31 protein-coding genes, 1 other RNA gene and 2 pseudogenes are annotated in these 45102 nt (G+C 55.3%); 10 read left to right on the forward strand and 24 right to left on the reverse strand.

Features of this window, described 5'->3' with window-relative positions:
- Nucleotides 1-1230, reverse strand: a 1230-nt coding sequence (locus tag VGM55_RS23795; protein ID WP_331636939.1) for an IS256 family transposase, incomplete at its 3' end; no start/stop codon positions are given.
- Here VGM55_RS23795 and VGM55_RS23800 point away from each other — a divergent pair.
- Complete coding sequence (locus VGM55_RS23800) at nucleotides 1229-1558, forward strand: hypothetical protein (protein WP_331636940.1); 330 nt, start codon at nucleotides 1229-1231, stop codon at nucleotides 1556-1558. The two genes, VGM55_RS23795 and VGM55_RS23800, sit on opposite strands and share 2 nt — an antisense overlap.
- 11 nt (nucleotides 1559-1569) lie before the next feature.
- Nucleotides 1570-3225 (forward strand): ATP-dependent nuclease, encoded by a 1656-nt coding sequence (locus VGM55_RS23805; protein WP_331636941.1) that lies wholly within the window; start codon nucleotides 1570-1572, stop codon nucleotides 3223-3225.
- Nucleotides 3226-3282: 57 nt separating this feature from the next.
- On the opposite strand, the pseudogene VGM55_RS23810 reads toward VGM55_RS23805, so the two are convergent.
- From VGM55_RS23810 to smpB, 7 genes and pseudogenes are all read right to left on the reverse strand, one after another.
- Nucleotides 3283-4448: pseudogene (locus tag VGM55_RS23810) on the reverse strand (integrase domain-containing protein).
- A gap of 193 nt (nucleotides 4449-4641) precedes the next feature.
- Nucleotides 4642-5005: a transfer-messenger RNA gene (gene ssrA, locus VGM55_RS23815) on the reverse strand.
- Between the two features lie 117 nt (nucleotides 5006-5122).
- The gene (locus VGM55_RS23820; protein WP_331636963.1) at nucleotides 5123-6286 is read right to left on the reverse strand and encodes an HlyD family type I secretion periplasmic adaptor subunit; all 1164 of its coding nucleotides are present in this window, start codon (nucleotides 6284-6286) and stop codon (nucleotides 5123-5125) included.
- 7 nt (nucleotides 6287-6293) lie between these two features.
- A complete protein-coding gene (locus VGM55_RS23825; protein ID WP_331636942.1) occupies nucleotides 6294-8501 on the reverse strand; it encodes a type I secretion system permease/ATPase in 2208 nt (735 codons plus the stop codon).
- Nucleotides 8498-9904, reverse strand: coding sequence for a TolC family outer membrane protein (locus VGM55_RS23830; protein ID WP_331636944.1), 1407 nt, complete (start codon nucleotides 9902-9904; stop codon nucleotides 8498-8500). Before VGM55_RS23830 ends, VGM55_RS23825 begins: the two co-directional genes overlap by 4 nt.
- An 81-nt stretch (nucleotides 9905-9985) precedes the next feature.
- Nucleotides 9986-23125 carry a BapA/Bap/LapF family large adhesin gene (locus VGM55_RS23835; protein ID WP_331636945.1) on the reverse strand — a complete coding sequence of 4380 codons (13140 nt, stop codon included), beginning with the start codon at nucleotides 23123-23125 and terminating at the stop codon, nucleotides 9986-9988.
- A 787-nt stretch (nucleotides 23126-23912) separates the two neighbouring features.
- Nucleotides 23913-24395 (reverse strand): SsrA-binding protein SmpB, encoded by a 483-nt coding sequence (gene smpB, locus VGM55_RS23840; RefSeq protein ID WP_154189421.1) that lies wholly within the window; start codon nucleotides 24393-24395, stop codon nucleotides 23913-23915.
- A 153-nt stretch (nucleotides 24396-24548) separates the two neighbouring features.
- Between smpB and VGM55_RS23845 the strand changes: the two genes are divergently transcribed.
- The gene (locus VGM55_RS23845; protein ID WP_154189422.1) at nucleotides 24549-24986 is read left to right on the forward strand and encodes a type II toxin-antitoxin system RatA family toxin; all 438 of its coding nucleotides are present in this window, start codon (nucleotides 24549-24551) and stop codon (nucleotides 24984-24986) included.
- On the forward strand, nucleotides 24976-25266 hold the full coding sequence (locus VGM55_RS23850) for an RnfH family protein (protein ID WP_331636946.1): 291 nt from the start codon (nucleotides 24976-24978) through the stop codon (nucleotides 25264-25266). Before VGM55_RS23845 ends, VGM55_RS23850 begins: the two co-directional genes overlap by 11 nt.
- 59 nt (nucleotides 25267-25325) lie before the next feature.
- Here the strand turns inward: VGM55_RS23850 and bamE are convergent, their stop codons facing one another.
- From bamE to nadK, 3 genes are all read right to left on the reverse strand, one after another.
- Nucleotides 25326-25670: an outer membrane protein assembly factor BamE gene (bamE, locus tag VGM55_RS23855; protein ID WP_008458182.1), complete on the reverse strand. Its 345-nt coding sequence runs from the start codon at nucleotides 25668-25670 to the stop codon at nucleotides 25326-25328.
- Between the two features lie 218 nt (nucleotides 25671-25888).
- On the reverse strand, nucleotides 25889-27550 hold the full coding sequence (gene recN, locus VGM55_RS23860; protein WP_331636947.1) for a DNA repair protein RecN: 1662 nt from the start codon (nucleotides 27548-27550) through the stop codon (nucleotides 25889-25891).
- Nucleotides 27551-27728: 178 nt separating this feature from the next.
- The gene (gene nadK, locus VGM55_RS23865) at nucleotides 27729-28607 is read right to left on the reverse strand and encodes an NAD(+) kinase (protein WP_008458177.1); all 879 of its coding nucleotides are present in this window, start codon (nucleotides 28605-28607) and stop codon (nucleotides 27729-27731) included.
- A gap of 123 nt (nucleotides 28608-28730) precedes the next feature.
- Here nadK and grpE point away from each other — a divergent pair, with 123 nt between their 5' ends.
- Nucleotides 28731-29309, forward strand: a complete 579-nt coding sequence (gene grpE / locus VGM55_RS23870; protein WP_331636948.1) for a nucleotide exchange factor GrpE — start codon at nucleotides 28731-28733, stop codon at nucleotides 29307-29309.
- A 51-nt stretch (nucleotides 29310-29360) separates the two neighbouring features.
- Here grpE and ushA read toward each other — a convergent pair whose 3' ends face one another.
- The 3 genes from ushA to VGM55_RS23885 all read right to left on the reverse strand — a co-directional run bounded on the left by ushA (nucleotide 29361) and on the right by VGM55_RS23885 (nucleotide 33292).
- Nucleotides 29361-30998: a bifunctional UDP-sugar hydrolase/5'-nucleotidase UshA gene (gene ushA / locus VGM55_RS23875; RefSeq protein ID WP_331636949.1), complete on the reverse strand. Its 1638-nt coding sequence runs from the start codon at nucleotides 30996-30998 to the stop codon at nucleotides 29361-29363.
- Nucleotides 30999-31190: 192 nt separating this feature from the next.
- A complete protein-coding gene (locus tag VGM55_RS23880) occupies nucleotides 31191-32477 on the reverse strand; it encodes an HlyC/CorC family transporter (protein ID WP_154189425.1) in 1287 nt (428 codons plus the stop codon).
- 26 nt (nucleotides 32478-32503) lie between these two features.
- Nucleotides 32504-33292 (reverse strand): cytochrome C assembly family protein, encoded by a 789-nt coding sequence (locus VGM55_RS23885; RefSeq protein ID WP_154189426.1) that lies wholly within the window; start codon nucleotides 33290-33292, stop codon nucleotides 32504-32506.
- Nucleotides 33293-33459: 167 nt separating this feature from the next.
- On the opposite strand from VGM55_RS23885, the gene ffh reads away from it, so the two are divergent.
- The 5 genes from ffh (at nucleotide 33460) to rplS (ending at nucleotide 37219) form a co-directional block, all read left to right on the forward strand.
- Nucleotides 33460-34821, forward strand: a complete 1362-nt coding sequence (ffh, locus tag VGM55_RS23890) for a signal recognition particle protein (protein ID WP_126355067.1) — start codon at nucleotides 33460-33462, stop codon at nucleotides 34819-34821.
- Nucleotides 34822-35074: 253 nt separating this feature from the next.
- On the forward strand, nucleotides 35075-35323 hold the full coding sequence (gene rpsP, locus VGM55_RS23895) for a 30S ribosomal protein S16 (RefSeq protein ID WP_008458171.1): 249 nt from the start codon (nucleotides 35075-35077) through the stop codon (nucleotides 35321-35323).
- Between the two features lie 18 nt (nucleotides 35324-35341).
- On the forward strand, nucleotides 35342-35890 hold the full coding sequence (rimM, locus tag VGM55_RS23900) for a ribosome maturation factor RimM (protein ID WP_038479707.1): 549 nt from the start codon (nucleotides 35342-35344) through the stop codon (nucleotides 35888-35890).
- A gap of 46 nt (nucleotides 35891-35936) precedes the next feature.
- Complete coding sequence (gene trmD / locus VGM55_RS23905) at nucleotides 35937-36704, forward strand: tRNA (guanosine(37)-N1)-methyltransferase TrmD (RefSeq protein WP_038479710.1); 768 nt, start codon at nucleotides 35937-35939, stop codon at nucleotides 36702-36704.
- Between the two features lie 167 nt (nucleotides 36705-36871).
- Nucleotides 36872-37219: a 50S ribosomal protein L19 gene (gene rplS / locus VGM55_RS23910; RefSeq protein ID WP_331636951.1), complete on the forward strand. Its 348-nt coding sequence runs from the start codon at nucleotides 36872-36874 to the stop codon at nucleotides 37217-37219.
- A 165-nt stretch (nucleotides 37220-37384) separates the two neighbouring features.
- Here the strand turns inward: rplS and VGM55_RS23915 are convergent, their stop codons facing one another.
- The 10 genes and pseudogenes from VGM55_RS23915 to VGM55_RS23960 form a co-directional block, all read right to left on the reverse strand.
- Nucleotides 37385-37603, reverse strand: coding sequence for a DNA-binding transcriptional regulator (locus VGM55_RS23915; protein ID WP_331636952.1), 219 nt, complete (start codon nucleotides 37601-37603; stop codon nucleotides 37385-37387).
- 63 nt (nucleotides 37604-37666) lie between these two features.
- A complete protein-coding gene (locus VGM55_RS23920; protein ID WP_331636953.1) occupies nucleotides 37667-38851 on the reverse strand; it encodes a phage late control D family protein in 1185 nt (394 codons plus the stop codon).
- Nucleotides 38851-39345, reverse strand: coding sequence for a phage tail protein (locus tag VGM55_RS23925; RefSeq protein WP_331636954.1), 495 nt, complete (start codon nucleotides 39343-39345; stop codon nucleotides 38851-38853). The genes VGM55_RS23920 and VGM55_RS23925 overlap by 1 nt, the downstream gene beginning before the upstream one ends.
- A gap of 15 nt (nucleotides 39346-39360) precedes the next feature.
- Nucleotides 39361-41835 carry a phage tail tape measure protein gene (locus tag VGM55_RS23930; RefSeq protein ID WP_331636955.1) on the reverse strand — a complete coding sequence of 825 codons (2475 nt, stop codon included), beginning with the start codon at nucleotides 41833-41835 and terminating at the stop codon, nucleotides 39361-39363.
- Nucleotides 41828-41947 (reverse strand): GpE family phage tail protein, encoded by a 120-nt coding sequence (locus VGM55_RS23935; RefSeq protein WP_331636964.1) that lies wholly within the window; start codon nucleotides 41945-41947, stop codon nucleotides 41828-41830. The genes VGM55_RS23930 and VGM55_RS23935 overlap by 8 nt, the downstream gene beginning before the upstream one ends.
- Nucleotides 41948-41979: 32 nt before the next feature.
- A complete protein-coding gene (locus VGM55_RS23940) occupies nucleotides 41980-42285 on the reverse strand; it encodes a phage tail assembly protein (RefSeq protein WP_331636956.1) in 306 nt (101 codons plus the stop codon).
- A 65-nt stretch (nucleotides 42286-42350) separates the two neighbouring features.
- Nucleotides 42351-42869 (reverse strand): phage major tail tube protein, encoded by a 519-nt coding sequence (locus VGM55_RS23945; protein WP_331636958.1) that lies wholly within the window; start codon nucleotides 42867-42869, stop codon nucleotides 42351-42353.
- Nucleotides 42870-42882: 13 nt separating this feature from the next.
- Nucleotides 42883-44070 carry a phage tail sheath protein gene (locus VGM55_RS23950; RefSeq protein WP_331636959.1) on the reverse strand — a complete coding sequence of 396 codons (1188 nt, stop codon included), beginning with the start codon at nucleotides 44068-44070 and terminating at the stop codon, nucleotides 42883-42885.
- Between the two features lie 130 nt (nucleotides 44071-44200).
- Complete coding sequence (locus VGM55_RS23955) at nucleotides 44201-44770, reverse strand: tail fiber assembly protein (RefSeq protein WP_331636961.1); 570 nt, start codon at nucleotides 44768-44770, stop codon at nucleotides 44201-44203.
- 2 nt (nucleotides 44771-44772) lie between these two features.
- A pseudogene (locus tag VGM55_RS23960) lies at nucleotides 44773-45102 on the reverse strand (hypothetical protein); the annotation flags it as partial.

Here is a 45102-nt window from a genome sequence, read left to right on the forward strand (position 1 = left end):
TGTTTCGTGGACCTGTACCCCGTCCTTAAACGGGACGTTATTCACTACCAGCGTTAGCAGATTAAATCCCGGAAGCCGGTTCCAGTTTTTTTGTGCTGACTGCAGCAGTTTGAATACCATCGTAAGCGTGGTTTCTCTCGACCCGCAATTTTTTGCCCGTCTACTACGTAACCGCACTGTCGCAAACGCCGATTCTATCGGGTTAGTCGTCCTGATGGACACCCAGTGCTCCGCCGGAAAATCGTAAAACGCCAGCAATTCTTCACGATCCTTCTCCAGTTTGTTCATTGCCGCCGGATATTTAGGGGAATACTTTGCCAGCAGTACATCGAGGGCTTTGTTCGCCATCTGACGACTTTCCGCCTGCCAGACCTCCCGTAGTTCGCTTTTCACTTTTGGCTGCACGGATTTTGGCAGAGAGGACAGCACATTCGCGGTTTTATGCACCCAGCATCGCTGATGTACGGTATCCGGGTATATTTTGGCCAGCGCCTTCCAGAATCCCAGTGCACCATCACCGGTTGCCAGCTTTGGTGATACCGTCAGCCCACGGGCCCGAAGACCATTAAGCACTTCTGACCAGCTGGCTTCAGACTCCCGGTAACCATCCTCCACCGCAAGCAGCTCTTTACGTCCGTGTTCAGTCACGCCAATAATAACCAGCAGGCAGAGCCTGTCATCCTGCCGGACGTTGCTGTAGATGCCATCGGCCCAGAAGTACACGTACCGGGCGTCATGGAGGTCCCTCTGACACCACTGGCGGTGCTCATCCTGCCATTGCTGTTTGAGCCTGCTGATGGTACTGGCGGAAAGGCCGGAAGCATGCTCGCCGAGCAGAGAGCCCAGCGCTTCATGAAAATCGCCGGTAGATATACCGCGCAGGTACAACCACGGCAGAAGCTCTTCGACATTTTTTGCCCGCTTCAGGTAGGGTGGTAACAACGAACTGTTGAAACATATTCCACTTCCGCTGCGATCCCTGACCTTTGGAACTTTAATTTCAACATCACCAATGCCGGTCTGGATGGTGCGCGAGGGTAAATATCCGTTACGGACGACAGCCAGTCGGCCATCATCAAGTCTGTATTCGGCGTACTGCGAAAGCATAACGTTCAGTTCGGCATCCACAGCACTGGCGATCAGTTGTCGGGCCCCATTGCGAATGAGCTCATGAAGCGGATCAATAGCAGTATCTGGCTCAGGCAGAGCCTTCAGGATAGACTTACTCATGGCGTATCACCTCTCTGTTGTTGAAATCTGTCACGAAATCAATCAGCAGGATACGCCACCCTCTTCAAATCCCCGTACACCAGAAATGAGCATAACTCGTAGCATTCAGGAGTGTTTAACCTTAGGGCCAAAAGGTGGTGTATTACTCGAATATGATTCTTTTAAAGATATTTCGTTGTCGAGTGAAATGTTTGAGGTTCTTTTTAATAGAGGAAAGATAGGATCAAGAACATTTAGCTATGATGAGATTGAATTAATGTATGAGCAGGTGAAAGTTACCGACTATGGAGATCGTGTAATAATTTACGCGCAAGAAATAAATAATTGAAAGGAGTGATAATGAAACTTAATGCTCTAATTATTAAAAACTTTAAAGGTATATCCTCAGAGACAAAAGTACTAATTGATAATGTTGTAATTTTAATAGGTAGAAATAATTGCTGTAAGTCTACTGTTTTAGATGCTTATGAAGCTTATCATTCAATCGGATCGGCAAGAAGTATTGATGATTTTCATAATCGTGATGAGAGTGCTCCTATCGAAATCACAGGTGTTTTTGTTGATATTACTCAGGATGATATAGATACGATTGGTAGAGAATGGCATATTACAGATGATCCTGATTTTGGAGAATGCGCAAAATTCAAAGTTGTATGGAGTAAAGCTGATGAATCAGGAAAGAAGTATAGTTTTAGTAATAAAGTTAATGATTGGAAGGAAGGCGGAGCCGGTGGGTGGAATACAATGCTGGCGAGTAGACTACCAACTCCAATCAGAATAAATCCAAATGACTCACCTTCAGCACTTGAACAGATTGTTAAAGACTTAATAGCATCAAATGCTTTAAAAAAAATTAAAGCCGATAAGTCTAAAGTCTCAAAGATATTAGGTGAAATACAGGTTTTAGCGAAAGAAATTGAAGTTGAACTCGACGATAGTATTAAAGAAATAAGCCAAGGGATTGAAGATAATGTTGAGTCAATGTTTAATGGTTTGAAAGTTAGGTTTGAAACTGGGGTGGGTAAATTCGAACCTGAAAAAGCTATAAAAGAAGGCAGCCGATTTTATTTCGAGACTAACGGAAATGGGTCACCTTTAACACATCAAGGCTCAGGCGTTCAGCGAGCGTTTTTATGGGCATCCATTAAAACGTTAAGCTCTCGTGGTATGCTAAAAAAAGGTAAGACGGCGATTTCATCTGAAAAACCTAAAATACTTTTAATTGATGAGCCTGAGATGAATATGCATCCATCTGTAATAAGGTCGGTTAGTGAAGCTATTTATTCACTGTCAGAAATGTCAGAGTGGCAAATTTTATGTACTACACACTCTCCTATTTTTATTGACCTCACAAATCCGCACACTACCCTTATTCGTGTCAGTAATGAAAATAATAAAATTGGATACTTTCAAACTGATAAGATTAGCTTTAGTGACATTGAAAAGGATAATATAAAAACCTTGGTGAAATGTTGCCCTACCGTTAATGAATTCTTCTTTTACGAGAATGCGTTTCTTGTTGAAGGGGATACGGAATTTTTAGCTTATCAGCATTTGATTTCAGCTGAAAAGTTGAATCACAAATATTGTGTTATTAATTGTAGAGGCAAGGCAAATATACCAACCTTTATTAAAATATTCAATCAATTTGAAAGTCGAGCAATAGCAGTGCATGATTTAGACGAAAAATTTAATGACGATGGTAAAAAGAATGCAATGTGGTCAATAAATTATAGTATACGTAAGGCTGCAGATGATACAGGCGAGAGGGTTAAAACATTAGTTCATTACCCTGACTTTGAAGGTTTTTATTTTGGCGAAAAACCAACAAAGGATAAGCCATATAACCTTTTCAAACACATTACTAATAAGGACTATGATGTTGATGAAAAGTATGATTTATTCAGAAGTTCATTAAAAAGAATTGAAGATGGAACCCATTCTGGGCTTTATGATTCCGAAATGGACTTTAAAAAAAGATGGGATGACATTTAATCTTCCACCACATAAATATCAGGGGGCTTAAGGTTTTCTGTATACTTTATCCCCCCATCATTCCATAAGTTCTTTTCTATGATTCAAATATGTTGAGCGGTTATAAGCTCTGCGAACTTCGTTTTTATCGCTATGTGCAAGAGCTGACTCGATAACATCAGGATTAAAACTGGCTTTGTTGAGTGCTGTGCTCGCTATGGAACAAAGACCATGAGCAACCAACTTACCGCCATAACCTATTCGCTTTAATGCGGCATTTGCAGTCTGGCTATTCATTGGCTCTTTCGGAGCGTTTCGGCTTGGGAAAACATATTGTCGGTTGGCGCTCAGAGGCCACATAACCTCAAGAATATCGAGAGCTTGTTTCGATAAAGGAACGACATGTTCGCGCTTAGCCTTCATGCGCTCATCTGGAATAACCCAAAGGTTTAAATCGAAGTCGATCTCTGCCCACTGTGTTCCAGAGGCTTCTGACGGCCGTACAAGAGTCAGGAGTTGCCATTCGATTAGACAACGAGTTGGCACAGAGAGATTTGACATAATCAAAGACCGCATGAGCTTCGGTAATTCTTCTGGCCGCAGCGTCGGCATATTTTGTTTTTTGGGCTTCTCAAAAGCCATACCAATACCTGATGCAGGATTGGCATCAATCAGACCGGTATTAACCGCGTAAATCATTATCTCGTTAATACGCTGTACTAAGCGCCTAACTGTCTCCAGAGCTCCGCGCGCTTTAATTGGCTCTAATGCTTCAACAATCGTTCTGGCCTTTATCTCCTGTACGGGTATCGTGCCGATTGCCGGGAACACGTCTTTATCCAAAGAACGCCAGATGTCTTTTGTATAATCTTCTGTGACGCTTTTGCTTTTCATCTGGAACCAGTTAGCAGCCACAGTTGAGAAAATGCTGTCTAATTCAATCTGGCGTTGTTCTGACGCTTGTTCTTGCTGCTGTTGTGGATCCTTCCCCTGCGAGAGCGTAGATAAATGTTGGTCGCGAATTTGGCGAGCTGCTGTGAGAGTAAGGGCAGGGTATGAACCGAGACTTAAATTGGTTCGGCTAACATTTACTGGACGTTGGTAGCGAAAACGCCACAGCTTCTTACCGGAGGCTTTGACGAGCAAGAATAGGCCGTCACCATCATGAAGGGTGAAGTCTTTTTCCCCGAGGCTTGGCTTTTAAGGATTTCGTTGTTAGTGAGGGGGCGTGTGATGCTCGCCAGGTCTGAATCCCTTCCATAATTGGTACACGATTAATGGACCACGGTATAGCGTGTACCTATATGTGTACCAATTTTACTGGATTCAGGCGGATCGTCTCGGAAGGTTACAGACACAAAAAAGCCCGCAGGGCTTGCGCCATGCGGGCTCTTAGGACTTCATCGGATGACTCTGGTAATCACCGATGGAGAATTTTGGTGGAGCTGGCGGGAGTTGAACCCGCGTCCGAAATTTCTACGTCCTCGGTACTACATGCTTAGTCAGTCTTTACATTCGCCGGGCAACTGCGGACAGACACGCCATTACCAAACTATCCTGATTAGTTTTAATGCTTCAACCCCAGGCAAGGCATCCACACGATCTCTTTTGGGTTTGACCTCTCTTTGATCCCCGTCTTAAGAGCGGAAGCTAGGGAGAGAGGGCTCAGAGCAGGTTATTAAGCTGCTAAAGCGTAGTTTTCGTCGTTTGCGACTATTTTTTTGCGGCTTTTTACGAGGCCAACCGCCCCTCGGCATGCACCTTGGGTTTCGCAAATCCCGTCGAATCCAGAATCAGCCCCAATGTGTACCGGCGAGTATAACAGATTTATTACGCGCGTGACCAGCCGTCTAAAGAGAAATCCCGCCGAGTGCTGTTCGTACAAAATTCCTTCAGCACCAGCGGGATAGATGGTCAATTAACGTTCGCGCAGCGCCTCGCGGGCGCGGTTGAACGGCTTAATCAGGTACTCAACGATGGTTTTCTGCCCGGTTTTAATGTCCACGGTCGCCACCATCCCCGGTGAGATGGAGAAGTGGTGGCCGACTTTGTTCACCAGGTAGTCCTGGTTGGTGCGGATAAACACCCGGTAGTAGACGATTTCCGGCTTCACCTTGTCCTGAATGGTGTCCGGGGAGATGGTTTCCACGGTGCCTTCCAGCCCGCCGTAAATGGCGTAATCGTAGGCGGTGATTTTAACCAGCGCGCGCTGGCCGGGGTGAATAAAGGCGATGTCGCGCGGGGAGAGCCGGGCCTCAATCAGCAGGTGATCGTCCACCGGCACAATCTCCATCATCTCGCCGTTCGGCGGAATAACGCCGCCGATGGTGGTCACCTGAATGTTCTTCACGATGCCGCGCACCGGCGAGCGCACGGTCATGCGGGTGACCGAATCCTCACGCCCTTTGATGATGGCTTCCAGCATATCCACTTCGGCATTGGCCTTCGACAGCGCCTCGCGCGCCTGCACGTAATACTGCGAACGCAGATCGGTTATTCTCAGGCCCAGGTCGCTTTTTTGCCGCTGCAGGCGCAGCACTTCCACGTGGCTCGCCGCGCCGCTTTTCACCAGCCGCTGGGTGATATCCAGCTCTTTATTGACCGACGTCAGCGCGTCCCGCAGCTCGGATTCGGAGTCGTTCAGCTGCGCCCGGCGGGTTTTATACAGCCGGGTTTCAGAGGCGATAAGGTCCGGGAATGCTTTGAGCGAGTCCGGGAACTTGAGCGGCTGGTCGTTCACTTCCGCGTAAAGCCGCGCGCTGGACGCCAGAGACGCGCGGTAGCGAGCCGTGCTTTCCCCCACGTTGGACTCGGAGCGGGTTGGGTCGAGGCGGGCGACAATTTGCCCGGCCTGGACTTTGTCGCCCTCGTGCACCAGCAGCTCGGTGACTATCCCGCCGTCCAGCGACTGCAAAATCTGCTCGCGGGAGCTGGGCACCACTTTCCCGGTGCCGGTGGAGACCTCGTCCAGCGTGCCGAACCACGCCCAGACGCCGAACAGAATAAACAGCAGCGTGATGAGCAGAATAATGCGGCTCGCCCCGGAGAATTCGCTTTCGCGCTGGATGTCCGGGTCATCCATGGTGACGTCATGCTGACTGGTTTTCATTGTTCCACTCCCGCGGTGGTGTCTGGGCGGCGGCCGGGGCCTGAGCCTGAGCCGGCCTTGCGGCGCCGAGCGCCTGGGCCTTCGGTGCATCCATTACCAACTGGCCGTCTTTCAGCACCAGCACGCGTTCGACCAGTTCGAGCACCGGCACGCGGTGGGTGGCGACCACCAGCGTGCGATGGCCGAGCCACTGGTTAAGCCGCTGAATAAATTCGCGTTCGGTGTGGTCGTCCAGCGAGGCGGTGGGCTCATCGAGCAATACGATGTTGGGCGATCGCAGCAGCATTCGCGCCAGCAGGATCGACTGCCGCTGCCCGCCGGAAAGCCCGCTGCCGCCTTCCATGATTGGATGATCCAGGCCTTTGGGCAGGTGCTTCACAAAGTTGCTCGCGCCGCTCACGTCAAGCGCCTCGAAGATCGCTTCATCGCTGGCGTGCGGGGCACCGAGGGTGAGATTTTCCCGCAGCGTGCCGTAGAACAGCCGGGCGTTCTGGCTCAGGAAGCCGATGTTGCGGCGCAGATCCGCCATGTCGATTTGGGTCATCGCCAGATCGTCGAGCCGGGCTTCGCCGCTGGCCAGATCGACCCCGCCGGCAAGCGCCTGCAGCAGCGTGGATTTGCCCGCGCCGTTACGCCCGAGCACGGCAATGCGCTCGCCACGCTGGATCTCAAGGCGGGCAATACGCAGCGGAATGCGCGGATCTTCGCTGTGGTATTTGAACTGCGCGCTTTCAAACAGGTAGTGGCCGTGGAGGATGTCCTTGTGGATCAGGTTTTCATCGCGCTGGGTTTCCACCGGCAGCTGCATGATGCTGTCCAGACCCTGCTTGGCGGCTTTGACCTGCTGCCAGCGCGCAAGCACGCCGCACAGGTTGGCCATCGGGGCAATCATCCTTGAGGCCAGCATCGAGGCGGCGACCATTGCCCCGGTGGTCATTTCTCCTTCAATCACCAGCGGGGCGCCGAACAGCACCACCACCACAAAAACCAGGCTCTGAATGGTGATCCCCCAGCTGATTAAGCCCTGGGTCAGTTCACGGGTTTTCAGGCCGGATTCGGCGGTAATGCGGATGTAGCTGTTCCATTGCTGGAGGAAGCGGTTTTCCGCCTGCATCAGCTTGATGTCCTCCAGCCCCTGCACGCTTTCTACCAGCACGGCGTTGCGCAGGGTTGATTCGTGGGCGGCCTGGTTGGCCAGCGTGGCGAGCTTTTTCTGCAGCAGCAGGCCGGGCAGCACCATCACAATGGCGGCAACCGGGGCGATCCATGCCAGCTGCGGGGCGATGATCGCCAGTACGCCAACAAACAGCAGGAAGAACGGCAGATCGACGATCGTGGAGATGGTCGAGGAGGTGATCATCTCGCGGATCTGCTCCAGCTCGCGCAGCTGAGAAATAAAGCTGCCGGTGGAGCGGGGCACGGCGCTGTTGCGCAGCCGCAGGGCGTGGCTGAAGACGCGATCGGAAATGCGCATGTCGGCCCGCTTGCCCAGCACGTCCATAATATTGCTGCGCGTGACTTTCAGAATGAAGCCGAACACCACGGCGATCAGCACGCCGGTCGCCAGCACGTACAGCGTCGGGTACGACTGGGCGGGGATCACCCGGTCGTAGACCTGCATCGAGAACAGGATCCCGGCCAGCGACAGTACGTTCACCCAAAAAGCCGCCAGCATCACCGGGCCGTAAGGACGAATATCCAGCATGATCAGCTCTTTCATCCAGTCCGGGCTAAAACGCGAGATATAGGCGTCGACGCGGCTGTCTTTCAGCGCCGAGAGCGGGCGCAGGGCGGCCACAAAGCGGATCTCCGGCAGCAGCTTGCTGAGTGACTGGCGGTTGGTGTGGCGTTCGTCGTCGAAGTAGCAGATATCCACGGTGTCTTCGCCGTCAAACTGCTCGATAACCGCGATCTGGCCGTTGGCTAAGTCCACCACCACCGGCAGCCGCCACTGGGATATCGTTTTTTCTGTGTTGCCGAGCAGGTGGAAGGAAAGCCCGGCCTGGCGTGAAAGTTGGGTCAGCGCGGCGACTTTGGTTTTGTCCTTGAACCACGGGGCGTTGGCCTGAATGGTGCCGGGCGAGCAAACCACGCGGTAGTGCCCGGCGACGTGACTGATGGCGTGGGCCCATTGGGTCAGGGCCTGTTCGCTTAAAAACTCCCCGGCGGGAGAGGCTGTCTGGCTCATGGCTGGATCTCCAGTGACTGGATGTTGCGGTGTTCCAGACCAAATGCGTTGCGCATTCTGCCTGTGTTGTACAGGCAGTTAAGCTGCAGTTGATGGAGCTGGCTCAGCGTTTGTTGTTGGGCGAATCTCGCCTGGAAAACTTCCTGCTCGGCGTTGAGCACGTCCAGCAGCGGGCGGGAACCCAGGTCGAGATATTGCTGTTGATAAAGTTCACGGGTGCGGGCGCTCAGCTGTTCCTGGCGCTGAAGCACCTGCAGCGCGGTGGCAAGGCTCAGCGCCTGGCTGCGGGATTCCAGTAGCTTCTGGCGAACGTCGAGGCGAACCCGGTCAATGCCGGACTGCGCGGCTTCCACCGCATGGCTGGCGGCGTTGCGGCGTGCGGTCAGGCCACCGCCCTGATAAATCGGCATTTCGACGCGGATATACGCCGAGTATTGCGTCCGGTTAAGCACTTCGCTGCCGGAGTAGTTGTTGTTCAGGTAATGCTGGACGGACGGCTCCAGCGAGATGGTCGGCGTCATCTGGGCATTGGCGTAATCCAGGTTGGCCTGGGCAACGTTGGCCTGCGACCAGGCCGCGAGGACGGCAGGCACCAGGCGATCGTCCGGTTTCGCCACGTCGCAGCTGTTGTTCAGCTTTTTCGGAAAATCAGGGCTGACTTTGTTGAGGCTGGTCCAGCCGAGCTGGCTCATCAGCGTCGCCTGGGTGCTGTCGAGATTCGACTCGTACTGAATGAGCTGCGAGCGGGCGGATTCGATACGCGCATCGGTTTGCACCACGTCGGACATCGAGGTTGCGCCCTGGTCGTTACGCTCCTGGGTCAGGCGGCCAATGGCGGTCAGCGCGTCCAGCTGCTCTTTGGCGATGTCGACCATTTGCTGCCAGAGCTGCACCTGCACCATCGCCGAGGCGGTGTCGTGCCCGACGGTATCAATGCTCACCAGCACGTTGGCCTGCGCCTGAGCTTCCCCGGCGGTTTCGGCGCGTACCTGGCTTGCCACTTTGCCGAAGTCATACAGCATCTGGGACAGAGAAAGTACCAGCGACGGGCTGTAGCCGCTGTTGCTGTAGGTGTTGGTGTAGCCGTTGTTCATCCCGGCGCTGATTTGCGGGTAGTACTTAGATTTAGCGACGTTGATCTGTTCGGACTGGCTGGACAGTTTGCCGATAGCTTCACGAATGCTGGGGTGCCAGGTGACAGAGCGGTTGACCGCGTCGTTAAGCGTTAAGATTCCGGGCGCAGGGGCATTGAGCGGGAGGGCGGTGGAGCCATCGAGTGAGGGCAGCTCTTGTTGTTGAGCCAGACCCTGAGTCGTAATAGAAACGGGCGTGTCGTCGGCCGAGGCCTGGAGTGAAAACAGACCGCAAGCCAGCCATAACGCAACAGGCTGTAATTTTCCCATATTTTTTCCCTAATAAATGGCACTGCGTTTTTGTCTTATTCCCCGGGCGTCTGCGCGCCCGGGGATTTTTCGCTACAACTATCAGGCAACAATGTGGTTGTTCTGGATCAGCTCATCGAGTGTGGTGTGTACGTTCTCCAAAGTGACAAGAGTGGTTGAGTGGAACGTGCCGGCGCTGCCGTCACGGTCGATAGAGATGACCGTGTTGTTGCCAACGGAGGCCACGCTCAGGTAGTTACCCAGCGTTGAGGTCTGCCCGTTCCAGCCGACCAGCAGGTCGTGGACATTGATCTGGTCGCCCTGAGTGAGCGAGAAGTTCTTCCAGACGTCCGACCCGTTGCCGCCCGTGCCGTCGTTCGTCCCGCCGGCAAGGACGTGGTACACCAGCGTATCGGCGTAGGCCGAAGAACCGTTGATGATGTCCCCATAGGCGGTACTGACGATCTGCGGGTTCATGTTGATGGTCAGTGTGGCGGTATCCGAATGCCCGTTCTGATCGTTCAGGGTGTAGGTAAAGACCTCTTTGTTGGTGATTGACCCCGGCGCCACCCCGGCGTTCAGGGTGTAGGTATAGTTCCCCCCGATGCCGATGGTCAGGGTGCCGTACTGGCCCTGAATCGTGGCCACCGCGTCGCTGTTGGTCAGCGGGTTAAGGGTCGCCGTACTGCCGTTGGCGCCGTTGATCGTCAACAGGGTATGAACGCTGCCAAGCTGGTCAGCCGCGCCTGCGGAGTCGGTACCGTCGTACAGGTTGCCGTGGACAATGGTGCTTTGAGCCGTGAAGCTATCCAGCAGGTTCGAGGTCCCGGTGATGTTCGGCGTGATGGTGATGGTACCCAGCCCCAGCGGCCCCATGTTCCCGACGTAGCTCAGCGTCCAGGTGCCTGAATGCAGATCCGTGACTGGAACAGTGGCCGTGCCGCCCAGCAGGGCGCTGCCGCTAAAAGTACCGGTGTAGGTATGGCCCAGCCCGTCGCTCAGCGTCCAGCTTACTGACAGCCCACCCAGCACCAACCCGGAAGCCACTTTGAACACGATGGCAGCCCCGCTCAGCACGGTGTTATCCGCAATGGTAAAGGTGCCGCTGCCGTTGCCATGAGTAGAGGCCAGCAGCGCCGTGTTCCAGGAAGCCGAACCGACGTTGGCGCTCGCGTAAGCCGCGGTGTTCTGCGTCGACGTGATAGCCATAATCGAGCTGATGTCGTTCACCGCATCCACGGTGTGCGGCGTGGCGGTGATGTTCAGCGACGCGGTACCGGTATCGCCGTTTGGTGCGGTGACGGTGTAAACGAAGCTGTCTGGCGTATTAATACCGTCGGCACCCTGGCCTGCTTTCAGCGTATAGGTGTAGTTGCCGTGGGCATCAATGGTCAGCGTCCCGAACTTGCCGACGATGGTGGTGCCGGTTGCCGAGACAGAAACGCCGTTCACCGCCGTCAGCAGACTGCCTGCCGGAGCGATATCATCCTGCATCACGTTCCCGGTGGTTGTGGCCGCAAGGCTGTCGACCGCGTAGGTGTGATCCTGGAGGATATTCAGCGTGTAGCTGGTCAGCAGCGAGACGCCGCTGGCGTTCATCAGAAGGAACAGGTAGTCCCCGCCGCCGAGGGTGACGGTCAACTGGCCAGACGAACCGCCCAGCAGCGGCGCCGTCAGCCAGGTTTTCTGCACCTGGAACTGCTCGTACTGCTGAGTGGCCGCGTTGAACTTGTAAATGTACAGGTCAAAGGTAGAGAGCAGGGCTACGCCGCCAACGCTCGCCTGCAGCGTCATGGTGCGAGTCGACCCGTCCGCGACATCAAACAGGATCGGGTTGCTCATGTTAGCCAGCAGGTTGAGGTTGACCACGTTACCCAGGCCCACGCTCAGCACCGACAGCCCCGTTTGCTGTGAAGCCCCGTGGTCAACGGCGGCAACATCGGTGCCGAAGGTCAGCGAACCGGTGTTATCCGTGGCGGTGACCGTGCTGGCCGGTGCGCCGTTGCCGAGGGAGACAATCAGCTGCGCGGAGTCGCTGACGCCCAGATGCGTGATGGTGTAGGTGAAGTTCTCGGTGCGGCCCAGTACCGCTGCCGAGGTGTTGGTTAATGTATAGGTGTAGCTGCCGTCCTGGTTGATATGCAGGGTGCCGTATTTGCCCTGAATATCCAGCCCGCCAGCGCCCACGGCATGACTGACGCCGTTGGCATCGGTGACCGCCGTTACCACGGTGCCGGTAGGGGCGTTATCTACCGCGCCGCCAGGGCCTGGATCGGTAATCACGTTCCCGGTCGAGCTGGTGGTGCCGCTCACGACGCCTGGGCCGGTTTCCTCAACGGTTACCGCAAGGTTCGTTGTCGCCCCGACGGCCAGCAGGCTGGTGTTGTAGCCGAGCACGCGGTATTGCCCTTCGCCCAGTCCGTCAAGGTTCAGGGTGACGCCGGTCGCGCCCAGGGTCAGCAGGTTCAGGAACTGCGGCAGGGAAGAATCGACAACCGTGGTCCACGAGTTGGTGGCCGAGTCATATTTCTGAATGGCGATTTCCAGCGTATTCAGCAATGACAGCACCACCCCGGTGGCGGCGGCGTTAATCGTGATGTGCCCGGTTGCCCCGCTGCCGATGGTGAAGCCAACCTGGGCGGTATTGCTGCCCAGTACCGAACCCACACTCCCCAGCGCGCCAACCAGCAGCGTGCCATAGCCGCTGTAGTGCTCGGTGGTGATTTCCGCATTGCTGGTCAGCGCCAGATCGACCACGTTGCTGCTGGCGGCCAGCGGCAGGACTGGCGCGGTAATCGCCAGCGACGGCGAAACGTTCCCGGCCGCGTCTGCGGCAGATATCGACAGCGACTGCCCTTCAATCTGGCGAGTTGGCAGCGTGATGCTGAACGCGCCGGAAGCATTTGCGGTGCCGGTGACGGTGATCCCGCCTGGCAACGTAATGGTCACGGTGCTGTTCGCTTCCGCTACGCCAGTGATCGTTGACCCGTCGGCGCTGATAACCCCGGTCGGGATCAGCGGTGGAACGGTATCGACAATCACCGAGGTTGCCAGAGACGCCGCGCCCGTACCGTTGGCATTGGTTGCCGTGGCGGTAAAGGCGTGTACGCCATCACCCAGCGCGCCGGTCGGGGTAAACGTCCAGACGCCGCTCGCATTGGCGGTTACCGTACCCAGCAACGCACCGTTGTCGTAAATCTTCACGGTGGCGTTGGCTTCGGCGGTACCGTTAATTGTCGGCCGGGTATCGTTGGTGCTCTGGCCGTTGCCCACCACGCCGGTTTTCGGCAGGACATCGTCAACGATGCTGGTGATCACCGGCAGCCCAGGCACGCCGGTGAACGGCGCGGTGAAGCTGGCGGAGACGCCAGTGTTCCCGGCGGCATCCTGCGCGAAAGCAAGCAGCGGCTGGCCGCTGGTTTGCGCAGGGGAGAGCGTAATGCTGAAGTTCCCGCTACCGTCTGCTTTCGCCGTCCCCAGAACCGTACCTGTTGCGGAGGTAATGGTGACGGTGCTGTTGGCTTCGGCAAGGCCGGTCACCACGGTGCCGGTGGCGTTGACCGTCAGGCCTGTTGGCGCCAGCGGCGGCACGGTATCAACGACGATACCGGCAGGCACGGAGGTGACGCTGACGTTACCCGCCGCATCCGTTGCGGTGACGGTAAACGAATGGTTGCCCTGGAGAAGCGGCAACGTCGGCGTAAACGTCCAGACGCCGCTGCCGTTGGCCGTCGTGGTGCCCAGCAGGACGCCGTTATCAAAGATATTGATAGTGGCGTTGGCTTCGGCCGTCCCGTTCAGGGTTGGGCGAGTGTCGTCCGTCGGCTGGTTGTTGCCTACCGGGCCGGTGATCGGGCCGACATCATCTACCACAGAGGTAATCGCAGGCTGGCCAGGCGCCACGGTATCCACTACGACGGTGAAGCCTGCCGTTGGGCTACTGACTACGCCCGCACCGTTGGTTGCGGTGATGGTAAAGGTATGCGAGCCGTTTGCCAGTACGGTCGGCGGGGTAAAGACCCAAATGCCGAGTGCGTTCGCCGTCACGGTGCCAATCAGGTTGCCGCCATCGTAAATCTTGATGGTGCTGTTGGCATCTGCCGTCCCGTTGAGGGTTGGACGCGCATCGTTCGTGGCCTGGCCGTTAGTCAACGGGCCGACCGTACCGCCGACGACATCATCCACCACAGAAGTCAGCACCGGCGTATTCGACACGCCGCTGGCGACGGTCAGGGTAAAGCCTGCCGATGGCACGCTGGTATTCCCGGCCGCATCGGTCGCGGTGACGGTGAATACGTGCTGGCCGAGAGTCAGCGCCGTGCCCGGCGTGAAGCTCCAGGCACCCAGCGCGTTAGTGGTCGCGGTGCCAATCAGGATGCCATTATCATAAATGCTGATGGTGGAGTTAGCTTCCGCCGTCCCGCTGAGCGCCGGCTGAGTGTCGTCCGTCGTCTGGCCGCTGACCAGCGGACCCTGAACCGGGCCAACGTCATCGAAGGCCTGAACCACAATCGGCTGAGTCGGCGCAATGGTATCGACCACCACGTTAAACGGTGTTGACGGCAGGCTGACGTTGCCCGCGGCGTCCGTCGCGGTCACGGTCAGCGCATGGCCGCCGTTAATCAGCGGCGTACCTGGCCTGAAGCTCCATGCTCCGCCCGCATCGGCCTGAACGGTGCCGAGCAGAACGCCGTTGTCGTAGACGCTGACGGTGGCGTTGCCCTCGGCGGTACCGGTCAGCACCGGACGGGTATCGTCGGTGACCTGGCCGTTCGACAGGTTGCCGGTGATTGGGCCGACGGCATCCGCCACGTTACTGATGGCCGGGGCGTTCGGCGCGATAGTGTCGACGGTCAACGCGAAGCCGTTCGACGGATTACTGACGTTGCCGGCTGCATCAGTCGCGGTCACGGTTAACGTATGCGAACCGTTGCCGAGCGCCGCTACCGGCGTCAGGCTCCATGCGCCAGACCCGTTGGCAATGGTGGTGCCGATCAGGTTGCCGTCGCTGTATACCTTGATGATGGCGTTAGCTTCCGCTGTCCCGCTAAGGGAAGGGCGAGTTTCGTTGGTGGCCTGGCCGTTGGTGATTGGCCCCAGCACCGGCGCGGTGTTGTCCAGCACGGTAACGATCGCCGGCGGGTTCGGCGCAACGGAGTCAATATTCACGCCAAACGAGGCCGTGTTACTGACGTTGCCTGCCGCATCGGTCGCCGTGACGTTCAGGGTATGCGTCCCCTGGCCAAGAGGCGTTGTCGGGGTGAAGGTCCAGATGCCCAGCCCGTCCGCCTGGGTCGTACCCAGCACGTTATTACCGTCTTTCACCGTGATGATGGCATTGGCTTCCGCCGTCCCGCTCAGCGTTGGCTGCGTATCCTTCGTTAGCTGGCCGTTGATCAGCGGCAAGTTAGTGCCAGGCTGTGTCTGGTCGTCTATTACCGAGAGGATAATCGGCACAATCGGCGGCACGGTATCCACCACCACGTTGAAGCCAGCGCTTGGACCACTGGCGTTACCAGCGGCATCCGTCGCGGTGACGGTGATGTTATGGCTGCCGTCCAGCAGCGGAGCCGTTGGGGTGAATGTCCAGTTGCCGCCCACCGGTACTATGACAGTCCCGATAACGACGTTCCCGTCCTTGAAGGTCAGCGTAGTCCCCGCCTCGGCGGTGCCGCTGAAGGTCGGCGTATTGTCGTTAGTCGGCTGGCCGGCAGTGACTGGCTGCGAGGTAACGTCGTTGGTGACGGCGGATATCACCGGTGCGGATGGGGCAATAGTATCCACGTTGACCACAAAACCGTTGGACGGCGGGCTGACGTTACCTGCGGCGTCGGTTGCGGTCACGGTCAGGTTGTGTGCCCCCTCACCAAGGTTAGTTCCCGGCGTGAAGGTCCAGATGCCGAGGGCGTTGGCGGTGGCGCTGCCGATAATGACACCGTTATCAAGGATGCTCACCGTCGAGCCGGCTTCTGCGGTGCCGCTCAGGGTTGGTTTCGCGTCGTTAGTGGCCTGGCCGCTGGTCAACGGCCCGACAGCGCCACCCGGCACATCATCAACGACGGAGACGATGATCGGCTGTAGCGGTGGCGTGGTGTCGACAATGATGTTGTAGACAGGTGACAGACCGCTTTCGATGCCGGACACATTCTGGCTGACCGCAAAGGTATGCGGGCCCTGAAGCAGTGGATCGGTAACGGTCCAGGTCCATTTTCCATCAACATCGGCCGATACTGTGGTAATCAGCACTCCGTCGACATAAATGTGAACTGCAGCTCCGGCAGTCGCACCTGAGCCGTTCAACGTCGGCAGCGTATCGTTAGTTGAGCCGCCTTTGCCGACATTTCCGGTAACCGGATTGACGTCATCTATCACGGTATCGATGGTCGGCGGGTGAGGGATAATCGAGGTCGTTGCGTTAAAGTTCACGCCACCACTTTGGTTACCCGCTGGATCCTGTGCAACGGCAGTAAGCTGTGCGCCAGTCGTCTGGGCTGGTGAAAGCGTTACGACCCAGGCACCGGTTAATGGCGCCGCGACTCCCGTACCCAGGACGTTGCCGCCGGAATCTTTGATAATCACCGTCGCCCCGGCTTCAGCGGTACCGGAGACCAGGGTCCCGGTCGGGTCAATGACCAGAACCGTAGGATTTCCTGGCGCAGTGATATCGACGTCAATCACAATTGGCGCAGAAGGCCCAACGCTATGGCCGACATCATCGGTCGCTTTGATGGTAATGCTGTGCGGGCCTTCCGACAGCGCGGAAGTGGTTATGCTCCATTTGCCGTCCTGGCCTACGGTACCGGTACCCAGAATGGTTGTGCCATTAGTGTCGTACAGCGTAACTGTGCTGCCGATTTTTCCGGTGCCGGTAAAGGTTGGCGTTGTGTCATCGGTGACGCTGCCGTTGACCAGCGGCGTCTGAATTGGACCGACGTTATCCTGAATTTCAACGACAACCGGCGCGGTAAGCGGCACGGTATCGACGGTCAGTATATAATCGGTTGACGGCCCGCTGACGTTACCTGCCTTGTCGGTTTGAACGGCGGTGAGGGTATTTTCGCCATTGGCCAGGGCGGTATCTGGCGTGATGGTCCAGTTACCCGTGCCGTCCACGACCGCAGAGCCTATCGCCGTGGTGCCGTTGTACAGCGTGACGGTTGCGCCGATTTCCCCCGTACCGTGGAACACTGGTTTCGGGTCGTCGGTGATCCCGTTGGTGATAGCGCCGGTGACCGGGCCAACGTTGTCATCCACAGTGCCAATAGTCGGTGCCCCAGGCGCTGTAGTATCTACGGTAATGGCAATCGGTGCTGACGGCAGGCTGGTGTTGCCCGCCGGATCGGTCACCTGAACGGTAATGTTATAGGTCGTTTCGCCAAACGGCGTGGTAGGCGTCACGCTCCAGGTGCCGTCAGAACGCACGGTTGTGCTGCCGACCAGTTCATTCCCGTTGTTGTAGACGTTAATGGTCGAACCCGCAACACCGGTGCCGCTGAAGGTTGGTGTCGTGTCGTTGGTGCTGCCGCCCGGGGAGACGTTACCCACAATTGGAGGCACATCATCGGTCACAATTGGGGCGACAGGCTGAGCCGGAGGCGTCGCGTAAACGGACAGCGTGAAGTCAGCTGAAGGAGCTCCGACGTTGCCCGCCGCGTCCGTGGCCGTGGTCGTAAATGTGTGCGTCCCGCTCAACAGCGGAGCGTCCGGGGTGATGCTCCAGTTGCCGTTCGAATCGACAGTGGTGGTGCCAATCGGCGATGTCCCGCCATCGACATAAAGTTTGATCGTGGCACCCGCTTCGCCCTTACCAGAGAACACCGGTTCGGTACTTTGGGTGCTGCCGCCGTTTATCAGCGTGACTGACGAACCGGAGACGTTACCCAGCGCGCTGTCGATGGAAGGTGCCCCCGGAGGCGCGGTGTCGATAACCACAATCTGCGTGGTGGCAGAGCTGGTGTTTCCGGCCGCATCCGTTACGTAAACATTCAGGGTATGCGAGCCTTCGCTCAGCGGCTGGGTTGGCTTAAATGTCCACGCGCCGCTGCCGTCTGCCGTGACGGTGCCGATAAGCGTTGTGCCATCGTATATCTGGACGACCGCATTAGCACCTGCTGTCCCGTTGATCACCGGCTGAGGATCGTTGGTTGAGCCACCCGGCAGCACCGGGCCAAGATCCGGAGAAACATTATCTATTATCTCGCCGATCGTCGGTGCGTTTGGCAGGACAGTGAGCAGCTCAACGTTCCACGGCGCGGAAGGTGCGGTGACGTTTCCGGCGGCATCAGACGCCGTGACCGTAAAGGAATGCGGCCCGTCCAGCAGTGGAGTGGTTGGCGTAAATGTCCAGGTCCCGTTGCCGTTCACGGTGGTGGTCCCCAGAACGTTCAGGCCGTCGTAAACCGTGATGGTGGACCCCGGTTCCCCGCTGCCGCTTAGGGTTGGCGTTGGGTCGTTGGTCGCGCCGTTATTGCTTACCGGGCCCGTTATTGTGCCCACATCGTCATAGACCTGGGTGATCGTCGGGGCAGTCGGGGCGATGGAGTCAACATTGATGTTAAAGGCGGCGCTTGGCTGGCTGACGTTAGCTGCGGCATCGGTGGCGGTGACCGTCAGGCTATGCAAGCCCTGGCCGATAGAGGTGGTCGGCGTAAAGGTCCATGCGCCGGTTCCGTCTGCACTGACTGTGCCAATCAGCGTGCCGTTGTCGTAGATCTTCACGGTTGAGTTAGCCTCAGCCGTGCCGGAGATCGTCGGTTTGTCGTCGTTAGTCAGGTCACCGTTGTTCAGGTTGCCGGTATGGTCTGGCACGTTATCGACTACTGAACCGATGACCGGAATGTTTGGCGGAGTGATATCCGGCGCGGTAACCGGGGCGTCAGGGCCGATATTCCCTGCTTTATCCGTGGCGTTTACTTCCAGATGCTGGCCGTTAGCCTGCGGCGTAGTCAGGGTGATAGTAAAGCTGCCGTCCGGCCCGGCAATGGCCTGGCCCAGCGGATGACCCTGATCGTCCGTTACTTTTACCGTGCTGCCCGCTTCTGCTTTACCGGTCAGGACTGTGCCATCTTCATTGACCAGCAGGTTGGTTGGTGCCAGTGGAGGAGTGTGATCCTGGGCAATAACGGCCGCTGGCGAGCTGGTGTTGTTCGCGGCATCCCTGGCGGTGACCATCAGCGTCTCGCCGTTAAGCTGCGGTGGCGCGAGCGGGAAAATATCAAATGTGCCGGTGCCGCTGGCGACACCGGTGCCAATCGCGTTGCCGTTACCATCCCAAATGGTGATGGTACTGTTTGGCTCTGCGGTGCCGGTCACGTGCAGGCCATCCGCGCTGACGGCAAGCCCTGTCGGTGCATTCGGTGCAGTATGGTCCGGTGCGGGAACGTTCGCCCCCAGCCCGGTGTTGCCCGCAACGTCAGTGGCTTTAGCCGTTAAGATCTCGCCGTTAAGCTGCGGCGGGTTAAGCGTGACGGTGAAGTGGCCCGTCCCATCCGCCGTGGCGCTACCCAGCGTGTTGCCGTTAGCATCGGTAATGGTCACTTTGCTGTTGGCTTCGGCTGTCCCGCTGAGCGTTGTCCCGTCGTCGGAGACCGTCAGCGCGGTTGGCAGACCCGGAGGAACAGTATCAACCACAACGCTAAACGGAGCGGATGCGCCGCCGGTACCGTTGTCATTCGTTGCGGTGACGGTGAAGGAATGTGAGCCTTCTGTCAGAGGCAGCAATGGCGTAAATGTCCAGCTGCCGTCAGGGTTGACAGGGGCAGCACCAATCAGCACGCCATTATCATAGATAGTGACGTTCAGCGCCCCAATTTCGGCGGTGCCGCTCAACGTTGGGCGGTTATCATCCGTGGCCTGGCCATTTGTCAGCGGGCCCTGGAGGGTGCCGACATCATCAATGACGGAAACCAGAACCGGAACGGGCGGGAAGCCTGAGTCCGAAGCATCGAACGTTGTATCCGGCCCGACGTTCCCCGCGGCATCCTGCACCTGAGCGGTTAATGTTCCGCCGTGGGTCTGAGCCGGAGAAAGGGTCAGCGTGAAGTGCCCGGTTTGGTCAATTTGCGCCGTGCCGAGCACCACGCCATTCGGACCGACCACTTTCACGGTATCGCCAGCTTCACCGGTCCCGGTCACGGTCGTTCCGTCCTGGCTCACGAGGTCAATGGTGACGGGACCCGGCGGGATGGTATCGACGGTGAAGGTTGGGCCAACGGTAATGGTACTGACGTTGCCTGCAGGATCGGTCTGCTGCAGGGTGATCGTATGTGGACCATCAAGCAGAGAGTCTGGCGGGGTAAAGGTCCAGTTCCCGTCATTGCCGACGGTGACCTGACCAATTGGAAGGCCATTATCAAAGATGGTTAATGTACTGCCCGCTTCACCGGTACCGCTGAAAATCGGTTTGCTGTCATCGGTGATGCCGTTGTTGCCGACAGGCCCGGTGATGGATCCCGCTGAATCGAGGATCTGATCGAGCACAGGTGGATTCACAACGGTATCCACGACCACGGTATAGGATGCGGAATTACCGCTGTCGCCGCGAATGTTAGAGGCGGTGGCGGTAAAGCTGTGCGGGCCGTCAGGCAAGATGGAACCCGGCGTGAAGCTCCAGTTGCCGTTCGGAAGGACAAGAGCGGTGCCAATCTCAATCCCATTATCAAAGATATGAATGGTCTCGCCGGCCGCGCCCGTACCCTGCAGCGTCGGCGTTTGGTCATTGGTTGGCTGATTGTTTGGTACTGTGCCAACGATTGGCGGTGCGTTATCAATGATGGCGGCGATCGTCGGCACCGTCGGTAGCGGGAAGAATGGCGCAGTTGCTTCGCCAGGCAGGCTGACGTTGCCTGCCGCATCGGTCGCCGTGACCTTGAGCTGGCTGCCGTCAAGCTGCGGTGTGGTCAGAGTGATATTGAATACACCGGTCACAGGCGCGGCGGTGCCGGTGCCAATCACGTTGCCGTTCGCATCTTTGATGGTGACGGTGCTGCCAGGTTCGGCAAGCCCCGTTACTGTATCGCCATTAGCGCTGACTATCAGGCCGGTGGGTTCGTCAGGGGCGGTGGTGTCCACGACAACGGTGTAGCTGGCCGAGGTTCCGCTGTCGCCTCTGACGTTAGAGGCCATTGCGGTGAAGGTGTAGGAGTTATCAGCCAGAGGTGTTTGCGGCGTAAAGCTCCAGGTACCGTTGACGTCAACCTTGGCGGTGCCGATTTCAACTCCGCTTTCGTAGATATGAATAGTGTCCCCGGCTTGCCCGGTACCCTGCAGGGTTGGGGTTTTGTCGTTAGTCGACTGGCCGTTCCCCACGTTACCGGTGTTGGGGGCCACATCGTCAAGAACGCCGGTAATCACCGGTAATACCGGCGGCTGCACGTCTGGCGCGGCAACGTTGGCAGGTGGGCTGCTGTTGCCCGCCGGGTCGGTGACGACCACGGTCAGCGTTTCACCGTCTACCTGCGGCGTTGTCAGGGTGATATTAATATTGCCGTTGTTATCGGCTGTGCCAGCCCCGATGACTACGCCGTTCGGATCTTTAATGGTTATTGTGCTACCTGCTTCTGCATGGCCAGTCACGACTTCCCCATCCGGGCTAACGACAAGACCGGTAGCTTCTGATGGTGATTGGGTGTCAATGGTCACGGTCCAGGATTGGGAAGGTGCCCCTTCGCCCCTTTCGTTACTCGCCGTGGCAGTGAAAACATGGGCGCCGTCAGCCAGCGCGCTGCCCGGCGTAAAACTCCATGTGCCGCCAGCGCCCACCACGACGGTACCAATTTGCACGCCGTTATCGTAGATGTGGATGGTCGTTCCGGCCTGGCCGGTACCGTTCAGCGTTGGGGTATTGTCGTTGGTCGGTGAGTTATTGTTTATGTTACCGCCGTTAGGCGCATTTGGATGATCGTTAGTCACCCCGGTGATGCTTGGTTCGTCCGGCAGTGGAATATTGGGGGCAGTGACGGTGGCACCAGGCCCGGTGTTGCCTGAAGGATCGGTCGCCGTGGCAGTGAGCGTTTCCCCGTCCAATTTCGGAGAGGTTAATGTGATGGTAAAGCTGCCGTCGCTGCCCGCGGTGCCGGTACCGATGACATTTCCGTTGGCGTCTTTGATGGTGACCGTGCTGCCCGCTTCGGCGTGACCCGTCAGCGTTTCGCCATCCGGGCTTATAGCCAGGTCAGTAGCTGCTGCTGGTGGCTGGGTGTCAATGGTGACGGTGTACGCCGGAGAAGGGGGGCTTTCCCCCCTGTCGTTTGTGGCTACAACGGTAAAAGCATGGGAGCCATCAGTCAAAGCGGTACCAGGCGTAAAGCTCCAGGTGCCGCCCGCGCCCACAACCACGGTACCGATTTGTATGCCGTTATCATAGATGTGAACGGTTGTCCCCGCCTGAGCAGTACCCTGAAGGGTCGGGGTGTTGTCATTGGTGGCCTGATTATTGCCTATGCTGCCGCCGTTAGGCGCATTCGGGTGATCGTTAGTGATGCCGGTAATGCTTGGCTCGGCGGGCAGTGGGATACTGGGGGCGGTAATGGTGGTGCCAGGGCCGGTGTTGCCCGACGGGTCGGTCGCCGTGGCGGTCAATGTTTCTCCACCCACCTGCGGTGTGGTTAATGTAACGGTAAAGCTGCCGTCAGTGCCGGCGGTGCCGGTGCCGATGACATTGCCGTTGGCGTCCTTGATGGTGACCGTGCTGCCCGCTTCGGCGTTGCCCGTAATCGTTTTACCATCTGCGGATACAGCAAGGCCGGTAGGTGCCGCTGGAGGCGTGGTGTCTGGCCTGCCCGGGTTACCCGGGGTGCTGCCGCTGTCAGAATGGCCACCGCCCCCGCTGGATGCGGCGGCAATCGCGCCACCAGCGGCTACAGCCAGCCCGCCTAATACCCACGGCCACGCGGCTCCGCCCTCGGAATGTGCGCCGGTAGCGGCCATGACTTCATCAATGTTGGCAATTTGCTCGAAGTGGAAACCAGTGCCTGTCTCTTGCACCCACCAAAGCACGCCATCGTGGCCTTCCAGCACCAGTTGGCTACCGCCCTGGTCGGCAAAGGCGTAGTAATTTTTGATGGTAATGGTTTCGCCGGAATGGAGTTTAATCACCATGTCCTGGCCTGAACGAGTGATGCTGGCGACCTCTTCGCGTTCAACTTTTAGCTCAACAATTGAGGGGCCTTTCAGAGTAATTTCAGAGGCTTCGACGTTATTTTTTACGCCGGTTAATTTAGAGATAATTGAAATTGAACGCATTGTTATCACTCCATTCGCGATGAACGTGGTGGTAGTCAGATGCCCGGCATAAGTGTTAATTACCGAAAGCAAAATGTTTAAGTGAGCGGGCTCCTTCGCGGCAAATAAGCGAAAAGAACCTGGCATCAAAAAAATGATGATAGTGATTATTAATAAATAGAGCGTTTCCGTTGCGGAATCGAAATTAGTTAATTCTCAGGGCCATAAGCTCGTCATTTATTGATAAGGGACTATTGATGATATAGACAGGAAAAAATGAAAGCGCAACTTAAGCCATATTTAACAGTATGTAAGTAACCCTAAAGTACCAGAGGTTGTCGATGGTTCATGCAAAAAGGCGAGGTCAACCGTTCGGCTTATTATGCGTTGACTATGAATTTATCGCATTGAAAAGTTTAAGGTAAGTTAAGTTTCTTGATGATGTATTATGTTATTTATGTCGTGGCTACCGGAGGTGAAAGCACTGTAAAGTGTAGGGGTTTCCGCTCTTTTTTTGGCTGGCGGTTTCTGATACAAGGCAGAAATTAATAGGGGGGATTGTTTTTTTTGTGAGGGGCATTGGGTAAAGCACGCCAGGGAAATAAAATATTATATATTTTGTATTCGATAGTTTAACGAAGACGCTGTTATGAAAAGCGTTAGCATATATTCTTTAGTACGACTTAAATAACGATAGTATGCCTTTCGTTGTTTGCGCAATAATAGCTGATAATTAAGAATGCGTGGTTTTTTTTATAATGGCTCTTCTGGAGAAGAGCCATGGGAGAGGGGAATAGCGAAAAGCGTCTTAACGACCCGCGTTTTTCATGATTCGGGCTTTATCTACCGCCCATTCGCGATCCTTCGCATCGGTACGCTTATCGTGCTGCTTCTTACCTTTCGCCACGCCAATTTTCACCTTGCACCAGGCGTTCTTCCAGTACAGGGACAGGGCGATGACGGTGTAGCCGTCACGGCTGACGCTGCCGAACAGATTATCCAGCTCGCGCTTGTTCAGCAGCAGTTTACGGGTACGCGTTGGGTCGCAGACTACGTGGCTAGAGGCCACGTTCAGCGGGGTGAAGTTGGCGCCAAACAAATACGCCTCGCCATCTTTAAAGATAACGTAGCTGTCGCCGATGTTCGCCTTCCCGGCGCGCAGTGATTTTACTTCCCAGCCCTGCAGCGCAAGACCCGCTTCAATCTCATCTTCGATAAAGTATTCATGGCGGGCACGCTTGTTTAGCGCAATAGTGGCTGAGCCTGGTTTGTGTGCTTTTTTCTTAGTCATAGTGCTGCTCAGTATACGTAATCCAGGAGTTCAAAGACACCCCGCAGCCTGTGCGAGGAGGAAGCGCTTATCTTAGCATGAGCGGCAGAGAGTTTTTGTTTGCGCGGTGATAAATGTTATTATTTGTCCGATTTATGACTCCCAGGAATTGTTATGCCGCAGATTAGCCGTACTGCTTTGGTGCCCTACAGCGCCGAGCAGATGTACCAGTTAGTAAACGACGTGAATTCGTACCCGGAATTTTTACCTGGCTGCACCGGTAGCCGGGTGATTGACGCATCGGCTAATCAGATGACGGCGGCGGTCGACGTTTCAAAAGCTGGGATCAGCAAAACTTTTACTACCCGCAATACCCTGACCGACAATCAGAGCATCCTGATGCATCTGGTGGATGGCCCCTTCAAAAAGCTGATGGGCGGCTGGAAGTTCACGCCGCTCAGTGAAGACGCCTGCCGCATTGAGTTTCAGCTCGATTTTGAGTTTACCAATAAACTGATCGAACTGGCTTTTGGCCGTATCTTTAAGGAGCTGGCAGGGAGCATGGTTCAGGCGTTCACTGTCCGGGCCAAAGAGGTTTATCGTGTCGCGTGAGATTCAGGTTGAGGTGGTTTACGCGCTACCGCAAAAACAGTACCTGCGGCAGGTGAAGCTTGAAGAAGGTAGCACCGTCGAGCAGGCGATTTTCGCCTCCGGTTTGCTTGAGCTGCGTGACGATATCGATTTGAAGCAGAACAAAGTGGGTATTTACAGCCGCCCGGTGAAGCTGGGCGATAAGGTGAATGACGGCGATCGGGTTGAGATTTACCGCCCGCTGATTGCCGATCCTAAAGAGCTACGCCGCCAGCGTGCGGAGCGTTCTGCCCAGAAATAATCCTGCTTTTAAGCATAAAAAAGCCGCTTTCGCGGCTTTTTTTGTCCATTGAGTAAACCTTACTCCCCTTTGGTCAGGGCCGGTTTGTTGTCGATGTTGGTCAGCACGCCGCTGCTGTTGAAGGTCAGGGTCAGCGTTTGCTGAGTCACGTTCTCATGGCCTGGCTGCTGGCGGAAGACATAGAACCAGGTATTGGTGCCAAATGGATCGGACATCATTGGCGTTCCCAGCGTGTAGGCAACCTGCTGTTGCGTCATCCCGACGCGAAGTTTAGACACGTCATTCGGCGCCAGATAGTTACCCTGGTTGATGTCAGGGCGGTAAACCACTCGCTCCAGAGTGGAACAGCCTGCGGTCAACATCAGAAGAACCGCTGCGGCAGCAGTCAGCATTTTACAACGCATAGTGATTTGATTCCTTTTCGGGCCCGAGTAGTACGTGGCTCATTCGTATTATGCCGATGATAATAGACCTTTAAGCAGTTTAAAACCTTAAGGCGCTCAACTCTGACAGTGGGAGCATAAAAAAGTTGGTTGAAAAGGTGGCAGAAGGGCAGATTACTGAGTGGGTGGTTGTTTTTTGCACGATGCGCGGCGTGGTATGCACCGCGCATCGGGAAACATCAGGCTGCCAGCAGCTCTTTCGCGTTAGCCAACGTATTACGAGTGACCTCGCTGCCGCCCAACAGACGCGCTAACTCCTGCAGACGAGAGCGCTTGTCCAGAGGCTGCATATGGGTTTCTGTCATTTCACCGTCGGTTTCTTTGCTGACGAAGAAATGATGATGGCCGCAGCCGGCAACCTGAGGCAGGTGGGTAACGCACATCACCTGAGTGGACTCCCCCAGCTGGCGCAGTAGCTTACCGACTACCGCTGCGGTAGGGCCACTGATCCCAACGTCCACTTCATCAAAGATCAACGCTGGCGTTTCCATTTTACGGGCGGTAATGACCTGAATGGCCAGCGCAATGCGGGACAGTTCACCGCCCGACGCCACTTTCGCCAGCGGCTGCAGCGGCTGGCCGGGGTTTGTGCTGACGCGAAAATCAATGCGGTCAGCGCCTTCGGCGGTCAGGTGATTTTCATTAAATTCGACGTCAATGGCCAGCTTGCCGTGCGGCATCGACAGCGAATGCATGCTTTCGGTAATCAGCTGGCAGAGCTCTGCCGCATGTTTTACACGGCTTTGGTGCAGAGTCTGAGCAACGGAAAGCGCCTGTTGATGGTGCAGTGCAACGGCCTGCAGCAGTTCTTCCAGCGAGCCAGCCTGGTCGTCCAGCTGTTGCTGTTCGTCCAGCAGTTTCTGATGGAAGGCCGGTAGCTCTTCCGGCGTGATGTGATGCTTACGCGCCAGTGAGATCTGGCGAGAAATACGTTGTTCCAGCTCGTACAGGCGGTTGGGGTCCAGATCCAGGCGATCGCAGTAATGACGAAGCTCGTCGCTGGCTTCGGAGATCTGAATCGCCGCTTCTTCCAGCATATCCAGCACGCCGGAAAGCTTGTTGTCCAGACCTACCAGCTCACCCATTAAATGACGCACGGTGTGTAGCTGGCTTTGCAGGTTACTTTCTTCGCCGTCTGCCAGGGCATCCAGCGCCTGCTGGCTGGTGGAGAGCAACTGGCCGCTGTTGGAGAGGCGTTTGTACTCTTCGTCGATCAGCTCGAATTCGCCAGCAACAGGGGAAAATTCATTCAGCTCTTTCAGCTGATAGTGGAGCAGTTCCGCTTTGGCCGAACGCTCCTGCGCCAGCTGCTGGTGCTGGGCCAGCGTGCGGCAGCTTTGATGCCATTCACGATAGCGTTCTGCCATTTGCTGAGTCAGGGAATATGCGCCAGCATAACCGTCCAGCAATGTTTTTTGATGCTCAGGCTTGAGTAACAGCTGGTGCGCGTGTTGGCCATGGATCTGGATAAGCAACTGCCCGAGATCGCGGAGTTGGGAAAGCGGAACCGCGGTACCGTTGATAAAGCCACGGGACCGGCCGTCGCTGCTGATAACGCGGCGCAGCAGGCATTCGCAGCCGTCCTCCAGCTGGTTTTCTTCCAGCCAGCGCAACGCAGCAGGGGTGTCTTTCAGAGAGAAGCGGGCGCAGAGATCTGCGCGGTTTGCCCCGGAACGCACCATATCCGCTTCCGCGCGACCGCCCAGGCACAGGCCCAGCGCATCTATAGCAATAGATTTACCGGCACCGGTTTCCCCGGTGATGGCCGTCATACCGTGATGAAAATCGATTTCAAGTTCACGAACGATAGCGAAGTTACTGATGGTGAGTTGGGCAAGCATAGCCACCTTCCTGTATGTACTCGTCATACTTCAAGCTGCAGGGCGTGTTGGCTGCTCTCACTTACCCCGGTCTCTTACCGTCGACCTGCCACGTGAAATATTTAGAGTACGATTTGGTTACTGTGTTTTCATACAGTATAACCTGGTTTTATATACAGTAAAGTGGCCTGGTGATTTTTTAGAATAATTTTTTTGACCAGCCGAGTTTCGAGCTTAATGTATTGAAATAACTGTAGTCTTTTGGGTGAATCAGGTTGAGGTGGTAGTCACAGCGGCGGATCAGTACGTCTTCGCCTTCCTGAATGGGCAGCGCAATCTGGCTGTCACAGCTGATTTCAAGGTCGCTGCGCATGTGGGAAAAACGCAGACGAATGGTGCTGCTGCTGTTAATCACCAGCGGCCGTGCCGAAAGCGTATGCGGGAACATCGGCACGAGCGTTATTGCATCCAAAGACGGCGTCAGGATTGGGCCACCGGCTGAAAGCGAGTAGGCGGTTGAGCCGGTCGGCGTGGAGATAATCAGCCCGTCAGAGCGCTGTGAAAATGCGAAGATTTCGTCGATATAAACTTCGAACTCAATCATATGCGCGACTTTACCGGGGTGCAGCACCACTTCGTTTATCGCCGTACTGAGGCGCGTGGGCGTATCGTGCTGGCAGACCTGAGCCTCCAGCAAAAAGCGGCGTTCGGTAATGTAGTGCCCCTCGAGCACGTCCGCCAGCTGCTGCTGGGCGTTGTCCGGGTCGAGGTCGGTCAGGAAGCCTAAATTGCCGCGGTTGATGCCGATAACCTTGATGTCATAGCGAGCCAGTACTCGCGCCGCGCCCAGCATGTTGCCATCCCCGCCAACCACCACGGCCAAATCAGCCTGCTGGCCAATCTCCGCCAGGGTGCCGGTTTTTACCTGTTTGAGGTTAAGCTCCTGGGCGATTTGCTGTTCCACCATCACTTCATAACCTTTGGCGCACAGCCAGCGATAGAGCATTTCATGCGTGGTCAGGGCGGTGGGGTGACGCGGGTGCCCGACGATACCGATGCAGTTGAAATGTTTGTTCATTATCCTGGTGGTCCTTATTCGCAGACGTTCCTGCGACAATATGACAGGTTCCCTTGAAACCCTGAAACTGATCCCCATAATAAGCGAAGCAGCGAGATGAATGCTAAAAACGCGGAGAATTTCATGAGTAGTAAAGAACAGAAAACACCTAACGAGCAAGCCCCGGAAGATATCGCAATGGACCAGCACGAAGAAGTCGAGGCCGTAGAAGGTGCCGATGTGGTGGATCCGCGCGACGAACAGATTGCTAATTTGCAGGCTCAGCTGGCTGAACTCAAGCAGCGTGAGCGTGAAATCGAGCCTCGCCATCAGGCTGACTTAGCTAACCTGCGTCGCCGTACCGAACAGGATATCGAGAAAGCGCACAAGTTCGCACTGGAGAAGTTCGTGAACGAACTGCTGCCGGTTATCGACAGCCTGGATCGTGCTCTGGAAGTGGCCGACAAGTCCAACCCGGATTTAGCCCCAATGATCGAAGGCATTGAGCTGACCCAGAAGTCGATGCTGGATGTGGTTCGCAAGTTCGGCGTGGAAGTGGTGGGCGAGACTAACGTGCCGTTTAACCCGGACGTGCATCAGGCGATTGCGATGGTTGAATCTGCCGACGTTGCACCAAATAACGTGCTGATGGTGATGCAGAAAGGCTATACCCTGAATGGCCGTACCATTCGTGCCGCGATGGTTTCCGTAGCGAAAGCGTAACCATTGCAGAGACTGACCGCCCCGGCGCTATCGGGGCGGTCAGGTGCTCGACTAAAGAATGCGGCCGGGTTGCCACTGTTCGCTGTTGACTGGCGAATGCGTTTGGATGAAGTCCGCCAGCGTATCGGCATCTCCCTTTCCTGTATTGACATACCCTGGTTTGTCATCAAGCCTTGGGTAGCCAATACCCCCGCTTGCAATCGCATCAAGCGTGGCGAGACGATAGACCTTGTCATACTGTATCGCCTTGCCTTTAATGGCGATGTCACTTGCCTTATTCCCTTTAAGCGTGAAAGTTACGTTGGCAAACTGGGCGTAATAACCTGTTCCTGAAGGCTTAATCGCCACGGCGGAGATATAGTCGGCCGCTTCTTTGCCCGTGAGATCGATATAAGCAACCTGGTTTCGGAACGGTAAAACCAACAGCGTATCTCTTCGCGTGATATCTCCTTCATGTAGCGTGGTACGCACGCCTCCACCGTTTATCACCGCAAAGTCAGCGCCTGTTAGCGCCATCTGTGAGGTCAGTACAAGCCGAGAAAGGTTGGTTTGTTCGCTTCTCACGCGCTGACGGTCACCGACTAACTCGCCCTTTAATTCACCTATTTTCTGCATTAGTATCCGCTCACTTTTTTCCTGCCACGGCCCTAATAGCTTTATCATTCCGGGATCTTGTCGAATCTCTGAGGTAAAGAACGCATACCGGGCTTCGCCATTCTGTGGTCTGACCGCTTTTTTGAGATTCACCGGGATGAGTTGATAATTCACCAGCTTCAGTTCACCGTTGCGGAAGGTAAAATCTGCCCGACCGACATATCTTCCCCATTCATTTGCCTGAACAATCCAGGTACCGTTTTGGCGATCGGGTTTGCAGGGCATTCCTGGCACGTAGTCGGTAATTTCTTTGCCGTAGTCGTTCATACACAGTGCTTGCTGGGTATGGCCGCCAACAATGATATCGAGAGTGCCGGGCGGCAGCGCTTTAGCCAGGTCCACATCGTCTTCTGCGTGTTCACCGCTGCTGGGGGCATAATGTCCCATATGCGTGGCGGCGATGATAATGTCTGGTTTTTGGTTTTTCTTAAGGTGTTCAACCAGGTGCCGTACTTCATCTGTGGGCGAAGTGAAGGTGATATTGTCGAAATGACGCGGGCGGCCAGATTTCACCGTGTCCTGCGTGGTGAGTCCAATAACGGCAATCTTGATCTTCTGACGCGTAAATAAGGCGTAAGGTTTGAACAAGCGTTTACCGCTTTTCTTGTTATAAATGTTGGCGGAGATAAAAGGGAAGGAGGCCCATTTTTGCTGTTTTCGCAGTGTCTTTAGTGAATGGTCAAATTCATGGTTACCTATTGCCATTGCGTCGTAGCCAATCTTACTCATCCCTTTGAAGTCCGGCTCTGCAAACATCAGATCTGACTCCGGCACGCCTGTGTTGACATCCCCTCCTGAAAGCAGGAGCAAGACTCCACCTTGATTTTTAACCTGTTTCCTGATTTCGTCGACCAGGGTTTTCTGTGCAGCCAACCCATATTCCCCCAGCTCGTTTTGCCAGAAGTGGCCATGATGATCGTTGGTGTGAAGAAGCGTGATAGGGTAGGTGCGATCTTTTTCCCATGCCAAGAGTGGCGAGCTGAATAACGCTGAGCTGAGCAAAGTCGCCAGCAGAAGCGGGGGGGTTCTGTCCATAGCTTTTCCTTGTTGATAGTGTCCCACTCAGGCAATAAAAAAGCCCAAATTCCGGTGAGCCGCATCAAATGCTGAGGCACTGAAATTCAGGCTTGCCTGCGCAGCAGTCATCATCCTTTACGCAGAGAAGTGTATGTGTTTTTAACCGTTTAAAAAATAGTCGACAATCAGTTTCAGAGTTTACCCCGAGAATTATTGTTCCACACTCTGGCGCAGGGGTTTCACGGGCGTGACGCGAACTTGCTTAATCATATTGCCCTGCACGTCGATAATATCGATATCGTACTGATCGATGCGCAGACGAGTGCCCGGAGCAGGGATCTCCTGAATCTCTTCCAGAATCATTCCGTTTATGGTTCGCGCATCGTCCTCTGGCAGCGTCCAGTTAAAGGCTTTGTTAAGTTCACGTACGTTAGCACTGCCTTCGATAATGACTGAACCGTCGTTTTGCGGCGTGACTTCTTCAGCCAGCGTCGGGGACATCGACGTGGTAAAGTCGCCAACGATTTCCTCCAGAATATCCTCTACCGTGACCAGCCCCTGAATATCTCCGTATTCATCCACCACCAGGCCGACTTTCTTTTTGTTTCGCTGAAACTTCACCAACTGCACGCTGAGCGGCGTGCCTTCTGGCACGAAGTAAATCTCGTCGGCGGAGCGCAACATCACCTCTTTGGTGAACTCTTTCTTCTCGGTCATAAGGCGGTAGGCTTCACGTACGCGCAGCATGCCGATGGCGTCATCCAGGCTATCGCGATAAAGCACAATGCGCCCGTGCGGAGAATGGGTGAGCTGGCGGACAATAGATTTCCAGTCGTCATTAATATTGATGCCGACGATTTCGTTACGCGGCACCATAATGTCGTCGACGTTGACCTTTTCCAGATCCAGCACCGAGAGCAGCATATCCTGATTGCGCCGCGACATTTGCGAGCGAGATTCATGCACGATGGTGCGTAGTTCATCTTTGCTTAGCGCTGTACTGATGATGTTATCGACCTTAATGCCGACCATGCGCATCAGCAGGCGGGTAATGGTATTCAGTAGCCAGACTAACGGCATCATCAGGAACTGCAGCGGGCCAAGCAGCAGGCTGCTCGGATACGCTACTTTTTCCGGATAGAGCGCTGCGATGGTTTTTGGCAGAACCTCGGCAAACACCAACACCACGAAGGTCAGCACGCCGGTGGCAATCGCCACGCCTGCGTTGCCGTATAGGCGGATACCGACGATGGTTGCCAGGGCGGAAGCCAGAATATTGACCAGGTTGTTACCGATAAGCACCAGACTAATGAGGCGATCCGGCTTACGCAGCAGTTTTTCGACACGCTTCGCTGCCCGATTACCCTGTTTGGCCATGTGGCGCAGGCGGTAGCGGTTTAGCGTCATCATGCCAGTTTCCGAACCGGAGAAGTACGCGGACACCACCACCATGATGATCAGGGTAACGATCAGCGTGGTGGTTGAGATGTGTTCCAAAAGCAGTTTCCTTTAAAGAGAAGAGGTTAGCTAACGAACTGTTGCAGGACACGGCTGCCGAAATAGGCGAGGGTTAAAATACCCGCCCCGGCAACGTTAAACCAGACAACGCGGCGACCGCGCCATCCTTCATGATAGTGCCCCCACAGCAAAATGACGTAAACAAACCACGCGAGAATCGACAGGACGGCTTTATCGACGTTCTCCATGCTGAAGAGATTTTTCATGTAGAACAGGCCAGTGCATAGCGTCAGCGTCAGGAGCACAACGCCGACCTGAGTGATATGAAACATCTTACGTTCAATCACCATCAGCGGCGGCATTTCTGCACTGAACGCCAGCTTTTTGTTCTTCAGCTGGTAGTCAATCCACGCCAGCTGTAAAGCGTAGAGCGCGGCGATAATCAGCGTCGCATAGGAGAAGAGCGACAGACCGATATGCACCATCATTCCCGGCGTTGCTTCGAGATGGGTGATAAATTCGTTGGGCATAAAGGTCGCCAGTGCCAGATTTATCAGCGCGAAGGCGTAAACTATAGGCAACAGTAGCCAGCCGCGATTGCGGGAGGCGACAATTGTCATCACCGTACAAATCATCAGGCTGACGAGGGAACCCACGTTCAGCAAGCTAAGATTTTGCCCACCGTCAACGGTGAAGAATCTGGCTTCCAGCGCCAGCGCATGGCTAACCAGCGCAATGGCTGCGGACAAAATGGCAAAGCGACGCCATCCGCTGTTCTTCCGCAGAAGACCGGGAATGATCAGCGCGAGGCTGACGGAGTAGGCTACAAGCGCAAGAATGGCGAAAACGGGCATATTAAGGTGTCGGTCAAATTGGCCAGAGAACGAAAAAGTCAGTATAACGTTACCTGTCGCCTGCTCCAACCGTTGGATCACACCCGAGGCGGCTTCATGATATAATCCGCCAAATTCAGTTTTGTGTCGCGAGCTGCGGCCCCAGTTACCACGTTAGGCAAAATACCATGTTTGATAATTTAACAGACCGTCTGTCGCGTACCCTGCGCAATATTAGCGGCCGTGGGCGGCTAACCGAAGAAAACGTTAAAGAGACGCTGCGCGAAGTGCGCATGGCGCTGCTGGAAGCGGACGTTGCGCTACCGGTGGTGCGTGATTTTATCAACCGCGTAAAAGAAAAAGCGGTTGGTCATGAAGTTAACAAAAGCCTGACGCCGGGCCAGGAGTTCGTCAAAATCGTTCGCGCTGAACTGGTTTCTGCGATGGGCGAAGAGAACAGCAGCCTTAACCTTGCGGCACAGCCGCCGGCCGTTGTGCTGATGGCGGGCCTGCAGGGTGCCGGTAAAACGACCAGCGTCGGTAAGTTAGGTAAGTTCCTGCGCGAAAAGCAGAAGAAAAAAGTGTTAGTGGTGTCGGCGGACGTTTATCGCCCTGCGGCGATTAAACAGCTGGAAACCCTGGCCCAGCAGGTTGAGGTGGATTTCTTCCCGTCCGACGCGCAGCAAAAACCTGTCGACATCGTTAACGCCGCGCTGAAGGAAGCGAAGCTGAAGTTCTACGACGTGCTGCTGGTGGATACCGCCGGCCGTCTGCACGTTGATGAAGCGATGATGGACGAAATCAAACAGGTTCATGCCGCGATTAAACCGGTAGAAACGCTGTTTGTGGTCGATGCAATGACCGGTCAGGATGCGGCAAATACCGCGAAGGCGTTCAACGAAGCGCTGCCGCTGACCGGCGTAGTGCTGACGAAAGTGGACGGTGATGCCCGCGGCGGTGCGGCGCTGTCGATTCGCCATATCACCGGCAAACCAATCAAGTTCCTCGGCGTTGGCGAGAAAACCGAAGCGCTGGAGCCGTTCCACCCGGACCGTATCGCTTCCCGTATCCTCGGCATGGGCGACGTGCTGTCGCTGATTGAAGATATTGAAAGCAAGGTTGACCGTGCGCAGGCTGAGAAACTTGCCAGCAAGCTGAAAAAAGGCGATGGCTTCGACCTTACTGACTTCCTCGAGCAGCTTAAGCAGATGAAGAACATGGGCGGTATGGCGAGCATGATGAGCAAGCTGCCGGGCATGGGCCAGCTGCCGGACAACGTCAAATCCCAGATGGACGACAAGGTGCTGGTGCGCATGGAGGCGATTATCAGCTCGATGACGCTGAAAGAACGCGCGCAGCCGGAGATCATTAAAGGTTCCCGGAAGCGCCGTATCGCGCAGGGTTCCGGCATGCAGGTGCAGGACGTTAACCGCTTGCTGAAGCAGTTTGACGACATGCAGCGCATGATGAAGAAAATGAAGAAAGGCGGAATGGCCAAAATGATGCGTGGCATGAAGGGCATGATGCCGCCTGGCTTCCCTGGCCGCTAATTTTTAGAGGCCTGGCTTATTTGCCATTTTTGCGCCGGGGTGTGCTCGTCATCCTCACGTACTGCGTGTACGCTCCGGTGACTGCGCGTACGCCGACACAAAACTGGCTGCAACGCCAACGGCCTTTTATAGCAGAGTGATTAACTGCTGATTGCATTTTCCCCAGAAATCAGTAAAATTTTCGGGCTTTTAATATGACACCGGGCTCCATCCCTCGATGGGGCCCGGCGTTTTATTCACTAAAGAGGATGTTATGGTAACTATTCGTTTAGCACGTCACGGCGCTAAAAAGCGTCCGTTCTACCAGGTTGTCGTTACTGATAGCCGTAATGCACGTAACGGTCGCTTCATTGAGCGCGTTGGTTTCTTCAACCCTATCGCTAACGAGAAAGAAGAAGGCGTTCGCCTGGATCTGGATCGCGTAGCGCATTGGGTTGGCCAGGGCGCAACCGTTTCTGATCGCGTTGCTACGCTGATCAAAGAAGCTAAGAAAGCAGCTTAATCTGTCACGGTGGTCATGATGAGCAAGCAACTCGCCGCACAGGCTCCTGTTAACCCAATTGTGTTGGGCAAGATGGGCTCCTCCTACGGTATTCGTGGTTGGCTCAGAGTGTTTTCCTCCACCGAAGACGCCGAAAGCATTTTTGACTACCAGCCCTGGTTTATCCAGCGCGGCGGTCAGTGGCAGCAAGTACAGCTGGAAAGCTGGAAGCACCACAATCAGGATCTGGTCATCAAGCTGCAAGGCGTTGACGATCGGGATGCCGCGAATCTTCTGACCAATTGCGAAATTGTCGTGGATTCAACGCAACTGCCGGCTCTTGACGCAGGTGACTATTACTGGAAAGACCTTATGGGCTGCCAGGTAGTGACCACTCAGGGGTACCAGCTCGGTAAAGTCATCGATATGATGGAAACCGGCTCGAATGACGTTCTCGTCATCAAGGCAAACCTGAAGGATGCATTTGGCATCAAGGAGCGGCTGGTTCCGTTCCTCGATGGGCAGGTTATCAAGAAAGTCGATCTCGCTACTCAAACCATTGAAGTAGATTGGGATCCTGGTTTTTAAAACTCCGAAATCATACGGTAGTCGCTAGCATAGTGGGGATTGGCTTGTGTTTATTGGTGTCGTTAGCCTGTTTCCTGAGATGTTCCGCGCAATTACCGATTACGGGGTAACTGGCCGGGCAGTAAAAAATGGCCTGCTAAGCATTCAAAGCTGGAGTCCGCGTGACTTCACCTATGACCGGCACCGTACCGTGGACGATCGTCCTTACGGCGGCGGACCGGGAATGCTGATGATGGTGAATCCTTTACGGGAAGCCATCCACGCAGCGAAAGCGGCGGCAGGGGAAGGTGCTAAGGTTATCTATCTTTCACCTCAGGGGCGCAAGCTTGATCAAGCGGGCGTCAGTGAACTGGCAACGAACGAGAAGTTAATTCTGGTTTGCGGCCGTTACGAAGGGATCGATGAGCGCGTGATCCAAACCGAAATTGACGAAGAATGGTCAATCGGCGATTACGTTCTCAGCGGCGGTGAGCTGCCAGCGATGACGCTGATTGACTCAGTCTCCCGGTTTATTCCGGGCGTGCTGGGACATGAAGCTTCGGCAACCGAAGATTCGTTTGCTGAGGGGTTGCTGGATTGCCCTCACTATACCCGTCCTGAAGTGTTGGATGGCATGGAAGTACCGGCGGTATTACTGTCGGGGAACCATGCGGAGATTCGCCGTTGGCGCCTGAAACAGTCGCTGGGCCGAACCTGGCTTAGAAGACCTGAACTTTTGGAAAACCTGGCTCTGACTGAAGAGCAAGCAAGGTTGCTGGCGGAGTTCAAAAAAGAACATACGCAACAGCAACATAAACATGATGGGCAAGGTTAATCCTTCCCAAAGCCCCTAAATAGTTGGCGTTGCAGCAAGATGGCAAGCGAGTGAATCCCGATGAGCTTACTTTGGTAAGTGATTCGGGTGAAGGAGAGCAGCCAGCGCAGATGCAGCTTCAAATATGACGGGGATATATCAGTTTACCCAGGATAAGAGATTAAATTATGAGCAATATTATTAAGCAACTTGAACAAGAACAGATGAAACAGGATGTACCTTCCTTCCGTCCGGGCGACTCCGTGGAAGTGAAAGTATGGGTCGTTGAAGGTTCTAAAAAACGTCTGCAGGCATTTGAGGGCGTGGTTATCGCTATCCGTAACCGCGGTCTGCACTCTGCATTCACTGTTCGTAAAATTTCCAACGGCGAAGGTGTTGAGCGTGTATTCCAGACTCACTCCCCAGTAATCGACAGCATTACTGTTAAACGTCGTGGTGCCGTTCGTAAAGCTAAACTGTACTACCTGCGTGAGCGTACCGGTAAGTCTGCTCGTATCAAAGAGCGTCTTAAATAGTATTTGTTCAGGCGACATCCAGAAAATTAAAGTGAAACAAGGGGTTGGAAATTATCCGGCCCCTTTTTAATTTTTCGTGTCCACATAATGCCCACACAGATTACCTTTTTGTCCACCATCGCCCATATCTATAGATATAAAAAACCTGCTTTCGCAGGTCTTTTCTCACATCCACAGTATTTGTTGGCCGGTTCTGGTTGGGTGGGGTGGGGCTGGGTTAACTTCACCAGGCTTAACAATGTATCTTGCAAGTGATTCATGAGTAACGAATGTGCATCCACAGTTAAGGTTTTGGCATTGGTGATATCTTTCTTTTGTCTCGCGGCTCAAATAACGGCTGGATCTAGCGTGTGCTGAGTTTAGGCATAATGGGCAGTGCATCATTTGTTGTATTCCCCCTTGCGCTGATATGTTGGGAATGATAACTCTGCATCTTGCATTTGCAAGTTATTGTTTGCCTTTTTGAACTTCACCTTCCACTTCGTAATCAACATCTCTTAACCTCACCTCAAGCTCTAAGCCCGTCGTGTAGCCGCTATTGGTTAGCGAGTGGGTAACCTTTGTTATTGTCCAGTCCTGCTCGTCTATGACGCGCTTAAAACCCGATACACGCGCCGGGGTTTCCGGGTAGATATCAGCACGCCCCAGCGCCAGCGAAACAGAAAACTCCGCAACACCTCTTTGCAGCTTGTCCCATTTCGCCTGGGCGGCGCGCATAGCCTGCGCTTTTGTCGCATAGACCGTTGTCAGAGCAAAAACATTATCCTCCGTGCCGGTCATGTATTCCCCTTCGCGGGCTTCTTGCTCCCTGACCTTCTTTGCCTTACTCACCGGCGTCGCTTTCGGGTGCTCCAGCGCGCGTAAATGCCGCTCTTTGGGTTTTCGCTTTACCTTCACCTGCTGCTTTTGCTTCTCCGGCTTCGGGTCTTTGGTGTGCAACCATTTAGCCGTCACGCCGGTATATGCACCCCGGTCAGCAATGGCAAAACTGTGACGGTCGCCAGAGCTGCGCTCGAGGATGATTGCCGGGACCGGTTTGCCGCTGGCTGTCACACCCTTTCCGGCCTTAAGCATCATCAGACGACCGGCCTTCACCGATACCTCGGCACCGTTCCGCTCAGCAAGGCGGGTAAGGAATCTGGCGTCGGATTCCTGCGCCTGGTCGATGTGCGGAATGTTAATCCCTTTCAGCACGTCGGCGACCGCTGGCTCCAGCTTGTTACGCCCGGCAATGGTCGCCACAATTTCCCCCAGGGTTGTATCGTGATAAGAGGCTTCCCGGCGCGAGTTCAGCGTCCCGCGAAAATCTGCACTCCGTGCCCGGATAGTGACTTCATCCGGCGCCCCCCGGTGCTCAATTTCATCGACCGTAAACTGCCCCTTACCGATAAGCGGCTGGCCCTTCCATCCGAGGAATAATGTCAGCACAGCACCACGCAGCGGGAGCTCAATCAGGCCGTCGCTGTCGTCGAGCTCAATGTCGAGCTGGTCGGCCTCAAATCCGCGGTTGTCGGTCATGCTCAGACTGATAAGCCGGTCGCTGATGTTCTGCGTAATGTCTTTGTTTTCCAGCCTGAGCAAAAACGCCGGTGTCGCGGTGGCCCCTGCGTCAGATAGCATTGTATCCAGCATCAGAATAATCCCCCTGCAGTGTTACCCGGCTTTGAAGCCACATCCCCGGCCATATCGCGCGCTTTACCGACCAGGCTCTCGGCCTGCTTGCCAATATCCCCGAACATATTCGCGAGCGATTCATTCACCCGCGTAAGCTCAAGCGTAAAATCTATTTTTCTGGCCGTGCCGTCGCTGAAAAACTCCGCATTAGTCTGACGCACCGAGTTAACGACAAACATCCCGTAAATCGTGCCGGTCCCCTCAATCAGTGACCAGGCTTTCCCCTCATCAGCCATGAGCTTTAATGCCTGTAGCGAGACTCTGCCGCCGGTAATTTCCGGGTAAAGCGTTCCACTCAGCGTGATTTTTTCCTCCTCCACGCCGAGGAACTGAAACGCCGGGCGCTCACCTACGCGGCTGTTTGACGGCCATCGCCAGCTAATATCATACTGCATCGACTGATACGGCAGTGTCTGACGCATAAAAACAAAAAGGCCAAGTGCGAGCATCATCGTTAATTCCTCCTGTCAGTCGTGTTGCATACTGGATCGCTGGCGAGCGCGTTTTTCACGGTCGATTCTTTCCACCGCTTCGCGCATCTGTCGGTCGAGGTCACGCTCCGGCATACCCCCACCCTGCAGGTGAATGTTGTACTCGCTCCGGCTGTTGTCGATATACGAGCGACCGCCCGGCGCGCTGATGGGCTGATAAGCCTGATTCCCGCCAGCGGTTGCCGGAATGTATGCACCACCGGTGGCAAGCGAATAACTCCCGCTGCCGCCAGGTGCATTTGCCCCGCCGGTGGCAAGTTCACCCGCCGTTTTATTGATTTCGCCCGATTCCTTGTTGATGACGCCGAGCTTTTCCAGCACCCAATCAATGCCGCTGCGCAATTTATTAAAGGCGTTAAGCGGTAACATCAGGGCATCAGCCAGTGCCTGACCAAACATCACCCCGGCACGTTTGCAGAAATCGAGCGTTTCCTGAGTGGATTTCACCGGCGCAATCAGGTCTTTGAACCACTGCCAGATACCCTTTAATTTCTCTCCCAGCCAGTCAAACACCGGCACAAGGGGAGCGAACATTTCCCCCACTGGCGCAAAGGCCGCTTTTAGCCCCTCAACCACCCCGGCGAAAACGGCGCTGATGGGCTCCCAGAATTTGCGGATAAGCAGCGCCCCGGCGACGATGGCCGCCACCACTGCGACAATCGGCCAGGTGATCGCCCCGATGGCGGTGACTATTGCCCCTCCTGCCACGCTGAAAATTGTCCCGAGCAAACCGGCAGCCGCAATGATCGCATTGATACCGGTGACAACCGGCCAGGCAACCAGACCGATAGCCCCGATGGTGCCAATCAGTGCCAGCGCGCCACCGGCAATCAGCCCGAGGGTTTGTGCGAGCTTTTTATTGTCCGTTATCCATTTATCGAGCCTTAACACATAGCCCGTGGCCGCCTGGGTCAGACTGCGCAAAGAGTCATTCTGTTGGTCAAAAAGGTCTGTGCCGACCGCCTCATAAGCAGACTGAAACTCTTTAAAGTCGCCCCCGAGGTTATCCTGCATGACCTTGACCAGCTCCCCGGTTTTGCCGTCCGAACCTTTTAGAGCGGCGGTCAGTTGGTCAAGCTTGCCGCTGGCTGCGGCGGCCAGTAAGACGTTTGATGATTTAAGCGCTTCCTCGCCGAATATTGTTTTTAGGTACTCGCCTTGCTGCGCGTTTCCTAATTTGTTTTTGTTGAAGCTGGCCTGAATTTCTTTGAGGATCGTAAAAATCGGACGCATGTTGCCTTTGCTGTCTGATGTTTTTACTCCCAGCTCTTTAAGCGCAGTCCATGCCTTGCCTGTTGGTGCCTGCAGTCTGGTAACTACGGCACTACTCCCCGTACCGGCCATCGAGCCTTTGACGTTGTTATCGTGCAGAACCCCCGCCATTGCGGCCGCCTGCTCAAGGCTTACTCCCGCCGTTCTTGCTACCGGGCCCAGGTATGTCAGGGCATCACTGAGACCCTGAAAATCTGCCGCCGACTTGTTCATTGTCGCCGACAGAATGTCGCCAATATGGCTTACATCCCCGTTTGAAAGCTGGAAAGCCGCCTTTGTACCTAACAGCAGTTGCGCGTTTTCTTCCATCGAGCGACGGTTAGCCAGCGCCATATTAAGCGTAACCGGCGTTGCAGCCTGGATGGCGGCAGCATCACCACCCGCTTTAGCGATAACAATTTGGGCTCCAGCCGCATCGTCGGCAGAGGCGGCGGTGTTGTCCCCGAGCTGGCGCGCCTGTTTGCGTAGCGCCTGCATTTCCGGGGATTGTTTATCCACCCCGAGTACGGCCTGCAGCTCAGAGTTTTTCTGTGCAAAGTCATAGCCTGGCATCAGCAGCTTCACACCGGCCATCGTTCCCGCCGTGGCGATACCGACCCCGGCAGCACCCACGGCGGCCGCACTTCCAGCGAGCTCCTTGCCGGATTGATAGCGCTGTTTCACGGCGTTGAGTCTGGCCTGCTGCGCGCTGACCCACGCCAGTGCTTCACGCTGGCGGTTAAGCTGCGTGGTTGTCTCGCTGAGGGAGTTTTTCAGGCGGCGCTCATCGCTCGCGAGGGTGCGGGTATTTATACCGGCCTGCGCGAGCTCCTGCCGCTGGCGCTGGACGGATTGCCGGAGGCCGTTGTATTTAAGCTTGAGGTCTGCTGCATTCTTTTGTGCGATCTCCATCGCACGTGCCTGCGCTCGTGTGGGTTGTTCGGTATTGTTAAACTGGACAGCCAGCGCAGTGGCTTCCTGTTTTGCCTGCTTCAAAGCCTGACCGGTGACCGCAAGCTGCTTGCTGGCCTTACGGAACCCCTCAATTTTTGAGGCCTGCCCGTTCAGCTCACGTAAGGATTTTTGTGAATCCCGGATATCACCAGACAGCGATTTGCTTGCTGTCTGGATGGATTTAAACGGGCGGGTCGCCAGGTCAACAGCCTTGAGTAACACCTGTAACTTAACGTTATTACTCATTCGTGTTTCCGCTTCGCTGGAGCGCTTTATCGCGCCACAAAAGGAGCTCGGTCACGCTCATCGGATAAAGCTCGGATGGCGGCCAGTGAAAAATCACCGCGATATCCGCGATAAGATCGTCGACCGAGAAATTTTCAGGGAATGTTAAGCCACCGCATTCGGTGCCAAAAAACCAACCACCTTACCGGCCAGTGCCAGAATATCCGGCAGCTCAAGCGCCGCGACTTCCTGCTCGGTAAGATTTGGGTAAGTCATGCGCGGCAACACTTTAATCAGGGCATTCACATCAGAGTTTGCCACGTCAGCCAGCGATACGCCGCGCAGCATCCCGGTATTGGGTTTAATCAGGGTGATGGACTCGATTACCTGCTCACCGCGTTTAATCGGATTTTCCAGGGTGACAATGCTGTCGGTGTTTTTTACTTCGGCGGCGGCTTTTACTTTGCTCATGGTCTTTGCTCTCTGTCGTCAAAATTTGGGTAATAACCGGCGAGGGTTACCCACCGGTGTTGGGGTTAAATCAGGCCGATATTACGGCGGTGTTGTTCCAGTCTGTCGACGCCGTTTACTTTTTCAGTACCGTTCAGCACGTCGATTTCAACGAGCGCTTTCCCGTTGATGGTGAGTTTGTAATAGGTGCAGATAACCGACAGCTTGCTCTCGGTTTTCTCACCCTGTTTGTTTTCGCCGGTGTCGATTTCCTTCATTTTGAAACGGGTCACCACCTCAACCGGCACGGTTTCGCCGGTGTCGTCGCGCTGATATGAGCCTGCATAGCGCAGCAGCTCACCGCTACCCACGGCCCCATACAGCGACCAGAGCGCCTCATCCGGGAAGCCGCCGAGGCCCAGCTCCATTGAAAGCGCGTCATCGTCCAGACCAAAATCTATCGGGGCTGCGCCGTTCATCCCGCCGCCGCGATACATCTCCAGTTTGCGGGTCAGTTTCGGCAGCGTCAGTGAGCTCATAACGCCGAGATAGCTAAAGCCATTGATGAATACATTCATCAATTTCAGGGTGCGTGGCATTGCCATTTATTCAGGCTCCTTAACTGTTGACCGCTGAGACCAGGTTCGCGAGGTACTTGTCGGTAATACGCTGGCGCAGGGTTAGGTTTTCGAGAGGCGGTACCGGCGTATAGTCATAATCCAGAATGAGTTTTCCGGCCTTCAGGCTCTCTTTGTCATTGGCGCTTTCGTCAAACCAGCAGCTAGCGCCGACGATATAACCGGCGGTCGCCATCTCGCGGAATCTGGCGTTGATACCCTCGATAATGTCCCTGATTAAGACCGGCGTGACCGGTTTATCAACCGCCCACATATGCCCCCCGGCCATCGTGTCGGCGATAACCTGCGCGGTGCGGGTGTAGTTTTCGAAAAGGAATAGAGGGTCGTCAGAGCAGCAGCGGTTACCCCAGAACCGGAAACCGTCCTTGCGGATCAGTGTGGTTACCCCGGCAGCGTTCAGCAGGTCAGCGTCGGTGCCGGACTCCTGCAAATCCCAGAATACGGATGCACTGATGCCGGTCACCCCCTGGACGCCAACGTTTGACAGGGTTTTATGCCAGCCGACGGTCTGGTCGATGTAAGCACGCAGCCCCATTGCGCGGGCGGTGGCGTAAGCCGTGACGCTGGTACCGGTGACAGCATCCCAGGCGATAAAGTCAGGCCAGATAAGCATTAATTCACGCTGGTTGAAGTTCTCGCGGTACTTAATGGCATCAGACACTGTTTTGCATCCCCGGGCGCTGATGTAGCCGAATGCGCGGAGCTTCCTGCAAATTGCCCCGAGTTCTAAAGCCACCTCTTTTGTATCGAGCCCCGGCACGCCGAGAATGCGCGGTTTAACGCCGGTCACAGCCTCAGCGGTCAGCAGCGCTTTCAGCCCGGTGTAGTTGCCGTTCTCATCTGTGGAGCCAATGATGTTCGAGATTGTTTCGGCCTGTGCCGCCTCTTCATCGTCGCCCGTTCCCTCGGCAACGCGCACAACAACGGTAACCGGGCTGGCCTGGTCGGCGATAGCCTGCAGGGAAGCGGCCAGGGTACCTTTTTTACCGGCTCTGGCAATGGCGTCCTGCACCCGGGTAATCAGCACCGGCTCATTGAGCGGGAAGGTTTTTTCGTCTGCATCACTGGCGGTGCAGACCATGCCAGTGATGGCCGTTGAAACGGTGGAAATAACGCGCGTGCCGTCATTAACTTCGACGACCTGGACGCCGTGGTGAGAGTCACTCATCCGGTTTACTCCGTGGTGTTTGGGTGAGTGATATTTTCTGCCGTGGGGCAGCAGGGCGCGAGCGGTCGGGGTTTTGCTGTCGGTGGCACAACCGGGAAAAGAAAAACGCCCCCGGCCGGGAGCGCTTTTATCAGGCAGGAAGTTCCGGCCAGGTAATATCTGGCGCGGCACTCACATCAAGGCGATTCAGTATGACGCGATAAGTTTTCCAGGCCTTGAGCTTCTGTAACTCTTCGTCAGTGGCAATCTCAATATCGGCCGCATCCTGCAGCGGTGCTATAGCGTCGGTCGCCTCACTGAGAAGTCCTGATTTGGTTTTCTGCGCCTGCCCTTTTAACTCATCCGCACTCAGTTTGCGGGGAACAACTTTTTTACCGTCAAATGCCCACTCACCGCGCCTGATGCTGAAGCCCTCCGGCAATTTCCCCTCGATTTCCGTAACGCTCATCCCCTCAGGGGAAAACAACGATATGGCATAAATGTCGCCGCGTTCCGGCACAGGCTTATCAATGACGGAGCGAATAATATTCTCGCTGTCGTACATGATTTTTATCGTGTTATCCGCAAAAAGCGACTGGCACTCATACCAGTCCTGTCCGTCTTCTGACTCGAAAAAACGTATACCGGCAGCGGCATCGCCGTACTTTTCAATATCACGCTCTGTTGGCTGTTTAACCCTGAAATTTTTAATATTTTGCATGTTTACCCCTGGGCATTAACCCACCCACCACGCGTCCAGAACTGAACGGGTTTGTAGCGAACATAAGACTGATTGTCGTTAAAGTCGCCGCCTGTTAATACATACCCCGCTGGCGCGTCACCGCCCGCTGCGGGCCACCAGGTGGAAATCACCGCGCCCAGCTGCACGCTGGAAACAAAGTTCTGCGACGTCCAGCTCTGCACTTCATCTATACGCTGATTCACCCATTGCCATGTCGAGCGGGTGTTAATATTGTCATCCCGCGCGGCAAGCTGACCATTTGCCCAGTCCCATGTGGCACGGGTATTGATGTTGTTATCCCGCGCGGTAAA

Source organism: Cedecea sp. (assembly GCF_036500665.1).
Taxonomy (GTDB): Bacteria; Pseudomonadota; Gammaproteobacteria; order Enterobacterales; family Enterobacteriaceae; genus Cedecea.

Bases quoted from the DNA above. Each gene is read 5' to 3' on its own strand.
- VGM55_RS23800 (WP_331636940.1), top strand. From the start codon at position 1,229: ATGGCGTATCACCTCTCTGTTGTTGAAATCTGTCACGAAATCAATCAG.
- VGM55_RS23805 (WP_331636941.1), top strand. From the start codon at position 1,570: ATGAAACTTAATGCTCTAATTATTAAAAACTTTAAAGGTATATCCTCA.
- VGM55_RS23820 (WP_331636963.1), bottom strand. From the start codon at position 6,286: ATGGATGACCCGGACATCCAGCGCGAAAGCGAATTCTCCGGGGCGAGC.
- VGM55_RS23825 (WP_331636942.1), bottom strand. From the start codon at position 8,501: ATGAGCCAGACAGCCTCTCCCGCCGGGGAGTTTTTAAGCGAACAGGCC.
- VGM55_RS23830 (WP_331636944.1), bottom strand. From the start codon at position 9,904: ATGGGAAAATTACAGCCTGTTGCGTTATGGCTGGCTTGCGGTCTGTTT.
- VGM55_RS23835 (WP_331636945.1), bottom strand. From the start codon at position 23,125: ATGCGTTCAATTTCAATTATCTCTAAATTAACCGGCGTAAAAAATAAC.
- smpB (WP_154189421.1), bottom strand. From the start codon at position 24,395: ATGACTAAGAAAAAAGCACACAAACCAGGCTCAGCCACTATTGCGCTA.
- VGM55_RS23845 (WP_154189422.1), top strand. From the start codon at position 24,549: ATGCCGCAGATTAGCCGTACTGCTTTGGTGCCCTACAGCGCCGAGCAG.
- bamE (WP_008458182.1), bottom strand. From the start codon at position 25,670: ATGCGTTGTAAAATGCTGACTGCTGCCGCAGCGGTTCTTCTGATGTTG.
- recN (WP_331636947.1), bottom strand. From the start codon at position 27,550: ATGCTTGCCCAACTCACCATCAGTAACTTCGCTATCGTTCGTGAACTT.
- nadK (WP_008458177.1), bottom strand. From the start codon at position 28,607: ATGAACAAACATTTCAACTGCATCGGTATCGTCGGGCACCCGCGTCAC.
- grpE (WP_331636948.1), top strand. From the start codon at position 28,731: ATGAGTAGTAAAGAACAGAAAACACCTAACGAGCAAGCCCCGGAAGAT.
- ushA (WP_331636949.1), bottom strand. From the start codon at position 30,998: ATGGACAGAACCCCCCCGCTTCTGCTGGCGACTTTGCTCAGCTCAGCG.
- VGM55_RS23885 (WP_154189426.1), bottom strand. From the start codon at position 33,292: ATGCCCGTTTTCGCCATTCTTGCGCTTGTAGCCTACTCCGTCAGCCTC.
- ffh (WP_126355067.1), top strand. From the start codon at position 33,460: ATGTTTGATAATTTAACAGACCGTCTGTCGCGTACCCTGCGCAATATT.
- rpsP (WP_008458171.1), top strand. From the start codon at position 35,075: ATGGTAACTATTCGTTTAGCACGTCACGGCGCTAAAAAGCGTCCGTTC.
- rimM (WP_038479707.1), top strand. From the start codon at position 35,342: ATGAGCAAGCAACTCGCCGCACAGGCTCCTGTTAACCCAATTGTGTTG.
- rplS (WP_331636951.1), top strand. From the start codon at position 36,872: ATGAGCAATATTATTAAGCAACTTGAACAAGAACAGATGAAACAGGAT.
- VGM55_RS23915 (WP_331636952.1), bottom strand. From the start codon at position 37,603: ATGATGCACTGCCCATTATGCCTAAACTCAGCACACGCTAGATCCAGC.
- VGM55_RS23920 (WP_331636953.1), bottom strand. From the start codon at position 38,851: ATGCTGGATACAATGCTATCTGACGCAGGGGCCACCGCGACACCGGCG.
- VGM55_RS23925 (WP_331636954.1), bottom strand. From the start codon at position 39,345: ATGATGCTCGCACTTGGCCTTTTTGTTTTTATGCGTCAGACACTGCCG.
- VGM55_RS23930 (WP_331636955.1), bottom strand. From the start codon at position 41,835: ATGAGTAATAACGTTAAGTTACAGGTGTTACTCAAGGCTGTTGACCTG.
- VGM55_RS23940 (WP_331636956.1), bottom strand. From the start codon at position 42,285: ATGAGCAAAGTAAAAGCCGCCGCCGAAGTAAAAAACACCGACAGCATT.
- VGM55_RS23945 (WP_331636958.1), bottom strand. From the start codon at position 42,869: ATGGCAATGCCACGCACCCTGAAATTGATGAATGTATTCATCAATGGC.
- VGM55_RS23950 (WP_331636959.1), bottom strand. From the start codon at position 44,070: ATGAGTGACTCTCACCACGGCGTCCAGGTCGTCGAAGTTAATGACGGC.
- VGM55_RS23955 (WP_331636961.1), bottom strand. From the start codon at position 44,770: ATGCAAAATATTAAAAATTTCAGGGTTAAACAGCCAACAGAGCGTGAT.